Origin of the sequence: Flavobacterium frigoris PS1, assembly GCF_000252125.1 — a bacterium.
Taxonomy (GTDB): domain Bacteria; phylum Bacteroidota; class Bacteroidia; order Flavobacteriales; family Flavobacteriaceae; genus Flavobacterium; species Flavobacterium frigoris_A.
Window position 1 is genome coordinate 57672 of record NZ_AHKF01000010.1, and the last position, 57671, is coordinate 115342.

The 57671-nt window shown below is 35.2% G+C and carries 50 protein-coding genes and 1 pseudogene (2 of these 51 cut by a window edge); 28 read left to right on the forward strand and 23 right to left on the reverse strand.

All coding sequences use genetic code 11. The features are described from left to right. The 3 genes from HJ01_RS02635 to HJ01_RS02645 all read left to right on the forward strand — a co-directional run. Positions 1-1673 carry the 3' portion of a M28 family peptidase gene (locus HJ01_RS02635; RefSeq protein WP_007136728.1) on the forward strand. It extends 640 nt beyond the left edge of the window, so the window shows 1673 of its 2313 coding nt (coding positions 641-2313); the start codon falls outside the window, past its left edge; the stop codon is at positions 1671-1673. A gap of 227 nt (positions 1674-1900) precedes the next feature. Continuing rightward, positions 1901-2725, forward strand: a complete 825-nt coding sequence (locus tag HJ01_RS02640; protein ID WP_007136730.1) for an SDR family oxidoreductase — start codon at positions 1901-1903, stop codon at positions 2723-2725. Next, entirely contained in the window at positions 2726-3670 is a 945-nt protein-coding gene (locus HJ01_RS02645; protein ID WP_040473630.1) for a DMT family transporter, read from the forward strand. A 77-nt stretch (positions 3671-3747) separates the two neighbouring features. Here the strand turns inward: HJ01_RS02645 and HJ01_RS02650 are convergent, their stop codons facing one another. Then, positions 3748-5811 carry a M13 family metallopeptidase gene (locus tag HJ01_RS02650; protein WP_007136732.1) on the reverse strand — a complete coding sequence of 688 codons (2064 nt, stop codon included), beginning with the start codon at positions 5809-5811 and terminating at the stop codon, positions 3748-3750. Positions 5812-5980: 169 nt separating this feature from the next. Beyond that, entirely contained in the window at positions 5981-8044 is a 2064-nt protein-coding gene (locus HJ01_RS02655; protein ID WP_007136733.1) for a M13 family metallopeptidase, read from the reverse strand. 137 nt (positions 8045-8181) lie between these two features. Here HJ01_RS02655 and HJ01_RS02660 point away from each other — a divergent pair, with 137 nt between their 5' ends. From HJ01_RS02660 to HJ01_RS02685, 6 genes are all read left to right on the forward strand, one after another. Continuing rightward, entirely contained in the window at positions 8182-8847 is a 666-nt protein-coding gene (locus tag HJ01_RS02660; protein ID WP_007136734.1) for an SCO family protein, read from the forward strand. A gap of 160 nt (positions 8848-9007) precedes the next feature. Next, complete coding sequence (locus HJ01_RS02665) at positions 9008-9247, forward strand: ferrous iron transport protein A (RefSeq protein ID WP_007136735.1); 240 nt, start codon at positions 9008-9010, stop codon at positions 9245-9247. Beyond that, positions 9247-11346, forward strand: a complete 2100-nt coding sequence (gene feoB / locus HJ01_RS02670; RefSeq protein ID WP_007136736.1) for a ferrous iron transport protein B — start codon at positions 9247-9249, stop codon at positions 11344-11346. Before HJ01_RS02665 ends, feoB begins: the two co-directional genes overlap by 1 nt. Positions 11347-12087: 741 nt before the next feature. Next, positions 12088-14949: a TonB-dependent receptor domain-containing protein gene (locus tag HJ01_RS02675; RefSeq protein ID WP_007136738.1), complete on the forward strand. Its 2862-nt coding sequence runs from the start codon at positions 12088-12090 to the stop codon at positions 14947-14949. Between the two features lie 54 nt (positions 14950-15003). Further along, complete coding sequence (locus HJ01_RS02680; protein WP_007136739.1) at positions 15004-15525, forward strand: YfiR family protein; 522 nt, start codon at positions 15004-15006, stop codon at positions 15523-15525. Between the two features lie 124 nt (positions 15526-15649). Continuing rightward, positions 15650-18109 (forward strand): PAS domain S-box protein, encoded by a 2460-nt coding sequence (locus tag HJ01_RS02685; protein WP_040473632.1) that lies wholly within the window; start codon positions 15650-15652, stop codon positions 18107-18109. 17 nt (positions 18110-18126) lie between these two features. Here the strand turns inward: HJ01_RS02685 and HJ01_RS02690 are convergent, their stop codons facing one another. From HJ01_RS02690 to HJ01_RS02700, 3 genes are all read right to left on the reverse strand, one after another. After that, positions 18127-18537, reverse strand: a complete 411-nt coding sequence (locus HJ01_RS02690) for a hypothetical protein (protein ID WP_007136741.1) — start codon at positions 18535-18537, stop codon at positions 18127-18129. A 47-nt stretch (positions 18538-18584) separates the two neighbouring features. Further along, positions 18585-19238, reverse strand: a complete 654-nt coding sequence (locus tag HJ01_RS02695) for a metal-dependent transcriptional regulator (protein ID WP_007136742.1) — start codon at positions 19236-19238, stop codon at positions 18585-18587. Between the two features lie 93 nt (positions 19239-19331). Next, entirely contained in the window at positions 19332-21203 is a 1872-nt protein-coding gene (locus tag HJ01_RS02700; RefSeq protein WP_007136743.1) for an Nramp family divalent metal transporter, read from the reverse strand. 153 nt (positions 21204-21356) lie between these two features. Between HJ01_RS02700 and HJ01_RS02705 the strand changes: the two genes are divergently transcribed. The 12 genes from HJ01_RS02705 to HJ01_RS02760 all read left to right on the forward strand — a co-directional run bounded on the left by HJ01_RS02705 (position 21357) and on the right by HJ01_RS02760 (position 36913). Then, the gene (locus tag HJ01_RS02705; RefSeq protein ID WP_007136744.1) at positions 21357-22502 is read left to right on the forward strand and encodes a lycopene cyclase family protein; all 1146 of its coding nucleotides are present in this window, start codon (positions 21357-21359) and stop codon (positions 22500-22502) included. A gap of 125 nt (positions 22503-22627) precedes the next feature. Then, entirely contained in the window at positions 22628-23038 is a 411-nt protein-coding gene (locus tag HJ01_RS02710) for a BrxA/BrxB family bacilliredoxin (RefSeq protein WP_007136745.1), read from the forward strand. 246 nt (positions 23039-23284) lie between these two features. Then, positions 23285-23707, forward strand: a complete 423-nt coding sequence (locus tag HJ01_RS02715) for a hypothetical protein (RefSeq protein WP_007136746.1) — start codon at positions 23285-23287, stop codon at positions 23705-23707. 191 nt (positions 23708-23898) lie between these two features. Next, positions 23899-24690 (forward strand): DUF6503 family protein, encoded by a 792-nt coding sequence (locus tag HJ01_RS02720; RefSeq protein ID WP_007136747.1) that lies wholly within the window; start codon positions 23899-23901, stop codon positions 24688-24690. 264 nt (positions 24691-24954) lie between these two features. Continuing rightward, positions 24955-26331, forward strand: a complete 1377-nt coding sequence (locus HJ01_RS02725; RefSeq protein WP_007136748.1) for a rhodanese-related sulfurtransferase — start codon at positions 24955-24957, stop codon at positions 26329-26331. A gap of 224 nt (positions 26332-26555) precedes the next feature. Beyond that, on the forward strand, positions 26556-29654 hold the full coding sequence (locus HJ01_RS02730) for a SusC/RagA family TonB-linked outer membrane protein (RefSeq protein WP_007136749.1): 3099 nt from the start codon (positions 26556-26558) through the stop codon (positions 29652-29654). A 20-nt stretch (positions 29655-29674) separates the two neighbouring features. Further along, entirely contained in the window at positions 29675-31195 is a 1521-nt protein-coding gene (locus HJ01_RS02735; protein WP_007136750.1) for a SusD/RagB family nutrient-binding outer membrane lipoprotein, read from the forward strand. A 199-nt stretch (positions 31196-31394) separates the two neighbouring features. Continuing rightward, a complete protein-coding gene (locus HJ01_RS02740; RefSeq protein WP_007136751.1) occupies positions 31395-32651 on the forward strand; it encodes a stage 0 sporulation family protein in 1257 nt (418 codons plus the stop codon). Further along, positions 32635-33114 carry a gliding motility lipoprotein GldH gene (locus tag HJ01_RS02745; protein ID WP_007136752.1) on the forward strand — a complete coding sequence of 160 codons (480 nt, stop codon included), beginning with the start codon at positions 32635-32637 and terminating at the stop codon, positions 33112-33114. The genes HJ01_RS02740 and HJ01_RS02745 overlap by 17 nt, the downstream gene beginning before the upstream one ends. Positions 33115-33122: 8 nt before the next feature. Continuing rightward, on the forward strand, positions 33123-35429 hold the full coding sequence (locus tag HJ01_RS02750; RefSeq protein WP_007136753.1) for a penicillin-binding protein 1A: 2307 nt from the start codon (positions 33123-33125) through the stop codon (positions 35427-35429). Positions 35430-35552: 123 nt separating this feature from the next. Continuing rightward, on the forward strand, positions 35553-36254 hold the full coding sequence (locus HJ01_RS02755; protein ID WP_007136754.1) for a CoA transferase subunit A: 702 nt from the start codon (positions 35553-35555) through the stop codon (positions 36252-36254). 2 nt (positions 36255-36256) lie between these two features. Beyond that, a complete protein-coding gene (locus tag HJ01_RS02760; RefSeq protein ID WP_007136755.1) occupies positions 36257-36913 on the forward strand; it encodes a 3-oxoacid CoA-transferase subunit B in 657 nt (218 codons plus the stop codon). A gap of 126 nt (positions 36914-37039) precedes the next feature. Here the strand turns inward: HJ01_RS02760 and HJ01_RS17115 are convergent, their stop codons facing one another. From HJ01_RS17115 to hemA, 16 genes and pseudogenes are all read right to left on the reverse strand, one after another. Next, complete coding sequence (locus HJ01_RS17115; RefSeq protein ID WP_007136756.1) at positions 37040-37519, reverse strand: hypothetical protein; 480 nt, start codon at positions 37517-37519, stop codon at positions 37040-37042. Between the two features lie 92 nt (positions 37520-37611). Further along, positions 37612-37905, reverse strand: coding sequence for a hypothetical protein (locus HJ01_RS02770; RefSeq protein ID WP_007136757.1), 294 nt, complete (start codon positions 37903-37905; stop codon positions 37612-37614). A gap of 229 nt (positions 37906-38134) precedes the next feature. Next, positions 38135-38335, reverse strand: a pseudogene (locus HJ01_RS17540) (fumarate hydratase C-terminal domain-containing protein); the annotation flags it as partial. A 79-nt stretch (positions 38336-38414) separates the two neighbouring features. Next, complete coding sequence (locus HJ01_RS02775) at positions 38415-38804, reverse strand: response regulator (protein WP_040473633.1); 390 nt, start codon at positions 38802-38804, stop codon at positions 38415-38417. A gap of 5 nt (positions 38805-38809) precedes the next feature. Next, positions 38810-39841: a PAS domain S-box protein gene (locus HJ01_RS02780; RefSeq protein WP_007136760.1), complete on the reverse strand. Its 1032-nt coding sequence runs from the start codon at positions 39839-39841 to the stop codon at positions 38810-38812. 41 nt (positions 39842-39882) lie between these two features. Continuing rightward, positions 39883-41568 carry an ABC transporter ATP-binding protein gene (locus HJ01_RS02785; protein ID WP_007136761.1) on the reverse strand — a complete coding sequence of 562 codons (1686 nt, stop codon included), beginning with the start codon at positions 41566-41568 and terminating at the stop codon, positions 39883-39885. A gap of 68 nt (positions 41569-41636) precedes the next feature. Further along, positions 41637-42350 carry a 3'-5' exonuclease gene (locus HJ01_RS02790; protein ID WP_007136762.1) on the reverse strand — a complete coding sequence of 238 codons (714 nt, stop codon included), beginning with the start codon at positions 42348-42350 and terminating at the stop codon, positions 41637-41639. An 11-nt stretch (positions 42351-42361) separates the two neighbouring features. Then, entirely contained in the window at positions 42362-42832 is a 471-nt protein-coding gene (locus HJ01_RS02795; protein ID WP_007136763.1) for a methylated-DNA--[protein]-cysteine S-methyltransferase, read from the reverse strand. Positions 42833-43063: 231 nt separating this feature from the next. Then, positions 43064-43480 carry a c-type cytochrome gene (locus HJ01_RS02800; protein WP_007136764.1) on the reverse strand — a complete coding sequence of 139 codons (417 nt, stop codon included), beginning with the start codon at positions 43478-43480 and terminating at the stop codon, positions 43064-43066. Positions 43481-43567: 87 nt separating this feature from the next. Next, positions 43568-44563 (reverse strand): porphobilinogen synthase, encoded by a 996-nt coding sequence (gene hemB, locus HJ01_RS02805; protein ID WP_007136765.1) that lies wholly within the window; start codon positions 44561-44563, stop codon positions 43568-43570. Between the two features lie 82 nt (positions 44564-44645). Then, positions 44646-45548, reverse strand: coding sequence for an oxygen-dependent coproporphyrinogen oxidase (gene hemF / locus HJ01_RS02810; protein WP_007136766.1), 903 nt, complete (start codon positions 45546-45548; stop codon positions 44646-44648). 6 nt (positions 45549-45554) lie between these two features. Continuing rightward, positions 45555-45929 carry a hypothetical protein gene (locus HJ01_RS02815; RefSeq protein ID WP_007136767.1) on the reverse strand — a complete coding sequence of 125 codons (375 nt, stop codon included), beginning with the start codon at positions 45927-45929 and terminating at the stop codon, positions 45555-45557. A gap of 6 nt (positions 45930-45935) precedes the next feature. After that, positions 45936-46961: a uroporphyrinogen decarboxylase gene (gene hemE, locus HJ01_RS02820; RefSeq protein ID WP_007136768.1), complete on the reverse strand. Its 1026-nt coding sequence runs from the start codon at positions 46959-46961 to the stop codon at positions 45936-45938. A gap of 3 nt (positions 46962-46964) precedes the next feature. Continuing rightward, the gene (locus tag HJ01_RS02825; protein ID WP_007136769.1) at positions 46965-47669 is read right to left on the reverse strand and encodes a uroporphyrinogen-III synthase; all 705 of its coding nucleotides are present in this window, start codon (positions 47667-47669) and stop codon (positions 46965-46967) included. Continuing rightward, positions 47669-48595 carry a hydroxymethylbilane synthase gene (hemC, locus tag HJ01_RS02830; protein WP_007136770.1) on the reverse strand — a complete coding sequence of 309 codons (927 nt, stop codon included), beginning with the start codon at positions 48593-48595 and terminating at the stop codon, positions 47669-47671. Before hemC ends, HJ01_RS02825 begins: the two co-directional genes overlap by 1 nt. After that, positions 48595-49851: a glutamyl-tRNA reductase gene (gene hemA, locus HJ01_RS02835; protein WP_007136771.1), complete on the reverse strand. Its 1257-nt coding sequence runs from the start codon at positions 49849-49851 to the stop codon at positions 48595-48597. Before hemA ends, hemC begins: the two co-directional genes overlap by 1 nt. Before the next feature lie 228 nt (positions 49852-50079). Between hemA and HJ01_RS02840 the strand changes: the two genes are divergently transcribed. From HJ01_RS02840 to HJ01_RS02870, 7 genes are all read left to right on the forward strand, one after another. Then, the gene (locus HJ01_RS02840; RefSeq protein ID WP_007136772.1) at positions 50080-50952 is read left to right on the forward strand and encodes an AraC family transcriptional regulator; all 873 of its coding nucleotides are present in this window, start codon (positions 50080-50082) and stop codon (positions 50950-50952) included. Between the two features lie 99 nt (positions 50953-51051). Beyond that, positions 51052-52083 (forward strand): ferrochelatase, encoded by a 1032-nt coding sequence (hemH, locus tag HJ01_RS02845; protein WP_007136773.1) that lies wholly within the window; start codon positions 51052-51054, stop codon positions 52081-52083. After that, positions 52084-53439, forward strand: coding sequence for an MATE family efflux transporter (locus tag HJ01_RS02850; protein WP_007136774.1), 1356 nt, complete (start codon positions 52084-52086; stop codon positions 53437-53439). Continuing rightward, positions 53426-53980, forward strand: a complete 555-nt coding sequence (locus HJ01_RS02855) for a CopD family protein (RefSeq protein WP_007136775.1) — start codon at positions 53426-53428, stop codon at positions 53978-53980. Before HJ01_RS02850 ends, HJ01_RS02855 begins: the two co-directional genes overlap by 14 nt. Positions 53981-54039: 59 nt before the next feature. Further along, on the forward strand, positions 54040-55455 hold the full coding sequence (locus HJ01_RS02860) for a sensor histidine kinase (RefSeq protein WP_081478697.1): 1416 nt from the start codon (positions 54040-54042) through the stop codon (positions 55453-55455). Positions 55456-55464: 9 nt separating this feature from the next. Further along, positions 55465-56247 carry an enoyl-CoA hydratase/isomerase family protein gene (locus HJ01_RS02865; protein WP_007136777.1) on the forward strand — a complete coding sequence of 261 codons (783 nt, stop codon included), beginning with the start codon at positions 55465-55467 and terminating at the stop codon, positions 56245-56247. 202 nt (positions 56248-56449) lie between these two features. Further along, on the forward strand, positions 56450-56851 hold the full coding sequence (locus HJ01_RS02870) for a hypothetical protein (protein WP_007136778.1): 402 nt from the start codon (positions 56450-56452) through the stop codon (positions 56849-56851). A 37-nt stretch (positions 56852-56888) separates the two neighbouring features. On the opposite strand, the gene HJ01_RS02875 is transcribed toward HJ01_RS02870, so the two are convergent. Both HJ01_RS02875 and HJ01_RS02880 read right to left on the reverse strand, forming a co-directional pair. Continuing rightward, positions 56889-57542: an HD domain-containing protein gene (locus tag HJ01_RS02875; RefSeq protein WP_007136779.1), complete on the reverse strand. Its 654-nt coding sequence runs from the start codon at positions 57540-57542 to the stop codon at positions 56889-56891. Positions 57543-57635: 93 nt separating this feature from the next. After that, on the reverse strand, positions 57636-57671 hold the 3' portion of the coding sequence (locus tag HJ01_RS02880; protein ID WP_007136780.1) for an acyl-ACP desaturase. 951 nt of this gene lie beyond the right edge of the window; the window shows 36 of its 987 coding nt (coding positions 952-987); the start codon falls outside the window, past its right edge; it ends in the stop codon at positions 57636-57638.

A 57671-nucleotide genomic window follows, 5' to 3' on the forward strand; every position in this document is an offset into this window, starting at 1 on the left:
AAATGCTCCCTAACGACACCGATTTGACTGTTTTTAGAGAAAAAGGGAATATTCAAGGGTATAACTTTGCCTTTATAGACGATCACTATAACTACCATACTGCCCAGGACGACAGCAACCACTTAAACAAAAACACATTAGCACATCAAGGAACCTACTTAATGCCACTTTTAAGTTATTTTTCGAATGCTAATTTAAACAGCAACCAAATTACAAATGACGAGGTCTACTTTACAATTCCTTACACCTTTATTCATTATCCTTTTAGTTGGGTTTTCCCAATGCTGCTAATTGCATCACTCTTATTCGTATTTTTAATATTTATAGGTATTGGTAAAAAAATTCTATCTTTTCCTGAAATCATAAAAGGATTTGTTCCTCTTTTGGGATCCATAATTACAGCTGGCGTAGTGACTTATTTTGGCTGGAAAGGACTTTTGTTCGCCTACCCTCAATATAATGATTTACTTAATGGATTTACCTATAATGGACATGCATATATCGCTGCATTTGTCTTATTAAGTCTGGCAATATGTTTGGCGTTTTATCAGAAATTATCAGTTAAGAAACGTACAATGAACTATTATGTGGCTCCTTTATTTCTGTGGCTTATCATTAATGGGTTTATTACTTTCTATTTAAAAGGCGCTGGTTTTTTAATAATCCCCGTTTATTTTGGAATTTTTGCTTTTGGAATTTTTATAGTTACACAAAAATCAAGTGTGCTTTTAAACCTTATTTTAGGTATTCCTGCTTTATTGCTAATCGCTCCATTTATCCAAATGTTCCCGATAGGTTTGGGCCTAAAAGTACTTTTTGGAAGTGCCATTCTCACAGTATTAACTTTTGTACTGCTACTGCCCGTTTTTGATACTTTTATCAAAAAAGGAAGGTGGGCATTTGTATTTCTATTGATTTCCATTGGATTTTTTACAAAAGCGCATTACGAATCCGGTTACGAAAAGGGCAAAGCCAAATCAAACAGTTTAGTTTATATTTATGATGCCGATAAGAATAAAGCCCATTGGGTTACATATGATAAAAACCTGGATGACTGGACAAAATCCTATTTAGGTGAAAACCCCAAAGAAGGAGTTTCTTATAATGAAACGCCATTGTTTAGTAAATACGCTTCTAAATTTACCTTTGCTACAGAAACGACCGTGAAAGATTTGGCAAAACCTACAATTGAATTTCTAAAAGACAGTTTGAGTGGCAATCAACGTTATCTTAAAATTAAAATTAGTCCTAATAGAAGGGTTAATCGCTATGATATTTTTGCTAGTGAAAAAATAGTGTTCCATAATTTCAAAGCTAACGGAGCAACACAACTAGAACAAAAAGAATCTAAAATGAATCGCAAAGGAAAGAAAATCTTAAGCTATTATGTTGTTAATAATGAACCGTTAGAAATGCAATTTAATATAAACAAATCGGCACTTTTTGATATGCAACTTCTAGAAAGTTCATTTGATTTACTGTCGAACCCATTATTTAACATGAAGCCTAGAGCTTCGTGGATGATGCCAACTCCTTTTGTTTTGAATGATGCTGTGGTTATCAAAAAAAGAATCAAACCCACCCCAAAAGTGATTGAAGTTCCTGTCTTTGTCCAGAATACTAAAATAATCAGGAAAAAAGTTATGTCTCCCTCAGTAAAGGATAGTTTGTAAAGAAGCTGCTCTACTCTGGAATACGAAAGGATTCGTCAGCTTCGTTTTGTAAATGCTTTACGAGTTTATCTAAAATGTAAAGTTTAAGATTAACCGCAAATTCGCAAATTAAACTTTGTGAATTTGCGGTTTTCCGTTTTTAAAATGAAGTCAAAAAACTGCATCAAAAAATTTAACCAAAACCCTCCCGTTTTATACTATTTTTGTAATCTCTATTTAAGTTTACAATGAAACAAATTAGCATTTTAGGTTGTGGTTGGATGGGATTGCCTTTGGCGAAAGCCCTAATCGAAAAAAACACCAGAGTAAAAGGATCTACGACTTCAGTAGATAAACTTTCTGTTTTAGAAAAAACAGGAATCCAAGCTTTCTTGTTAGAATTAGATAGCAAGAGTGTTCCTGATGCTCTTCCTGCTTTTTTTGAAGGAAGCGAAACGCTAATCATTGCGATTCCGCCCAAATTAAGAGGGAAAAACAAAGATTATTCAGATGCCAATAGCAATTCGTTTGTAAAAAAAATAGCAAACCTTTTACCATTACTCGAGCGATCTTCTATTCAAAATCTACTGTTCATCAGTTCGACTGCCGTATACGGTGACGCCAATGCTATTGTGGATGAACATACAAAACCGATTCCTGTTACCGAAAGTGGTAAACAATTATTAGCCATAGAAAAACTATTGCTCGAGAACATCCGTTTTAAAACTACCATATTGCGTTTTGGAGGCTTAATAGGCAAAGATCGTCATCCCGCAAGATTCTTGGCTGGAAAAGAAAATGCAGATAATCCTGAGGCTCCTATCAACCTTATTCACCAAGACGACTGTATCGAAATTATCATGAAAATTTTGGAGACGAACACCTGGGGAGAAATTCTTAACGCAGTTACACCATATCATCCCTCAAGAGAACAGTATTATACCCAAAAAGCTGTTGAATTAAATTTAGTTCCTCCAACATTTAATCATAGCCATCTATCCACAGGGAAAACTATTTTGAGTGATAAATTAAAAAAGGTTCTGGATTATACGTTCATAAAAACACATTTGTAAGTGAAAACTAAAATAACGAATACATTTTCGACCAAAATAAACGCTGTCGGATTGCCCATATTGGCCTTGTCATTTGTGTGCTTTTTTTGGGGAACAACTTGGATAGCCTCAAAGGAAGGAGTTAGACATATGCCTGCCCTTCAACTTGCAGCAATTAGACAATTTATTGGAGGAATTCTTTACGTTTGCTTTTTCCTGTATAAAAAAGCGCCCTGGCCAAAAGGAAAGCAATGGAAAACAATAATTATCCTTAGCATTCTTAATTTTGCTTTAAGCAATGGATTAAGTACTTGGGGAGTAAAATACATCAGTAGCGGATTAGGTGCTATCTTAAATGCAGTTTTCCCATTGTGGATTGTTATTATCACCTTTTTTAGAGGTGAAAAACTAGCGAAATTAGCTATTATGGGACTGATAATAAGTTTCAGCGGAGTTTGTGTTATATTCTATGATCACCTCAGTGACTTCTTAGACCCCGACTTTAGATTTGGTATTATATTATCCTTGATTGCGACGATAAGTTGGGCTTTCGGTAGTTTGTATACCAAGAAAAAAGCAGCCACCTTCAATCCCTATTTCAGTCTGGGATTACAAATGGTAATTTCAAGCACCTTCCTTTTCGCTATTACAGGAGCGACGGGCACTTCTGTAAACATAACTTCAATACCGGCAATTTCCTGGTGGGCAATTGCTTATCTTGTCATCATTGGGTCGGTTTTATCATTTATTGCCTATATCTATATGCTACAAAAACTTCCTCCAGAAATCAACAGTATTTATGCCTATGTAAACCCGATAATAGCTGTACTACTTGGAGCAATTATTTTTGGAGAATCCCTAACGGCGACTATTGGAATAGGAGGTGCAGTAACCTTATTTGGATTATATATGGTCAATCATTCTATTAGAAGGACCCGAAAAATGGCCCTGAAAGATAAATTATAAAGTGAAAACAAGATGTTTTTAGACAAAAAAATCCCAAGCTTACACTTGGGATTTTTCTTTATATCAAAACTTTTATCTTACCAAATCTTAACTCTTTTTCCTGGCTCGATATACATTCCGTCACCTTTTTGTATTCCGAATGCATCATAAAAAGCATCTATATTTTGCATAGGTACATATGAACGGTACATCCCTGGAGAATGCGGATCAGTTTTCACTTGGTTCTTTATCGCTTCATCACGTGATTTTGTGCGCCACACGGTTGCCCAAGAAATAAAGAAACGTTGCTCTGGAGTTAAACCGTCAATTAGTCCTGGATTTTTATTTTCCTTTAAGTACAATTGCAATCCATCATAAGCTGCATTAACACCTCCCAAATCACCAATATTTTCCCCCAAAGTAAACTTACCGTCTACGAATGTTCCTGGAAGAGGCTGCAATGCACTATATTGATCAGCTAATGCACCTGTTAAAGCTGAAAATTGTTTTAAATCATCTGCAGTCCACCAGTCCACTAAATTCCCATCAGCGTTATATCGAGATCCAGAGTCGTCAAATCCATGAGAAATTTCATGTCCAATTACCCCACCAATACCTCCATAATTAACCGCTTCATCCGCCTGATAATTGTAAAATGGCGGTTGTAATATTGCTGCTGGAAACACAATTTCGTTATAAGATGGATTGTAATAGGCATTCACCGTTTGTGGTGACATGTTCCATTTTGTTTTGTCTACTGGCTTATTCAAATCTGCTAAATCTTGCTCAAATCGCCACTTAGCCATGTTTTTTGTATTATCAAAATAAGTACCACCTTCTTCTGGACTTTTAATAACTAATGCAGAATAGTCTTTCCATTTGTCAGGATATCCAATTTTGATTTTTGACTTGTGCAACTTTTCAACAGCACTCACTTTAGTCTCTGGCGACATCCATGATAAATTATTGATTCTGTTTTCAAAAGCGACAAAGATATTTTTTATCATAATCTCCGCTTTTGCTTTGGCTTCAGCCGGAAATTTTTTCTCCACATATAATTTTCCTAATGCCTCACCTATTCTACCATTAATTACCTGCAACGCTCTCTCATCACTTGGCCTCTGCTTCACGGCACCAGTTAAGGTTTTACCATAAAAATCAAAGTTTGCATCTTCAATAGTTGTTGACAACTGGCTTGAAGCTCTATTTAATAATGACCAACGCATGTATGCTTTCCAGTCATCCACTTTGTTCTCTTTTAATACTGACTCTAAGGCCGCCATGTATTTAGGTTGCGAAACGATTAATGAATCCACGTTTTTCAATCCTATTTTTGTAAAGTAGTTGTCCCAATTTATAGATGGAGTCAATTTCTGCAAATCAGAAACCGTCATTGGGTTGTAAGACTTTCTTCTATCCCTTCTTTCAACACGGTCAAATCTTGGTTTTGACATTTCGATCTCCAATGCCAAAATTTGTTCTGCATGTGTTTTTGCTTCTACTGGTTTTTCACCTAGAAACCCTAACATCTTTGCAACGTGAAGAACGTACTTCTCTCTTTTTTCTTTAGAATCTTTATCTTCTGAAACATAATAATCCCTATCCGGAAGACCAACTCCTCCGGGTCCTACACTAATTACATTACGATTACTGTTCTTAGCATCAGCTCCTACATTAGCACCAAAAAAGCCAATTCCTCCTAAAGGCTCCATTTCAATCATTAAAGCTTCTAAGTCTTTACTGTTTTTAACAGCATCAATCTTTTTTAAATAAGGCTTTAAAGGTGCTATGCCTAATTTATTTCGACCAACGGTATCCAAAATAGACTTATACAAATTGATAGCCTTTCCTTGATCCGTACTTGATTTATATTTAGGGTTGTTTACGGATTCTTTTAGAATTGCCAACGCATCTGCATCTGTGCTTTGTCTTAGTTCGTCAAAGCTCCCCCAACGGGTTCTGTCGCTTGGAATTTCCGTATTGTCTAACCAGGTTCCATTCACATATCGAAAGAAATCATTACTTGGCTTTACATTCTTATCCATGTAATTAATGTTAATTCCAGGTTGCACGGGTACCGAAACATTTTGTGCTTGAGTAGCTGCAAGTCCCATAATTGCTGGTATTGCAAAAAGAATTTTTTTGTTTATTTTGTTCCTCATTTTTATTCTTGCTAAATTATTTAGACAAATATAATTAATAAACAGTAATCAATTATATAAATTATTCCAGCATAAAAAAAGAAATCAATCAGCTATTAACATAAAAACATCTATAAACGCACAAAACCCGAATTTTATTCGGATTTTGTGCGTTTATAGATGAATCAAATTACCAGATTTTTACTCTTTTTTCTGGCTCGATATACATACCGTCTCCTTTTTTAATTTCAAATGCTTTATAAAAAGCATCAACATTTTGTACCGGAACATAAGCTCTATACATTCCCGGAGAATGTGGATCTGTTTTTACTTGGTTTTTTATCGCTTCATCACGCGATTTCGTTCTCCAAACTGTAGTCCAAGCAATGAAAAATCGTTGTTCAGGTGTGAATCCATCAATAAGTCCCGGATTCTTATTTTCTTTGAGATACAATTGCAAACCATCATAAGCAGCGTTAACACCGCCTAAATCGCCTATGTTTTCTCCAAGAGTAAACTTACCATCAACATGAACGCCTGGCAATGGTTCCAAAGCACTGTATTGATCTGCAAGAGCAGTTCCTAAGGTTGTGAATTGTTCTAAATCTCCGCTAGTCCACCAGTCCACCAAGTTCCCATCGGCGTTATAACGTGCTCCTGAATCATCAAAACCATGAGAAATTTCATGACCAATAACTGCCCCGATTCCCCCATAATTTACTGCTTCATCAGCTTGGTAGTTATAAAAAGGTGGTTGTAAAATAGCTGCCGGAAAAACAATCTCATTATAAGAAGGATTGTAATAAGCGTTTACCGTTTGCGGAGACATATACCATTCAGTCTTATCCACTGGCTTATTCAGCTTGTCGATATCCTTTTGAAATCCCCATCTTGCTATACTTTTCACATTTTCAAAATAACTTCCACCTTCAGCTATTCCTTTAATTTCTAATTTTGAATAATCTTTCCATTTATCTGGATATCCTATTTTAATGGTAATTTTATTTAGCTTTTCGATGGCCTTAACTTTAGTCTCTGCCGACATCCAAGTTAAATTATTGATTCGGTTTTGATAAGCAAGAATAATATTCTTAATCATCTTCTCCGCTTTTACTTTTGCTTCAGCAGGAAATTTAGCCTCTACATATAACTTACCTAATGCTTCCCCTACAGTACCATTGACCGTTTGCAATGCTTTTTCTTCACGTGGTCTTTGCTTGATTGCTCCGGTCAGTGTTTTTCCGTAAAAATCAAAGTTCGCCTCTTCTATTTTTGTAGATAATAAAGGAGTAGAACCGTTGATTAAATTCCATTTCATGTATTCTTTCCAGGCCGAAACATTATTTTCAGAAAGAATAGTTTGCAATGCTTTCATGTATTTCGGTTGGCTAACGATAACGGTGTCTAGCTTTGTAAAACCAATTTCTGTAAAATAGTTGTTCCAATTAATTGCTGGAGTCATTTTCTGTAATTCGGCTACAGTCATCGGATTGTACTGTAATCTTCCGTCTCTACGTTCTACTCTATCTAAACGTGGTTTAGACATTTCAATCTCTAAAGCTAAAATTTTACTTGCATTCTCTTTAGATTCCTCCGGAGATTCTCCAATAAACTGCAACATTCTTGCGATATGCAACTCATATTTCTGACGTTTCTCTTTAGTATCTTTTTCTTCTGATGTGTAATAATCCTTGTCAGGTAATCCTAATCTTCCAACACCAATACTAAGTGAGTTTTTAGCACTGTTTTTATCATCAGCTCCAACTCCAACCCCAAAAAAACCAATTCCACCAGTAGGTTCCATTTCAACTAATAGCTGTTGCAAATCAGCAGTATTTTCTACTTTGTCAATTTTAGCCAAATAGGGTAACAAAGGGCTTATGTCTTGTTTATCTCTGGCAACAGTATCTAGAATAGTATTAAAAAGATTGATTGCTTTTCCCTGATCAGTATTCGATTTGTATTTTGGATTCTTAGAAGCTTCTTTTAAAATTGTCAAAGCATCTTTATCTGTTTTTTTAAGCAATTCATTAAAACTCCCCCAAGAAGTTCTGTCACTGGGAATTTCAGTTTTGTCAAGCCAAGCACCATTTACAAATCTAAAGAAATCATCAGCAGGTTTCACTTTATTATCAAAGTATGAAACATTAATTCCAGGTTCTTTAACGGTGGTCTTCTTCTGAGCTTGAGCTTCTGTAAATCCAATTATTGCAGGAATCACAAAAAGCAATTGCTTATTCAACTTTATTTTCATATTTTTTTATTGTTTAGTTAGTATCACAAAGCTATTGATAAAAGTTTTAATAATTGTTGATTTTTGATTGAATTAACAGTTGTTAAAGTCGCTTTAAAACAGCCTTCTTTTTTGTATTTTTGCGTAAATTATTTTCTATGAAATCTATTTTAATTAAATACCGAATATTTTTCGGTGTTTTTTTCACACTATCAGCTATTATTCTATACTTATTTTACACAGCTCTAAAACCAGTTAAAACGCTTCCTATATACAATCCGGCAGACGTAAATCCCGAGCTGGTTGACAGTACCGTTCAGTATATCAGCAAATACCATACTATAGCTGATTTTTCTTTTGTGAACCAAAACGGAAAAACAATAACCCAAAAGGATTATGAAGGCAAGATATATGTTGCCGACTTTTTCTTCACCACCTGTCCTTCCATTTGTCCAAAAATGACAGCCAATTTATTTGATGTTCAAAAAGCCATTATCAATAACCCAAAAGTAATGTTACTTTCTCATACTGTCTTTCCTGAAAACGATAATGTTGCAGTTTTAAAAGCCTACGCAATTAAAAACGGAGTTGATGACAGCAAGTGGAACTTAGTAACTGGGGACAAAAAAGAAATTTACACTATGGCCAGAAAATCCTATCTAGCCGTTAAAATGGGAAAACCAAACGAGCTATATGATATGGTTCATACTGAAAATTTTGTGTTAGTAGATGCTAAAAGGAGAGTTCGTGGTTTTTATGACGGAACTAAAAAAGAAGACATTCAAAAACTAATAGAAGATATTAATTTTTTAAGCAACGAATAGCCTCGCTTATTAGGAATTTTCATCGCTTCCAAACCCTAGTCAAAAGACTTCTTTTTTTACACCCTTGAAATAGTTTAAATAAGTTATAAAAGTGATAATTATCATTTGATTTAGTATTATAATATGTACTTTTGCAATATTAATTCAATCTAAATAAGACTTGCGAACAACGATAAATTCACTTAAAAAAGGCGAGAAAGCCATTATCAAAGATTTTGATATTGACATTATTCCATTAAAACTTCTTGAAATGGGTTGCTTACCCGGAAATACGGTCGAATTGTTGCAAATCGCACCTTTTGGTGACCCTTTATATTTAGATATCAACGGCTCCCATTTAGCCATTCGCATTGAGACAGCTAAAGAGATTGAAGTTGAACTAATAAAAATTACGCTTTAATGATCAACACTAATATCAATGTCGCCTTAATAGGTAATCCAAATACGGGTAAAACTTCTGTTTTTAACCAATTGACTGGACTGAACCAACAAGTAGGGAATTATCCTGGAATCACCGTTGAAAAGAAGATAGGTTTTTGCAAATTACCATATAATATAAAGGCAAACATTTTAGACTTACCAGGTACCTATAGCCTGAATGCTAGTTCGATTGACGAGAATGTCGTAATTGAATTGATGCTTAACAAAAATGATAAATTATATCCAGACGTAGCCCTAGTAGTTACAGATGTAGAAAATCTAAAGAGAAATTTACTTCTTTTCACCCAAATAAAAGACTTGGAAATCCCTACCATTCTAGTTATCAATATGGCAGACCGAATGGAACACAAGGGGATCACTCTAAACATACCCTATCTTGAGGAACATTTAAAGACAAAAATTGCCCTTATCAGTTCCCGAAAAGGTTTTGGAATCACTGAGCTAAAAGAATTGATAGTCACCTATAAATCTATTTCAAGCGAACCTTGTTTGAATGCTTCAGTTATTGATACAGAATATTTCAACAGTCTGCGTAAAGCATTTCCAAACCAGTTGTTATACAAACTGTGGTTAGTGATTACTCAAGATGTAAATTTCTTGAATTTAGAGCGTAAAGAGATTCAGGGTTCTTTTACTAAATCACATTCCGATTTAAAGCGTTTACAACAAAAAGAAACGATCAAGCGATATCAGTTCATCAATGATGTACTGAAAGAGGGACTCAAAGTAGATGCGACATTAGCAAAAGATTTCAGAAGCAAACTGGATCGTGTTTTAACCCATAAAATATGGGGCTACGTAATTTTCTTTGCTATACTATTCGTTATTTTTCAATCCATTTTCGACTGGTCAAAAATTCCGATGGATTTCATTGACAGCACCTTTGCCTCATTAGGTACGTTAGCAAACGATTCACTGCCGTCTGGTGTTTTAACGAATTTGATTTCGCAGGGAATCATCCCCGGAATCGGTGGAATACTAATTTTTATACCGCAAATCGCGTTCTTATTTTTATTCATTTCCATATTAGAAGAAAGTGGCTATATGAGTAGAGTTGTTTTCTTGATGGATAAAATAATGCGTAAATTTGGTTTATCTGGAAAAAGTGTTGTTCCCTTAATTTCAGGGACTGCTTGCGCTATACCGGCTATTATGGCAACGCGAAATATTGAAAATTGGAAAGAACGCTTAATTACCATTCTGGTAACACCATTTACAACTTGCTCCGCACGACTACCTGTTTACGCAATTATAATAGCATTGGTAATTCCAGATACTCGTGTATTTGGTATCTTTAATCTTCAAGGATTGACGTTAATGCTATTGTATCTTTTGGGTTTTGGTATGGCTATATTTTCAGCTCATATTTTAAATAAAATTTTAAAAATAAAAGGGAAGACGTTTTTTGTGGTTGAAATGCCAAACTACAAATTGCCAATGTTCAAAAACGTAGCAATCAACGTCATTGAAAAAACCAAAGCTTTCGTTTTTGGAGCGGGGAAAATAATTTTAGCTATATCAATAGTTCTATGGTTTATGGCATCTTATGGTCCAGGTGAAGAATTTAATAACGCTGATGAAATAATACGCACTACGACTGACAATACTACTCTGACGCAACAACAGCTACAAAACAAAGTGGCCTCATATAAACTTGAGAATTCTTATATTGGAATTATGGGAAAAACGATTGAACCCGCAATCTCGCCTTTAGGATATGATTGGAAGATTGGGATTGCAGTTTTAACTTCCTTTGCGGCTAGAGAGGTCTTTGTAGGTACCTTAGCCACCATATATAGTGTAGGCGACAGTGACAATGAAGACACGATAAAAAATAAAATGGCTGCTGAAATCAACCCCGTAACAGGAAAGAAAATATTCAACTTTGCCTCAGGAATCTCATTGTTGTTATTTTATGCTTTTGCTTTACAATGTGCCAGCACTTTAGCTATTACCCGAAAAGAAACCAATTCCTGGAAATGGCCTCTGGGACAACTTATTTTCATGAGTGGATTTGCTTATGTTTTGGCATTGATTGCCTATCAAATTTTAAAATAAATAGTTATGCTTCAAGAAATTATAGCTTTTACGGCACTCGGAATTGCGCTTGCATTTCTGATAAAAAAATTCTTTTTCAAAAAGAAAAAATCCGACAAAAATTGTGGAGACGACGACTGTGGTTGTCACTAAGAAATAAATAGTTACAGTACGCCTTAAGCAAAAAGAGAGAAACAATACGGTATTTTACCTTCAAAAACCTGGTCACTCTAAAAGCGCAAACCAGCTAAATCCTCATTAAAAAAAATCCCCTTAATTTAAGTTAATTAATTTATATTAACTAAATTTACATAGCGCTTATCCGTAGTTAAAGCCTTAAGGTCAGTTATTTACAGCACCTACTCTGTTAATACATTGGATTTGAATATAATTTCAAGCCTATCAGCTCTACTCCTACAAAAGCTAATGAAATTGCGTAGCAAGTATAAAAAGGCAATAAAAACACCCCAACACAAATTAATTTTACTGGAAAAAACTACTATATCACAAGTAGAACTTTACATCCAAATAAAAAATTATAGTTCTCACGGTTGCTATAACAATTGTGTCTGAACTACTCAATTAAACCTAAATAGATACAGCTAGCTATTATGAAAATAAAAAGAGACTCCTTTTGATTTCCTGACGAAATCTATAATACGCTGCTTATAAAAAATGCTTAGTCAAGTCGCCAAATGAGAATTTCATACAATTATTATGTTGCAATTGATTTTAAATCAAAAGGACCAATAACAACTAATTATGAAAAAATTTGTCTTACTATTATTAATACTAAACATGAGCTCGCTTTATTCACAAAAAGCGATCTCCGGCTATGTATTAAACAATGCCGGCTATGGTCTGTCAGGCGCTAACATAACCGAAAAAGGCACAACTAACAGTGTCTCGACCGATATCAATGGAGCGTACAGAATTCTTGTTAGAGAGCAAGCTACTTTAGTCTTTAGTTATTATAGTTTCCCTAAACAAGAATACGGCGCTACAGAATCAATTTTAAACGTCATTTTATCTGAAGAAGGAGGACAAAATCCTAATGAAATTGTAGTTACAGGAACAAGAGCGGCACCAAGAAGCAATACTACAACCGCGCTCCACATAGATGTGTTGTCATTTGAAGATCTCAGTTCGACTGGACAAATAACTTTCGATAAAGCATTGCAGCACCTCATACCTTCTTTTAACACGGTTCAAACACCCGTAAATGACGCCACCTCCTTACTTGACCCCTATGAAATTAGGAATATGGGACCTAGCAGGACATTAATTCTTATCAACGGAAAACGAAAAAACTTAAGCTCTCTACTCTATGTTCAAACATCTCCTGGTCAGGGAGAAACTGCTACTGATCTTTCTGCAATTCCAATTGACGCCATTGAAAGTGTGGAGATTCTGAGAGATGGTGCATCAGCACAATACGGTTCTGATGCTATAGCTGGGGTTATAAATATTATTTTAAAAAAGAGAACGGGTAATGGTACAGCAACGCTAAAAACTGGCATTACAGCCAAAGGAGATGGTGAAATGATGGGGGTTATTTTAAATAATGGATCTACAGTTGGCGATAGAGGATTTGTCAATTACACCCTCGATTTCTCAAAAGTAAATATGACAAACCGAGCTGGAAAAGTAGATGCACAAGGAGATTTTAATGATCTTATCGCCATATCACCTAACAACCCGGCTAGTTATGTGAATAATGACAATACACTTAATGGCACCAACATTACCGGATTGAATGAAAATCAAATCACGGCTCTATTCGAAGACTACAAAGGTTCTCCTGATTACAATGCAAAATTGGCTACTATAAACCAAGGAAACAGCATAGGAAGAAATACTGTTGATTCATTTTTACAGGAAAATCCAGACGGCGGAAATATCAATGGATCTCCAGAAACAGCATCTGCAAAATTCTTGGTAAACGGTGGATTAACCCTATCCAATCAAACACAATTATATTACAATGCCGCTTACAGCTATAAAAAGGTAAACTCATTTGCGAATTACAGAACCCCATATTGGAGATCGATCAAGAACCCCTTTGAAAACCCCAATATTCCAAACTGGAGTACGGCAGCAGTGTATCCAACCTATTTGAAGGATTTCTTTGGTGATGGTACAGCGGCTTCCTATAAGGGTTACCATCCCACATTTACAGGCGACTTAAACGATTACAACGCCACCTTGGGCTATGCAACTATAAAGAATGGCTGGAATACCGATGCTAGCATAACCATCGGTGGGAATACCCAAACTTATACTGTAGAAAACTCGCAAAACAGCTCGAATATAAAAAACAGTAACGAACTCAATATCTACCAAGAAAATAGTCCTATCTATTTTAAACCAGGTGCTGCTTCGTTTAATCATATTGTAGGTAACTTGGATATGTCTAAGGTACTTTCGGATAAAATGAGCATTGGATTTGGTTCAGAGTTTAGATCCGAAACCTTTAAAATTGTCGAGGGAGACAAAGCTTCTTGGGATGGAGCGGGTGCCGATTCTTTTTCTGGTAATAGACCCGAGGACTCTGGAAAATGGAACCGCTACAATTTAGGCGGATATATTGATCTTGCTTATGATTTTAATAATGACTTTCTAGTAAACGGCACAGTACGCTACGAAAATTACAGCGATTTCGGTGGAGCCACAGTTTGGAAGCTGAGCTCCCGTTATAAATTTGCTAATGATAAAGTCACATTAAGAGGATCTGTTTCTACAGGATTTAGAGCACCAACCTTACATCAAATTTTTTCTCAAAAATCACAGTATGCTTTCATGCCAGGCAAAGGTATACAAATCAGCGGCTTAATAAACAACATTTCAGTGCAAGCACGAGCTCTAGGGATTCCCAAATTAGACGCTGAAAAATCAACAAATATAACCATAGGAATTGGAGCTAAACCATTAAAGGAATTTAACCTCACCTTAGATTACTATAATATTAAGTTGGAAGACAGAATTATCCTGGGAGACAACGTTCAGACACAATTTGGAACTGTCACTTGGTTTGAAAATTCATTTGACACTAGAACTTCGGGTTTAGACTTAGTCTTGAATTACGGCAATTTAGAAATAGGATTTGGTGAATTAGGGTTTGACTTATCCGGAAACATAACTTTCGAAAACAAGAGAATTTCGCCTGTAGCAAGCGGTAATTTTGGACCTACACTTGATGCTTTAATGTTTACATCAAGACCCAAAACAAAATGGGTTTTAGGAACAACTTATAAAATTAGAAATATCGAACTGTTCCTTAACAATACGTATTTTGGAAAAACAACATTCAAACAAGATGGTTTGGATCCTAATTTAAAGACCGAGTTTACACCAAAAGTTGTCACTGATCTAGGAATACATTATGCTGCAACAGATAAATTTACAGTAGCATTAAATGTGAACAATTTGCTGAATGTAATGCCTGAATGGAAATTTAAGGCTGAAAACGCGACTGGAAGTGCAATTTTAAATGACCTAAATCAAATAAAATCGCAATTCAACCTAATTACATTCAATGGCCGATATTCCCAAATGACCTATGAAGGCTATCACTTTAGCCAGCTAGGTACCCTATTAAGTTTAACATTAATCTATAAATTTTAATTTATTTAAAAAAACAATTAAAGAGACCGTAAAACATAATTAAAACTAAAAGATATGATACTTAAACAATACCTGTTTTATTTGATTCTACTTGTCATGTTGATGGAAGGGAATCAAATATCAGCCCAAGAGCAAGCTGGCGGGAAGGATTACGCTTTAAAAGCTGATTTTCTGTATCGTTTTGTTGATTATGTGTATTGGGAAAATTATTCCAAGGAACAAACATTTAAGATTGCAGTATTAGAAAATAGTCCTATTACTTCTTCATTGTTAAAAGCAACTAAAAACAAAAAAATTGACATTAAGCAATATAAAAACATGAGGGAGATCCCTACTTGCCACATTCTATTTATTCCTTACAACTGTAGTATTCCAATCGAAACCATACTTTCCAATTTCTCTGGTAGGCCAATATTAATAGTCACTGAACAAAATGGCGACGGAAAAAAAGGAGCACATATGAATTTTGTTATGATGGACAATAAATTAAAATTTGAGGTAAACTTAAAAGCAATAAACAAGACCGGAATAGGAATTAGCTCCTTCTTGTTACAACATGCCATTATTGTGCAGTAATTCATTAAATTTACATTGTTTGAGGAATGCGATTTTGATTAACAACGCTAATGAATACAACTTAAAACTGCTATAACGTCTTAAGACTATGGTTAGTTTTAGAGTTGAAAAAAAAACAAAATAAATGATAAATCTACGCAACATTTCTATTAAAAATAAACTGGTTCTGATGCAGGTTTTTACCTCTGCATTTGTATTAGGAATCTGCATTGCAGCATTTGTAATAATCAATATTAAAGGATTTAAAGACCGAAAAGTGGTTAGTTCAACAGCGATCGCTCAAGTAATCGGCTTTAATAGTGCTTCTGCCATCGATTTTTTAGACAATGCAGCCGCCGAAAAAATCCTATCGGAACTAAAAGTACAAAATGACATCTTGAATGCAGTTATACTTGATAAAAACGGAAAGGCTTTTGCTTCTTATACCAAGCCAGGATCTGATCCTACTTATAAATTCTCTGTTCCAGAAATGAATCAAAATAAGTCCCTGTTTACTAGTCAACACCTTTTTGTTTATAGCGAAATAAAGAAAGACAATGAGACAATAGGATATGTTTGCATCCGCTTTGAACTAACTGAATTAAGTAGAATAAAAATGGATGTGCTAAGCCTAGGCGTTATTTTGCTACTATTGGGAATCGGGCTTGCTTTTTTAATTGCCATGATAATTAAAAAATACATTTCAAAACCCATCTTAAACCTTATAGACATCACTCAAAAAATAAAAGAAACTGCTGATTATAAAATCAGAATGACTGTTGAAGGAAAAGATGAAATTAGCGTTCTTGCCTCTGGCTTTAATGACATGTTAGAAAACATTGAAAAAAGGGACAATGAAGTCGCCAAATCTAAAGGGCAATTAGATGAGCAAAACACCCTTTTACAATCCGTTATACAAAATATGGGAGATGGGTTAGTAGTTTCTGATGAGAACGGAAAATTCATCATTTGGAACCCCGCCTCCGAAAAAATAATAGGAATTGGACTTTTAGATATTCCTGAAGAGAAATGGGCTGACACTTATGGCGTCTATTGGCCCGACACCAAAATTAGGATGAATACAAATGACCTTCCTTTGGTCAAAGCCATACATGGCGAAGACGTTGATGATATGGAACTGTTTATTCAAAACTACAGAAAAACCGAAGGTAATTTCGTTATAATGTCGGCCAGACCACTAAAAGACTCAACAGGTAAAATCACAGGGGCCGTCGCTGTTTTTCACGACATCACTGAAAGAAAAAACTCAGAAAATCTTATAAAAAAACTAAATGAAGAGCTAGAAAAAAAGGTAACCGAACGTACCGCTCAATTAGCAGAAGCCATAGAAACGCTGCAAACAAGCGAAGAAAAATACCGTGAAATAGTCGAAAACACAAGTGATGTAGTTCATACCACTGATTATAAAGGAAACGTAACTTATATCAATCCCGCTTGTGAAAAACTAACTGGTTATACCCAAAAAGAATTGACAGGCACCAATATTTCTGACCTTGTTGCTCCGGAATGGAGAGAGCGTGTAAACGAATTTTACCTAAATCAATTCAAACATAAGATCGACGAGACCTTATTTGCATTTCCAATAATCACTAAATCTAGAACACAAAAATGGGTGGAGCAAACCGTAAAACAGTTGAGGGAAGGCAATAGGATCACTGGTCATAAATCGATTATGCGAGACATTACGGACCGAAAAACCGCAGAACAAAAATTAAAAGAAAGCGAAGGTCAGTTGCAAACCATATTTAACGAGGCACCAGATGCCTTAATTGTAATAAATGAAGAGGGAAATATTATTAGATGGAATCCAAAAGCTGAAAAAATATTCGGATGGTCGTTAGCCGAGGTTTTAGGTAAACCTATGACCGATTTAATTATTCCAGAACAGCATAGAGAAAGTCTTGCCAAAGAGTTTAAAACTTTTGTTTTAACCGGAAAAAGTCCCATAATAAACAAAACAATACAAATCACCGGCCTTAATAAAAACGGCTTAGAGTTTGACATTGAGTTTACGGCCTCCCCTGCCAGAATATTGGGTAGCTACATCTTTATCGCCTTTATCAAAGACATTTCTGAAAGCAAAAAAATGGAAAATCAGAAAATTGAGGCCGATAGATTGGTACGTCAAAACGAACTAAAATTAAAATTGATTTTAGAAAACATTGGTGAGGGAATTATTGTTACCGATACACAAAAAAGAATTGTTCTTTCCAATCATATGGCGGAAGAAATTATAGGAATAAAACAAGATTCAGAAATACCTACCACCCTCGATTGGTCTGCGGAATATGAACTATATTATCCTGATGAAAAAACCATTTTCCCTGCACAAAATCTTCCTTTAGACAAAGCATTACGGGGCGAATCAACCGATGATGTTGAAATAATAATTGCGAATCCCGAAACAAATACTAAAAAACGAGTTTTAATAAGCGGAAGGCCTATCGTTGATGAAAACAACTACGTAATTGCTGCCGTTGCAAATATAAAAGACATCACTTCTTACAAGCAGCTTGAGGTAGCATTGGAGGAAAGTGAAAAGAAATACCGGAAATTAATAGGCTTCAAAAGCGATGAAAAATAACTGAGATTATTATATACCTACTTGACATAAGCTATACGTATGTAGTAATTTTTAGATTTGATTTTAACTCCCTCTTTTGGATATGGAAAGACTTCTATGTTTTGTATGTTTCTATTATCAGCTCGCAAATATTGCGAAAACCACGCTATGTTTTTCTGGCTGTCAGTCTCTGAAATGGTCAAAGTCTCTTCCTTTATGATTTTTTTATCCAGATATACAGTTATCACAACTTTTATCTCACCAGCCCAAACACAGTTTACACCAACCGGACAGCGCGAATCTGACAGAACTTCTTTAAATGTTAAAAAATCCCCTTTTTTCTTTATACAGCTATTTTGCTTGATTTTTAGATAACTGACATCCTTATTATTCTGGCCAAATAAAGAAAAGCTAAAAACTAGTATACCGGCAAAAAGAATATTCTTCATTTAAATTTAATTATCATTTAATTATATCAAATATAACTTGATTCAATCTAGGTCGTTTCTACGAAAAGATTGCTGGCAATTTTATTCGAAATCGTCAAAACGGCACCATCGACATTGATTTTGAATGATAGATCAAAAGTTTCTTTACTTAGAATTTCTATTTTGGATCCCAAAGCAATTTTTTGCTTGTCCAAGTATTTCAAAAATTCAGATGAAGTATCCTTCACTCCCACACAAATCCCTTTTTGCTTAGCGGAAAGCTCGGAAAGCAATTGCTTTTCAATTTTGAGTATCTGTCCTTCCGCATTTGGGATTGGGTCACCGTGTGGATCTGTGGTTGGGTTACCCAGAAAATCATCCAATTTATTAATCAGCTTTTCTGACTTTATATGTTCTAATTGCTCGGCAATATCGTGTACCTCATCCCAAGAAAAATCTAACTTTTCTACTAAGAAAACTTCCCAAAGACGGTGTTTTCTAACTATCATTTTTGCAGCTAGTTTTCCTTTTTCCGTTAAGGAAACCCCTTGGTATTTTTTATAGTTCACCAAGTCTTTTTCGGCCAGTTTTTTAATCATATCTGTTACCGAGGAAGCTTTAGTTTCCATCATTTCAGCAATGGCGTTTGTGCTCACCGCAGAATTTGAAACGACTGTGATATGGTAAATGGTTTTAAGATAGTTTTCTTCTGAAAATGTCATTTTTTTATTTTTTTAGCCCCGATAGCACCTTTATCTTTTTTCCTTTAAAAAGATAAAGATATAGCGCATAGCGAGAAAAAGCTTCTAATAATTTTAATTTTTAACTATAAATAGTGGGATCGAAATCTTGTGACGCAGCTTATCTACTGTAGTACCAAAAATCAAATCCTTGAAACCAGTATGGCCATGTGTTCCCATAACTAAAATGTCGAAATTACCTTTATTAATAATCTCTGGAATGACTTTATTTGGTTTTCCAAAACCTAGCTGGATTTCTACAATAAATCCTTTTTCTGAAAGCATATCTTTGTATTCCTTTAGTAATTTTTCGTCAATTGAGGTTTCATGATCGTCTACATGTTCCCCAAAAATCATTGCTCCTACGGTTTCTACGACATGTATCAAAGTATATTTTGCACCTAAGCCTCCCAATTCAAAAGCACTATTCAGAGCCACTTCATCAGCATCAGAAAAATCTACAGTCACAGCAACATTCTTTTTGGCACTACTCCCAGACTCCGAAAATTTAAGTTTTAAATTATGTGGCGAATGATTTTGAATATTGATTTTAGATTTTGAAACAAATGGTTTAAAAACAATATACAGCAGTAGAATCAAGAAACTAAAAGCTAGTGGAACCACTGTCAGCCAAAGTATAATAGGATTTTCAGAAGCTTCGAGCCATCCGTTGATCTCATCATAAACTAACTTTCCATTTAAAATAACAATTATTGTTGCCACAGTCCAAGAGGCGACTTGTGTTAGCTTACTAATATGAAATCCATACATTTTTGATTTATCACTTACAAAATGAATTAATGGAATGATGGCAAAACCCAATTGCAAACTCAAAACTACCTGACTCAAAATTAGTAATTTTCCGGTTACGCCTTCTCCAAAAATGCTAATCACAATAACTGCCGGTACAATAGCGATCAATCGTGTTATAATTCTACGTACCCAAGGCTGGATTCTTAAATTTAAGTAACCCTCCATAATAATTTGTCCTGCCAAAGTTCCCGTTATTGTTGAACTTTGCCCTGCAGCAATCAAGGCTACAGCAAATAAAATAGGCGCCCACTTAGTTCCCAAAAGCGGAGCTAAGAACTTATGTGCATCTTGAATTTCAGCCACATGATACATCCCGACTTTATAAAAAGTGGCTGCCGCCAAAATTAAAATCGCTGCATTCACTAAAAAGGCCAAATTAAGGGCAATGGTAGAATCTATGAAGTTGTATTTTAAGGCCTGCTTGATTCCTTCTTTTGTTCTGTCGAACTTTCTGGTTTGCACCAATGAAGAGTGCAAGTACAAATTGTGAGGCATAACCGTAGCCCCGATGATTCCAATGGCGATATACAATGCAGTTTCATTTGGCATTGAAGGAATTAAACCCAAAAGCACTTTGTCCATTTCTGGTTGCGCAAAAATCATCTCAAAAATAAAAGAAGCCCCAATCACCATCACCAATGTAATAATAAAAGCCTCCATTTTACGTATCCCCTTATTAATCAAAAACAACAATAAAAAAGTATCTAATACCGTAATCATCACCCCTTCGATAAGTGGAATATCAAAAAGTAAATTAATCCCAATCGCCATTCCTAAAACCTCAGCCAAGTCACATGCTGCAATGGCAATCTCGGCCAAAAAGTAAAGAATGTAATTGATAAATGGCGAATAGGTTTCACGAGAGGCTTGTGCCAAATCCCGTTGAGTCACGATTCCCAGTCGAGCACTCAAACTTTGCAAAAGCAAAGCCATAATATTACTCATCAATAAAACCCAAAGCAAAGAATAGCCAAATTGACTACCTCCAGCGATGTCTGTAGCCCAGTTTCCCGGGTCCATGTATCCAACGCTGATAAGGTAAGCAGGGCCAAAAAAGGCTAATATTTTTCGGAATACTGATTTCTTATTTAGTGTAGAAACCGACTCGTTTACCTCTTCTAATGATTTTCCCATTTATAAATATTTTATTTCCAAATATATAAACATTTTTTGGCAAAGTAATCTTTTTTTTAGATAAGTCTAAATTTAATTTATTTACATAGTTTCAGCTCCCATCCAACGTCTAATTTTAATTCCTTATTTTTGAAAAGAATTTCTTGACTCAATATGAAACATTACAATTACATTTTCGCTGGTGCAGGTTTGTCTGCTTTGATGACGGTCTATAAAATGGCGTTATCTGGTAAATTTAAGGACAAAACGATTCTGCTTATTGACGAGGATGTAAAAAAAACAAATGACAGGACTTGGTGTTTCTGGCTAAAAAACGACTCCGTTTGGGAAAAATCAATCTCCAAAAAATGGAATTCGGCCCTGTTTGCCAATGCTGATTTTCGTCGCGACTTAGATTTATTGCCATATCAGTACAATATGGTTCAGGGATTGGATTTTTACAATCAAGTGTTTGAAGGTATTCTGAATGAAACTAACATACATTTCATTAATCAAAAAGTGATCGATATCAACGAAATCCCAAATCATGTCTATGTAGCAACCGAAACAGATAGTTATACCTGCGACACCCTTTTTAACTCCATTTACAGAAAACAAGAAGTAGAAAACCAAACCAAATATCCTGTTTTGCAACAGCATTTTATAGGTTGGTTTATAAAAAGTAAAGAAGCTGTCTTTAATCCAGAGCAAGCCACTTTCATGGATTTTTCGATAGAACAAAAAGGCAACACTCGCTTTATGTATGTTTTGCCCACTTCAAAAACCGAAGCATTACTAGAATATACGCTGTTCTCGCACCAACTTTTAGAGCGAAGCGAATACGAAGAGGAGATTCAGAAATATATTCAGAAACTCGGTATCAACAACTACGACATCATCGAAAAAGAAAGAGGAAGCATCCCGATGAGCTGTTATCCTTTTTGGAAAAAAAACACCAAACGCGTTCTCAACATAGGAACTGCCGGTGGCTGGACTAAGGCCAGTACTGGTTACACTTTTAAAAACTCCGACAAGAAGTCGACCGAACTAATTGAATTCATTCAAAAGGAAAGCGACCTCAGAAAGTTCCATAAAAAGACGAAATTCTGGATTTATGACTTGCTTTTGCTAGACATATTAGATCGTCATAACGAAATGGGAGCTCATCTCTTTTCGTCGATGTTTAAAAAAGGAGACTCCAAATTGATCTTTAAGTTCTTGGACGAAGAAACTTCGTTTCTCGAAGACATTCAGGTGATTTTAAAATGTCCAAAAACACCCTTCCTCAGTGCTTTAGTAAGGTCAATGCGGCATTTATGATGGTGAATTGCGTCCACAAACACCGTCTATTAAACAATAACAAAACTTTATAATGCATCTAATGGAGTTCTTTTTAAACTTCGTAACTTTGCCTATTCAAAAATTAATATTTAAAATATAAAGATATGTATCCAGAAGAAATGGTAAAACCAATGCAAGCTGAATTAACAGTAGCAGGTTTTCAAGATTTACATAGTGCAGAAGCGGTTGATAACGCAATAAAAGCAGAAGGAACTACACTAGTAGTTGTGAATTCAGTTTGTGGTTGTGCTGCTAGAAATGCGCGCCCAGGAGCAAAAATGAGCTTAGATGGTGCAAAAAAACCAGACCATTTAATCACGGTTTTTGCTGGAGTTGACAAAGAAGCAGTTGATGCTGCAAGACAACACATGTTCCCTTTCCCTCCATCATCACCATGTATGGCTTTGTTCAAAAACGGAGAATTGGTACATATGTTAGAGCGTCACCACATTGAAGGTCGCCCAGCTGAAATGATTGCTGAGAACTTACAAGATGCTTTTAACGAGCACTGTTAAGACTACTATTTAGTCAAAACATATTGCGCTAATAACGCAAAAACTTTAACCGCAGATTCGCAGATTTTTAAATTTGTGAAACTGCGGTTTTTTTATTTGTAGCTATTTCCAGCTGTCCATTATATCTTTTCCTGGCTAAAGAAGCCAGTAAAAGAATGCCGTTCCCATCTGTGCTAAAAGATATTTTGCACGAAATAGAGAAAAGTTGTATATATTGGAGTAAAACAACTAATAGTTAAAGCTAATATGAAAAAAATTCTATTCATCATCTTATTAGTGAGTTTAAAAGTCAATTCCCAACAACTAGTCGGGAACTGGAAAGTCGTCTGCTATGAGGATGAAATTTGCTATTTCAACAAAACAACCGATTCAATTTTGTACAAAGATACTACCCGAAAAGAAGAAGCTGAAAATTTTCGTAAAATGTCAGATTTAATCATATTCCCTATTACTTATAATTTTGATAGTAATGGAAATTACACGATGACAAACCCTATGATCGGTAAAACTCATGGTAAATTTAAAATTGACAAAGTCACTAAAAAAATCGCCTTTATTGATGATGAAAATAAAAAATTTGAAATACCCTTCGAGTACAAAGATGAAATCCTCTTTCTTCAAATGAAAATGGAAAATGCCTATATGAAAATTGGCTTAAAAAAGAACTGAGTTTTTTTGTCATCATACCAGGTTCAAAAAAATTACAGCTAGCTCGAGCGTTACGCTCGCAAGCATAAAGTTGATACTAACGCACCGCAGAAGCAAAAAAGTTAGTTTTTAGAAATCCTACTCAACGTTAAAATTTTTATAAATACTCATATCCATTCTTCATTCCTTACAAAATCTAATATTTTTATCAAATGAAAAAATCGATACTGACACTTTGTGTCTTGGCAGCTGTTGCATTTTCTTGTAATAAGAAAAAAGACAGTCAGGATGAATCTAATAAAAATGATACCATTGCAGTCGTAAAGCGATTATCAAAAGCAGATTCTATTGTCAATCTAGCCATTGAAGCACACGGTGGTGATTTATACAAGAAGGCAGATTATTCATTTACTTTCAGAGATAAGAAATACCACTTTAAAAACGACGGAAACAATTACGAATACATATTAGATTTTAAAAAAGGTGATTCTGTTTTTAAAGATGTCATTACTAACAGTAACTTTAACAGATATATCAATACAAAACAGCAAACTTTGACTAAAGAAGATGCCGATAAATACGGAGAGTCGTTGAATTCAGTTATTTATTTTGCTACACTTCCTTACAAATTGCAAGATGCTTCTGTAAACAAAAAATTCATCGAGGAAACAATTATCAAGGAAAGAAGCTACGATGTTATAGAAGTTACTTTTGGACAAGAAGGTGGTGGCAAAGATTTTGATGATGAATTTCACTACTGGATAAACAAGCTAACCCACAAGATCGATTATTTAGCATACAACTACCGAACAAATGATGGCGGAGTTCGCTTTAGAGCTGCATTCAATACTAGAGAAATTGACGGAATAACTTTTCAGGACTACATCAATTACGAAGCGCCCGTAAAAACACCGCTGAAAGATTTACCTAAATTATACGAACAAGGAAAGTTAAAAGAGGCTTCTCGAATCTTAACAGAAAACCTGATAAGCAATCAAGATTAAATAATACTACAAATCGTTATCGCTAAACTTATTCCCTAGCCCAGATTGCAGCGACATCCTCTTGTGGTAGCGATAGTTAACACAAGAGATATAGCGGAAAGCTAGATAAAGCTCCTACACTTTGAAAATTAAAACCATTAAACAATTAAGTTAAATTAAGTTTCAGTGGGAATTGCTAAACTTTGAAGCCTAGAGACTTTTGCCGCTCAAAAACTTTTCCCTACTTTTGCACAAATAATTTTTCACACTTAAACCGTTTATAGCATGCAACTGTATAACACTTTAAGCGCAGAAGAAAGAGCCATCATGATTGATGATGCCGGAAAACAAAGACTTACTTTGTCTTTCTATGCTTATGCGCAAATTCAAGATCCAACACAATTTCGTAACGATTTATTCCGCGCTTGGGATCCGCTAGTGGTTCTTGGTCGTATTTATGTGGCCAAAGAAGGAATAAATGCTCAGTTATCGCTTCCTGCTGATAATTTCTATGCCTTTAAAGACACCATCGAAGCTTATGATTTCATGAAGGGAATGCGCCTGAACATCGCCGTAGAACAAGACGATCACTCTTTCTTGAAACTGACCGTAAAAGTGCGTGACAAGATTGTTGCTGACGGATTAAATGACGAGACTTTTGATGTAACCAACATTGGAATTCACTTAAAAGCAAAAGAATTTAACGAAATTTTAGAAAATCCAAATACCATAGTAGTTGATTTTAGAAATCATTACGAAAGTGAGATTGGATATTTTAAAGGTGCCATTACACCTGATGTTGATACTTTTAGAGAATCACTACCTATTATCAACGAACAATTACAAGATTTCAAAGAAGATAAAAACTTGGTGATGTATTGCACCGGAGGAATCCGTTGTGAAAAAGCATCTGCCTATTTTAAACACCAAGGGTTTAAAAATGTATATCAGCTAGAAGGTGGTATCATTAATTATGCAAAGCAAATCAAGGAAGAAAACCTAGAGAGCAAATTTATAGGTAAGAACTTTGTTTTTGATCACCGCTTAGGCGAAAGAATCACTGACGATATCGTTTCGCAATGCCATCAATGTGGAAAACCATGTGACGTACATACAAATTGTATTAATGAAGGTTGCCATTTATTGTTTATCCAATGTGAAGAATGTGCAAAAGCCATGGAAGGTTGTTGTTCGCAGGATTGTATTGATGTGATTCATTTACCAGAAGACGAACAAAAAGCCATTAGACGAGGAATAAAAAACGGCAATATGATTTTCAAAAAAGGAAAATCAGATGTATTGACATTTAAAAATAGAGAAGCAAATCTTGATCCTTTGGCCGCAGTTCCTAATCTTGTGGATTTAACCAAATCGAAAGTATTGGCTAAAAAAGCACCAAAAATCAAAAAACAATACATTGGCAGAGGAACCCACTTTTTTCCAAAACCAAGTGTTGGCCAATTTACAATTGAAGAAAATGAAATCAAGATTGGGGATACCATCTTGATTAAAGGTATGACTACTGGAGAACAAAAATTAGTGCTTTCTGAAATGCTAGTTAATGATAAAGCTGCTGATAAAGCCGTTGCAAATGATGTTTGTACTTTCAAATTACCTTTTAGAATTCGATTGTCAGATAAATTATACAAAGTTTTAGACTAAAAATCTATAATAGAATATTTACAAAAAGCCTATTTCATTCATTTGAAATAGGCTTTTATTTTACATTTAAATACCTAAACCACAAGGTCTTTAAAAAATGAAATAAACAACAAAAACGGGTTTTAATAATAATATTTACACGAATCAAACGAAATGTACAATATATACTGTTAATAATTGTTAAATTATGTTAGTTTTACATAAACTAACACAATCAAATAACAATGAAAAAAACGTATTTAATTCTATTACTGCTCTTTTTTGGAATCACTACCAATTATTCCCAAAATATTACTGTAAAAGGTAAAGTTTCGGACGCCAAATCTTTACCATTACCAGGCGCAAATGTGTCTCTCAAAGGATCCAAATCTACCGTTGCTACAGATATGGATGGGAATTATCAAATCGAAGCTTCAAAAGGAGCTACTTTGATTTTTTCTTACATTGGGTTTATAAGCCAAGAGCTTAAAGTTTCGGGTAGCACTCTAAGTGTTTTTTTAAAAGAAGACGGCGAAAACAAACTAGACGAAGTAGTGGTAACCGCGATGGGTATCAGCAGCAAGTCGAAGTCTTTAGGTTATGCCAACCAAACAATTAAAGCTGCAGACATTGAACGTCCTGGACAGCTAAACGCCTTACAAGCACTGCAAGGCAGCATTTCCGGAGTAACTATTAGTAAGACTTCAGGAGAAGCAGGAGGAGGAGTTGACATCTTAATCAGGGGAGTTTCCTCTTTGAGTACAGGTAGCAACAACCAACCTTTGATTGTTATTGATGGTAACCCTGTTAACAATAGCACGATATCTGGAAATGTTTTATCAAGTGCAAATACTTCTTCTCCGGGAAGCAACGAGCAATTTGGTTTTTCAAACCGCTCCATTGACATTAACCCTAATGATATTGAAACTTATACGGTATTAAAAGGAGCTGGAGCTACAGCCCTATATGGCATTTTAGCCGGTAATGGAGTTATTATTATCACCACTAAAAAAGGAAAAGAAGGAAAAACTAAAGTAAACTTCTCCTCTAGTGTAACCATGAGTGAGGTTAACAAATATCCAGAATTACAATCAACTTGGAGAGAAGGATCTGGCTTATCTCCTAGAGTTTTAAGCATGAATGCAGATACTCCCTCTGGCGTTTCTTACTATCCTGGATTTACTTCTGGATTTCAAACTAACGGTCCTGCTTATTCAAGTAGTGATGACGCGAGTATCAAATTTAGAGATTTTTACAAAGATTTTTTTAAAACAGGTATTAACACAACTAACAATGTTAGTTTGAGCGGTGGATCTGAAAAAATGAATTATTTTGTTTCTGCCTCTTCAAGTAAAGATGAAGGAATTGTGCCAAATACAGAATACGCTAGAAAAACGTTGAAATTTAATGGAGGCTATAAACTTTCAGAAAATTTAAAAATGGGAACATCTGTTTCGTATGCAAATTCCGGAGGGACTCGCGCAAATACTGGAGATAAATCGATAATGAGTTCACTATCATATTGGTCTCCATCTATAGATATTAAAGATTATTTGACTGCATCTGGAGGCGAGAAAGATTGGACTGTCGGAACTATTGACCAGCCCATCTATTTTGCTACGACAAGTAATCTGCATGACAAAGTTGATCGCTGGATTGCATCTGCTAATTTGAATTGGCAAGCAAAACCTTGGTTAAACATAGTTTATAGAGGAAGTGTAGACAACTATTCTGAAACAAGAAATAGATATGCAGGTGCGGACTTAGATCCTGGATCTCCTGTAAATGGTTTTGTAGTAAACGAAAAAATTAATTTTAGAGGCTTGAACTCTGACATATTAGTAACTGCCGCTAAAAATTTCGGAGATTTTAACACGTCTGCAATGATTGGTAATCAAATTTTTGAGACCAACTCTGATTATGGTTTTGTGAGAGGAGAAGGATTGTTGTTGCCTAAATTTAATAATATTGCGAATACGATCAATAAATATGCTGCACAAACTACAGAAATAGTTAGAACAGTTGGTTATTTTACTGAGTTGAAAGCAGACTATAAAGAAAGAGTATTTCTAGCCGCTACGGGAAGAAGAGATTATGCCTCTACTCTGCCTACTGCAAATCGAGCATTCAATTATTTTTCTTCTAATCTTGCTTTTGTATTTCATGATCTTATGGACAAGGAAGGAAGTTTACTTTCTTTTGGAAAACTGCGTGGATCATGGGCTCAGGTTGGGAAAATTCCTCCATTTGGAATTGGAAGATACAGTTACCCTGACACTCCCTTTAATGGTGTAGGTGGCGTTAGCCTTGGTACTATTGATGCAGATCCAAATATTAAAGCTGAGATTGTTACCACAACAGAAGCAGGTATTGATTTACGTTTCTTTCAAAATCGCCTTCGTCTAGAATATACTTATTTTGATAGAAAAAGTGACGGACAAATTTTAAAAGTAACGTTACCACAAAGTACTGGTTTAACAGGAACTTGGACTAATTCTGGTTCGTTGAAAACTACTGGACATGAATTAACATTAGCAGCTGATATCGTTAAAAGCGCAGATTTCAAATGGACTGCTATAGCCAACTTTACTGCTTATGAAACGGAGGTTTTATCAATCCCTTTTGATAATATTGATTTTGCTTACAATGGTGGTGCCGATATCTATTCTCGAATCAAAGTGGGTGATGCTGCAGGTTCTTTATACGGTAGAACTTGGACTTATATAGATGGTCAAAGATTAATTGGTTCAAATGGATTACCTGTAATAGCAAAAGATGTTAATGGAGCGGTACTTTATTCTAAAGTTGGAAATGCTTTCCCTGATTATGTACTTACGCTAAACAACACTTTCAAATACAAAAACTGGGATTTAGGGTTCATGTTTGAGTATAAAAAAGGCGGTGAAGGATTTGATCCAGCGGAAAGAAATGGTATTAGAAATGGTATTTTAAAAATGACTGAAGATAGAAATCATACTGCGGTTTTAGAAGGTGTAAAAGCGGATGGTTCACAAAATGACATTCCTGTAACAATTGACGGTAATAGCTATTATAGAAGTACAATTATCAACCAAGCATCTGAAATATTAATTCAAGATACTTCTTGGTTGAAGCTTAGAAACGTGTCTTTAACCTATAATTTATCATCTAATTTAGTGTCTAAATTGAAATTATCAAGTGCTTCCTTCTCAGCAAGCGGTAATAACTTTTTGTTATGGACACCTTTCAGAGGATTTGATCCAGAAGGACAACAATTTGGTTCAGGAAGTAATGTTTATGGTTTCTCTGGTTTAAATATTCCTTTAACACAATCGTACACATTGGGCTTAAACATTGGATTTTAATTTATTAAACGAAACAAATTATGAAAAAAATATTTAAAATTGCTACTGTACTTACTTTAGCAATCTCCGTTTATAGTTGCAGTGACAACTATTATGACACAAACACACCCAGTAATGCTGTTTCATCTGAATCGGTTGGTATCAACAATATTTTGTCTTCTTCTATTCAATACACAATGACTGCTCAATATAGCGCAGCAACTAGTTTGGCTCAAGTAGATCAACATATCGCATCAGCTTTTAACGATCAGAATATTGACAAGCACTATCAATCCTCGTTAGATGAATACTGGAGACTTGTTTATTCGAAAGCACTTCCAAATATTAAAGTTTTAGAAGAAAAAGCAACTGCGACCAATTCAAGTCACTATCTCGCTATTGCAAAAGTGTTAAGAGCAGTAAACATTGGCTTAACTACTGATCTACATGGAGACGTTCCTTATTCAGAAGCTACCCTTGCAGCAACAAATTTTTATCCAAAATACGATGCGCAACAAGTTATCTATACTGATGTTATAAAGTTGTTAGATGAGGCAATAGTATTGTTTTCATCTCCAAACACTTCTACATTCAACCCTGGAGCGGATGATTTAATCTACGGTGGAAAAGCAGCAAACTGGACAAAAGCGGCATACACTTTCAAGGCTAGATTTCAACTACACTTAATGAAAGTAAACGGAGCAAATGCAACAGCTACTGCTGTTTTAGCAAGTTTATCAAAAGGCTTCACAGCTAATAGTGATGATTTCCAATTAAAATACAATAGCGTAAATACAAATCCTTGGTACCAATCTCAACTGGGACTGTCTACTGGAAACCTTACCTTTTATATTTCAAATCATTTCATCAGTTATATGAACGGAGGAACCATTTTTCCTTTTGCCTCTCCTTTGTTAACAATGGATCCTAGAATGCCTTTATTAGTTGACCTAAGTACATACTCAAGTGCTGGCATTTCCGCAGGTCCAGATCCAACCGTAGTTGTAAACTATGTAGGATCAACAAATGGAACTGGTACTAGCTCTAAAACTAAAATTGGAACTCAGTTTTTTTACTCAAAAATCGATTCTCCATTAGTTTATCTGACTTATGCAGAAGCTAAATTTATGGAAGCAGAAGCCCAATTTCTTCTTTCGGGAGGCACTTCAACAAGTGTGGGTACAAATGCAGCCGCAAACGCAGCTTACCTTGCTGGAATTTCAGCTAATATGGACAAACTTGGCGTTGTTGTTGCTAATAAAAACACATATCTAGCTGATGCATCAATTGCTAAAGGAGTTGCAGCATTAGAACTAAAAGATATCATGAGACAAAAATTTATTGCCTTATTCTTAAATCCAGAAGTATTCACTGATTATAGAAGATATAATTTTTCAACAGATGCCTTCAAAAATTTAACTAAACCAGCAAATACTGATCCTTTAAATGAAGGAAAATGGATTAGACGATTTGTTTATTCAAGCAATGAAAGAGGAGCAAACACTGCAAATTACAACTTAAATTTCAAACCTATGATTAGCCCAATTTGGTGGGATAAATAATATTTAAACTAAAATTTAGTTTTTTAAACTATTCATAAAAGCCTATTTCATTCATTTGAAATAGGCTTTTATTTTAGTAAATATTTATGAATTATTGCGGTTTTCAATGGTTGCGACATAAACTTAAAAAATGCTATCTTTACCAATTAATCGTTTTAAGAACATAAGTTGTGTTTATCACAACACTATATATAAAATTATGGCATGTACAAGTTGTTCAACTTCTGATGGTGGCTCACCAAAGGGTTGTAAAAATAATGGGACTTGCGGCACCGATAGCTGCAACAAATTAACTGTTTTCGATTGGCTTTCTAACATGAGTTTACCCACTGGTCAGGCTCCTTTTGACTGTGTAGAGGTTCGCTTTAAAAACGGTAGAAAAGAATTTTACCGCAATACTGAAAAATTGACTTTAAGCATGGGAGACATTGTGGCTACTGTTGCATCTCCTGGTCACGACATCGGAATTGTTACTTTAACAGGAGAATTGGTTAAAATCCAAATGAAGAAAAAAGGCGTTAGTCCTGATAGTAATGAAGTTCCAAAAATCTATAGAAAAGCATCTCAAAAAGACATTGACATTTGGTCTGCTGCACGAGAAAAAGAAGAACCAATGAAAGTTCGCGCTCGTGAACTTGCGATTGCCCAAAAATTAGAAATGAAAATTTCGGATATCGAATTTCAAGGTGATGGATCAAAAGCTACTTTTTATTATACCGCTAATGATAGAGTTGACTTTAGACTTTTAATTAAAGATTTCGCCAAAGAATTCAGCACTAGAGTTGAGATGAAACAAGTTGGTTTCCGTCAAGAAGCAGCTCGTTTAGGAGGGATTGGATCTTGCGGACGAGAACTATGTTGCTCTACTTGGTTGACTGATTTCAGAAGTGTGAATACTTCAGCTGCACGTTACCAACAACTGTCTTTAAACCCTCAAAAGCTAGCAGGACAATGCGGGAAATTAAAGTGCTGTTTGAACTATGAGCTAGACACTTATATGGATGCGTTGAAAGGTTTTCCTGATTTTGAAACTAAATTAGTTACTGAAAAAGGAGACGCAATTTGTCAAAAACAAGATATTTTTAAAGGCCTAATGTGGTTTGCTTACACTAATAATTTTGCAAATTGGCATGTATTAAAAATTGAAAAAGTAAAAGAAATCATTGCTGAAAACAAACTAAAAAATAAAGTTTCATCATTGGAAGATTTTGCAATTGAAATCATTCAAGAAACAGAGAAAGATTTTAATAATGCTATGGGGCAGGAAAGTTTAACTCGTTTTGACCAACCTAAAAAAAGAAAAAAACCAAACAAAAAGCCAAAACCAGCAGGGGAAAATGTCATTGTTGCCAATAACAAAAAACTAGCAAATAATAACTCTTCTGCCGCTAATGAAAAAAAACCAGCAGCACCAAGAAAACCTATAATTATTAAAAAAAATGAGACTAAAAAATAGCTTTTTTATTCTTCTAACGGTGTTTATCATTTATTCATGCGATAAAAAAAGGGTATTTGATGAATATAAAACGGTAGGAAGTAGCTGGCACAAGGACAGTATCATCACTTTCGATCTGCCCGTTTTAGATTCCACAAAACGCTATAATGTATTCATAAATTTAAGAGACAATAACAATTACCAATACAACAATCTTTTTTTGATTGTTTCCATGGAAAAACCAAATGGATATACAAAAGTGGACACGTTGGAATACCAAATGGCCAGTCCAGACGGAACACTCCTTGGAGATGGATTTACTGACATTAAGGAAAGCAAATTGTTTTACAAAGAAAATGTGAAGTTCAAAGGCAAGTACAAAGTACAAATCAAACAAGTTGTCAGAGAAAAAGGTAAAGTACCAGGAGTCAAACATTTAGAAGGTATCACTGATGTAGGTTTAAGAATAGAAAAAATAGAATAGTACAATTTATGGCTACGAAACAAAACAACAATAAGGTTAATACGGTCGATAAAGATTTTAAATATTACACTAAAACATTTTGGAAAATATTCTTCTCTGGAATGGGCGCAGTCGTGCTTTTTTTCTTGTTTGCCTCTTGGGGAATTTTGGGATCCATGCCCTCATTTGAAGATTTGGAAAACCCTGACTCAAATTTAGCCACGGAAGTAATATCCTCTGACGGAGTAGTTATAGGTAAGTATTTCCAAAAAAACAGATCTCAATTAAAATATTCAGATTTGCCAAAAAACCTAGTAGATGCTCTGGTAGCTACTGAGGACGAAAGATTTTACGAACATTCTGGTATTGACGGAAGAGGTACATTAAGAGCTATTGCAAGCCTAGGAAGCAGTGGGGGAGCAAGTACCTTGACGCAACAATTAGCCAAGCAGTTATTTCACGGTGAAGGATCAAAATTCTTGCCTTTTAGAATTATACAAAAAGCAAAAGAATGGATTATTGCCATTCGATTAGAAAGACAATACACAAAAAATGAAATATTGGCCATGTATTGCAACATCTATGATTTTGGGAATTTTTCTGTTGGTGTCAGCTCAGCTGCGCAAACTTATTTCTCAAAAGAACCAAAAAATCTTACGATAGATGAGTCGGCTATATTAGTTGGAATGTTCAAAAACTCGACCTTATACAATCCAGTAAGAAACCCACAAGGAGTAAAAAACCGCAGAAACGTTGTGCTGGCTCAAATGGAGAAAAGTAAAATGATTTCTGAAGCACAAAAATTAAAACTTCAAAGCCTGCCTATCACATTACATTTCAAACTAGAAAGTCACCGCGAAGGAACAGCCACTTATTTTAGAGAGTATCTTAGGGACTACATGAAAAAATGGGTTGATGAGAACAAAAAACCAGACGGATCAGATTACGATATCTACAAAGATGGATTGAAGATCTATACTACTATCGACTCCAGAATGCAATTGCATGCTGAAGAGGCAGTTTCGGCACATATGGCAAACCTTCAAGAAGAGTTTTTCATACAGGCAAAAAAGAATAAAAACGCCCCTTTTGTTAACATTTCTAGTGCCGAAACGCAACGTATTTTAACACAAGCGATGAAGTCATCAAACAGATGGAGTGTTTTAAAATCTCTTGACAAAACTGATGAAGAAATCATAAAATCATTCAGTGTAAAAGCAAAAATGACAGTCTTTACCTGGAAAGGTGAAAAAGATACGATTATGACCCCTATTGATTCCATCCGCTATTACAAACATTTCCTGCAATCAGGTTTGATGGCTATGGAACCCCAAACAGGAAACATAAAAGCCTGGGTAGGTGGAATTAACTACAAATACTTTCAATACGATCACGTAGGACAAGGTGCGAGACAAGTTGGATCTACATTCAAGCCTTTTGTTTACGCAACCGCGATCGAACAATTGAACATGTCTCCGTGCGATTCAATCATAGATGCTCCTTTTACCATGCCGGCAGGACGTCACCATGCAACAGAAGCTTGGTCACCTAGAAACTCGGACAACAAATACAGAGGAATGGTTACGTTGAAGAAAGCATTGGCGAACTCCATAAACACAATATCTGCCAAATTAATGGATAAAGTAGGTCCTGAAGCGGTAGTTAAATTAACGCATAAATTAGGGGTGAAATCCGAAATTCCAATACAAGCATCCATAGCATTAGGAGCGGTAGATATCACCGTTGAAGACATGGTAGCAGCATACGGAACATTTGCAAATCAAGGTGTGTATATCAAACCGCAGTTCTTGACAAGAATCGAAGACAAAAGCGGCGTTATTATCTACGAACCCATTCCTGAATCACATGATGTTTTAAATAAAGACATCGCATTTGCGATTATTAAACTATTAGAAGGAGTTACCGAAGGTGGCTCTGGAAACCGTTTAAGAACTGAAGGCGGTGGTTATGGATATAATAGAATAACTGGATACCCTTATAAATTTACAAATCCAATCGCAGGTAAAACAGGAACAACTCAAAACCAATCTGATGGCTGGTTCATGGGAATGGTTCCAAACCTTGTGACGGGTGTTTGGGTAGGTTGTGAAGATCGTTCAGCTAGATTCAAGAGCATTACTTATGGTCAGGGAGCAACTGCAGCATTACCGGTTTGGGCTTACTTCATGAAACTTTGTTATGCTGATCCAGAACTTAAAGTGTCTAAGGAAGAATTCGACAGACCTGCAAATCTTTCCATAAAAGTAGATTGTTATTCGGCTCCAAAAGCAAAAGACACTACTGCCGTTCAAAATACAGATGAATTCGAGTTTTAAAAAGGCTTAGGAGCTATTTCCAGCTATACGCTATATCTTTATGGTTGAAACCCAACCATAAAGGATAACGCTACTATCTGGGCTAGATCAATACTATTAATTAGATCATTAGAACCAAATTATATGATTAATAAAAAAGTAAATTCCGTTCAAGAAGCACTTCAAGGTGTAGAAAACGGCATGACCATAATGTTAGGTGGTTTCGGACTATGCGGTATTCCAGAAAATTCTATCGCAGAACTAGTAAAAAAAGAAACAAATAACCTGACTTGCATTTCAAACAATGCTGGTGTTGATGATTTTGGTCTTGGCTTGCTATTGCAAAAAAGACAAATTAAAAAAATGATTTCTTCCTATGTAGGGGAAAATGCCGAATTTGAACGCCAAATGCTGTCTGGTGAATTGGATGTGGAGTTGATTCCACAAGGAACATTGGCTGAGCGCTGCCGATCTGCACAAGCCGGAATTCCAGCTTTCTATACTCCTGCAGGATACGGAACAGAAGTCGCAGAAGGCAAAGAAGCACGTGAATTCAATGGAAAAATGCACGTTATGGAGCATGCTTTCAATGCTGATTTTGCCATTGTAAAAGCCTGGAAAGGAGACACTGCTGGAAATTTAATATTTAAAGGAACCGCTAGAAATTTCAACCCTTGTATGGCTGGTGCTGCAAAAATTACCGTTGCCGAGGTAGAGGAATTAGTAGAAGCCGGATCACTTGATCCCAATCAAATTCATATTCCTGGAATATTCGTACAACGAATCTTTCAAGGAGAATTATATGAGAAAAGAATCGAACAACGTACAACCAGAAAAAGAGACTAATCATGGCACTTGATAAAATTGGAATAGCGAAGCGAATCGCACAAGAATTAAAAGACCGTTATTTTGTTAATTTAGGGATTGGAATACCTACGTTGGTAGCCAACTATATCCCTCAGGGAATTGACGTTGAATTTCAAAGCGAAAATGGAGTTCTAGGAATGGGATCATTCCCTTTTGAAGGAGAAGAAGACGCCGATATTATTAACGCCGGAAAACAAACAATAACAACTTTAGCAGGAGCTTCATTCTTTGATTCCGCTTTGAGTTTTGGAATGATTCGCGGACAACATGTAGACTTGACCATTCTGGGAGCTATGGAAGTGGCCGAAAACGGGGACATCGCCAACTGGAAAATACCAGGCAAAATGGTGAAAGGAATGGGAGGCGCAATGGATTTAGTTGCTTCTGCCGAAAACATCATCGTGGCCATGATGCATGTAAATAAAGCGGGGGACTCAAAAATATTAAAACAATGTACTTTGCCTTTAACCGGAGTAGGTTGTGTCAAAAAAGTGGTTACCGAATTGGCAGTTTTAGAGGTAACTCCAAAAGGATTTAAATTACTAGAACGCGCACCAGGTGTAACTGTAGAACACATAATCGCTTCAACTGAAGCAGAATTAATTATTGAAGGTGAAATTCCTGAGATGCAAATTTAAATCTCTAATAAAAAAAAATGCAACTTAAGGGCTTTCCTTATATCTCTGAGTAGATTTGCAGTTCATATCTAAAAAGAAGGCCACCCTTTATGTGGATGGCCTTATAAAAAAACTTTAAGTTTAAACTTAATAAGTATAAGCAATAGCCTTAAGGTTATCTTTTTTATTAGAGGTTATAACAATAAATTGACACCCTTTTTTGGCAGCATTTTGTTTTAATTGTTTTTCACCTATTTGGGCTAAGGACCACCTTGTTTCACCTTTAGCAATTGAATGATATCCTTTCAGATTTTCAGATTTTGTTAAACCAATTGTCTCTGATTCTTTTAATACAATCACTTTTTTGTAATCAAGATTATCCGCAAAGATTATCCTTTCAGAAACAATTTTAGAATTATTTTGGGCTTTTTCATTTAATTGCGCTATTGCATAACGGCTTATTTTGTGTTCCTCCATACTATTTGGGAGTGCATAATAAACGATGTTGTTATCCGTTTTTATATAGTTTACTTCTAATTTTCCGCCATTGTGTTTAATGATTTCGTGTGTTTGCGCAAAAAGTGGCGCCGTAAATAATACGGCTATTACAGCTAATATAATTTTCATTTGTATTTAAATTTTTGACCACAGTAAAAATTGCGGCTGATTTTATAATTAATTCAATATTGCTTTCATAACAAAGCAAAAGTGTAAAGTAATTATACTAGCTCTGGAGGTGGCGTAAAATTTTTAAAACTAAATTCCTTAACATTAAAGGAATAAAACGAATTGATTTTTTGTGAATCAAATAATGAAAAAGAGTCCAAATCAAAAACTTCGATTTGGTTGATGAATAGCGTTTTTAACTGACCTTCAACTTCGGTTTTTTCACTAGCTTCAAAATAACTGTATTTTTCATTTTGAAGGAAAATAGTTGACTTGTCATTTATCCAAAATAATGAAAAAGTGGCTATCAAGAACAGGAAGATTAGTTTAATTGCGTTATTTTTCATAAAATCAAATTTAATTATAAAGCCTTGTTTTTACAAGGATTATAAGAAAATATTAAGATTTATTACAATTTGTATTTACTTTTTGCAAACAGATTTTTTTTAATAGGATGTCTATAGATTATTTATCTGTTTTTGAATGACCCCCTCATATTTTAAGTGATAAAAATTTCAATTTTTAGCAAAAAAAAAGCTGTCCGTTTTGAACAGTCAATTTCTATACTTTTTGTTTCTACAAATTTTCAAAGAAATCGTTCCCTTTATCATCTGTAATATTCAAAACAAGGAAATCTTTGATCGTGATTTTACATAGGGCTTCCCTGCCTATTCCAGGAAAATCGAATACCTAAACAGATCAAATATTGTTTTTGGTTAATATGGCAGCTGAACACCCTATTGACCCAACATAGCACCCAACATAGGTTTTACAAGCACCATTAGTCGTGATGCTTTTTTATGAGACTATCTATTCTATTAAAAAAGCAAAACTCCTAGAAATAGCCACACCCGTTTTACAACTTATATAGTAATGGTTTTAGTGCTAGTAGATTCGCTTTACTAAATGGTTTTTCGACAAAATCAATTATTTTAGAATACGATTTAGCCTTATCTTTATCTGCTTGATCTACCGAAGAAGTGACCATGATTACCTTAATTATTTTACTAAAACTTTCCTGATGAATAATATCTAACAATCCCCATCCATCCATTATGGGCATATTAATGTCCAAAAACAACAATATGGGCGCAGCGTCGTCTGCAATGCTCTCAAAAAAAATTAAAGCCTTGATTGCAGAACTGAAAGTTTTTGGCTCTTTACAAAGTCCAACAGCCTGAATTATTTTACTATGCAAAAACAAGATTATCTCATCATCATCAACAACAACTATATTATAACTCACTTGACTTATATTTTATTAATAGTTTCCGTTTTCTTCACAATATCTCTTATAATGGTATCAAGCTCAGTCCCAGAATCAAAAAAGTGACTCCATAAATCTTGATATTCAGCGGGAATTTCGTCTGACTCTTTCATAAAATCAACGATTGACATCATTTTTGCTAAAGGCGCCCTAACAACATGCGAATGTGTCCACGCAATTTCTTTCAGACTTTTATTTTGGTCCTCTATAGTAGTAATGTACTGCATCTGCTTCGTTATATCATTTGCCATAACCAATTTAGCTTTTTGGTCATTAAAAAAAATGATATTACTTTGGATCTCCACATTAATTATTTTCCCGTCTTTTTTCTTATGTCTCAAATATTTCTTTTTGAGATTTTCTTTATATTGGCTGAAGGAATTAACCCCTTCATCAAAAATTGAATAGTCCTCTACTGGCCAGATTTCCTTAATCGTCATTTTAAGAAATTCCTCCTTTGTATAACCATAGTTATTTACAGCAGCATCATTTACATCCAGAAACTGAAAAGTCCCTAAATCATAAACCCACATAGGTAAGGGACTTAAATGAAAAAGATCACTATATCGTGTTTTTGCCATCTCATATGAAAAGAAAATCTTTTTTCGTTCTATGGCACAAACTATACTCTTATACAGCATCGCTGTTGTTAAGTCCTCCTTAATTACGTAATCTGAAATACCTTGAGAAATTGATTTAAGAGACATCTCTTCATCAGCAATTGTGGCCAAAACTACTATTGGGCTAAAGAATACTAAATCTAACATTTTAGTAACTACTTCCTTCTTATCGATATCAGGTAGTGTAAGATCCAATAATACCGCGTCAAAAAATTTATCTTCGGAAGCCAAGATGAACGAGGCTTCCTCAAAGTCCTTCGCATGTTTGACTTCTGACTTAAAATCGAATGCTGCTATTAATCGTTTTATTGTCTCATAATCGCTGAAATTATCTTCAACAATTAGAATAGAATACATTTTTGGCTTTTCAGTCATTTCCCTATTATTCACTTTCATAATCCAACATTGTAACTCCCTTCAAAACACACTCACTAATCTTAACCTTTAGGAATGGCTTCTATAAGCTTCTTTGTATATTCCTTTTGAGGGTTAGCATACAATGCATCAGCATCAGCAATTTCCTCAATTTTCCCTTTGTTCATTACTAAAACCTGGTCACTCATGTATTTTACCACCGCTAAATCATGTGAAATGAAGATGTAGGTAAAACCAAAATTCTCTTTTAGCTCGTTTAACAGGTTTAAAACCTGCGCCTGCACCGATATGTCCAAAGCCGAAACTGATTCGTCACAAACAATCAATTTGGGCTGTAGCGCAATAGTTCGAGCTATTCCTATTCTTTGTCTTTGTCCGCCAGAAAATTCATGCGGATAACGGTTAAAAAACTCGCCTCCGAGTCCTACTCTTTCAAGGATTTCAATAGTCTTGGCTTTTCTTTCTTTATCATTTTTATATAAACCATGAACTTGCATTGGCTCCATAATGGCTTTTCCAACTGGTATTCTAGGATTCAACGAAGAATACGGATCTTGAAAAATAATCTGTATTTCTTTTCTGAGTTTTTTGACTTCAGCGTTCCCTAATTTAGTAATGTCTTGCCCACGATATAAAATCTGCCCAGATGTAGCTTTGTCTAATTGCAATATAGCATTTCCTAATGTCGACTTACCGCAACCACTTTCCCCTACCAATCCTAAAGTTTCGCCTTCATACAACTTGAAGCTGACGTCATTTACTGCTTTAAAACCTGACTTTTTTCCAAAGAAACCAGCTGTAGAAAAATACTCTTTTTCTACATTAATAACTTCTAAAATGGGTTGCTGACTGTATAGTTGATCATGGAATTGAGCTCTATCCACCGGAGTCACAATTTCTGAATTTATGTTGTCACTTAAAAAATCCTGAATGGTGGGCAATCGTTTCAAACGAACGTCTAACGATGGTCTTGAAGCGATTAAAGCTTTAGTATAATTGTGTTCCGGATTTTTAAAAATTTGTTTTACTTCACCCTGTTCTACAATCTCACCTTTATACATCACTAAAACACGGTGTGCAATCTCAGAAACCAGAGACAAATCATGGGATATAAAAATGATACTCATTCCTGTTTCCTGTTGAATGTCTTTCAACAATTGAATAATTTCTTTTTGAACCGTAACATCAAGCGCGGTTGTAGGCTCGTCAGCTATCAATAACTGTGGTTTACAAGCAATAGCCATGGCAATCATGACACGCTGTTTTTGTCCACCAGAAATTTCATGGGGATATTTGCCGAATAATATTTCAGGCTCTGGCAGTTTTACCTTTTCAAATAGTGAAAGTGTTTCTGCCTTAGATTCTGATTTAGATAATTTTGTGTGTTGCAATAGAATTTCCTGAACTTGAAAACCACATTTCAATGATGGATTAAGTGAACTCATCGGTTCTTGAAAAATCATGGCGATCTCATTCCCACGAAGGTTCTGTAGTTCTCTTTCGCTCAAATGCGCTACATTTTTCCCATCAAAAACGATTGTACCTTCAGAAATCTTAGAAATATGCGCCGGTAACAATCCCATAATAGCTAAAGAAGAAACAGACTTTCCTGAACCTGATTCACCTACGATTCCCAGAATTTCATTTTCATGCAAGTCATAACTGATGTTTTTTATAACAGCGTTATAACCCCCTTCCTTTTTGAAAGAAATTTCCAGATTATTTATCGAAAGTAAAGGTTTGTTCATGACGACAAAAGTAACAATTTAACCGTAATATTGATCTAAATGTTGAAAACTGGCAGCGGAAATCTCATTTAAACATGAATAATCTCATCATCTATCAACAAATCTTCTCTTCTCAGTCTTAGAAAAATTTGGGCAACGGCAATAGTGTCTTTTTCACAGTAAGTTACGATGCGGTCGATATCTTTATCCACATAAAAAACATGCCCTACCTGACTGCCGTCAATATCCCCTTTTGGCGAAGGAATCCCTAGTACTTTACACAGTAGTTTTAAAGAGGTAAAATGTTTGTAATCTCCGAATTTCCATAACTCCAAGGTATCCAAATGCGGAATTTCCCATGGTTTTTTTCCAAATAAATTCAGTTTATTAGGAATAGGAATTTGGTTTATGATCATTCTTCTGGCTATAAATGGAATATCAAACTCCTTCGCGTTATGTCCGCACAAAATATGTTGCGGCTGATTGAAATGTGTATTTAGCAGATTATTGAAATCTTTTAGAATCTTAGTTTCTTCACCAAAAAAAGAGGTCACCCGAAAATTTCGGATATCGCCTTTGGTGACAAAAAACCCGACAGAAATGCATACGACTTTCCCGAATTCGGCCCAAATTCCAGCTCGATCATAGAAACCCTCTGGAGTATGCTCCTCTTTTCGTTGGTATTGGGTTTTTTGTTCCCACAATTCTTTCATCTCTGAATCTAATTCGCTGAAATCAGCGGTTTCAGGCACTGTTTCAATGTCTAAGAACAGTATGTTGTCAAGACGGATTTTTTCAATCATAGCTCAGTATATTAAAATAAACTTTGTTGCGTTGTTGGGTTCTCGTGTTCCAGTAGCCATTTTTTGCGCCATAAACCTCCTGCATAACCAGTCAGCGAACCATTAGTACCAATGACTCTATGACAGGGAACAACAATCCACAATGGATTTTTCCCATTAGCGGAAGCCACAGCACGAATGGCCTTGACATCACCTAAAATTTTGGACTGTTCCATATATGTTCTGGTTTCTCCGTAGGGAATTTCTAACAATGATTTCCACACTTTTTGCTGAAACTCAGTTCCCTTTGGGTTCACCTTAAAAGTGAAATTGTTTCTTTTCCCTTCGAAATATTCATTAAGCTGAACTACAGCATTTACCAAAATTGCTGGAACTATTTCCGAAGCTTCTCCCTCGTCAGAAACTGAAATTACTGAAACGCCATTTTTGTCCCCTATAATTGTAGCGATCCCTAAAGTCGTTTTGATGTAAGCTGTTTCCATTGAATAAAAATAATAAATTAAAGCATTTAATACACATAGAAAGCTTAAAGTTCGCAAAGCGGTTATTTTGAAAGTATTGAAAACAGAAAAACCACTCGCTTTCGCAAATGGTTTTGTTTTTTAGCCCTGATGGCAGTGGCATCCTTTTTTTGCCTTCTTTAGGCAAGGAAAGATATAACGAACAGCAGGAATTAGCTCCTAATTGTACTGAACCAAGCCCAGCGGAATCTCTTATTGTAAATTACTATAAATATACGCTTCTAAGCCTTTTAGCTCTTCATCAGACATTGCTTTTGTAATAACGAAATTAGCTTTCATAATTTCATATTGCGCAGGATCGACAATAGGCTCTCCCTCTCCTTTCAAAAACGTAACTATATCTGCGTTTTTATCTTTATAAATTTTCGCAATATCCTGAACGCTAGGTCCTATTAATTTTTTATCAACTTGATGGCACGACACACAGTTTCCTTTTCCTTGGAAGATAGTTTCCCCCAGTTTTTCTGGTGTCTGCACTTCAGCTTGCATTCCTTCTGATGCTGCCGCTTCATTGGCAACTGCTTCCTCTTGTTTTCCAAAAGATTCCTCTTCCTTATTTTTACAAGATAAGGCTAAGAAAACCATTGCTAATACTATTATTTTTTTCATGATATAAGTGTTTATTTTCTCAAAGTTAGACTAATAATACTTCCTAAATGGTACGAATTATCATCTAATTTAAAATCTATGACTTCATTACTTACTTAAAAGTATCGCAGCTTCCTTTGCAAAATAGGTTGAGATCAGACTTGCTCCAGCGCGCTTGATACACATCAATTGCTCCATCATGATTTTATCATGATCTAACCAACCCCTTTCGGCAGCGGCCTTGATCATCGCATACTCACCAGAAACATGGTAAACCGTTACGGGAACATTTACCGCATTTTTTACTTCCCGAACGATGTCTAAATAAGCAATTCCGGGTTTCACCATTACCATATCAGCACCTTCTTCGACATCCCAAAGAGCTTCTTTAATAGCTTCTATGCGATTTGCATAGTCCATTTGGTATGTTTTTTTATCCATGGGAATTACTACATCTGATTCTCTTGGCGCGCTGTCTAAAGCATCACGAAAAGGTCCGTAAAATGCAGAAGCATATTTAGCTGAATAACTCATGATTCCCACATTAGGATAACCAGCAGCATCCAAGCCTTCACGCAAACGCAGTACACGTCCATCCATCATGTCAGATGGTGCTACGAAATCGGCGCCAGCCTCTGCATGAGAAACTGCCATTTTTACCAAAGCTGTATTTGTTGAATCATTTTCTACATCGCCATTTGCTATGATTCCGTCATGACCATAAATTGAATATGGATCCAAAGCTACATCCGGCATAACAATCATTTCTGGACATGCCGTTTTGATGGCGCGAATTGCATTTTGCATCAATCCGTCTTTATTCCAAGCTTCTTTTCCTGTATTGTCTTTTAAGTTTTCGCTTACCTTAACGTATATGTTAATCGCACGAATCCCTAAAGCATATATTTCTTGCACTTCTTTTACCGTTAAATCAATCGAACGACGAAAGATTCCTGGCATAGAACCAATTTCTACTTCTACGTTTTCACCTTCAGCAATAAACATGGGAAACATAAAATCGGATGGACTTAAACTAGTTTCACGAACTAGACTTCTGATGGATTCATTGGTTCTTAATCTTCGACCTCTTTGTAATGGGAACATAATATTTTTAGTTTAAAGTTTCAGGTTTAAAATGTTTATTGTTAAACCCATTTAAAATTTAAAATTCAGCAGTCAAAATAAACTATACCCAATCTCTCAAGTTTTCTAATACGCTTACTAATTTCTCTTCTTCGCTTCCAGCTTCTGCATGATGATCATACACCCATTGTACATTTGGTGGTAAACTCATCAGGATACTCTCAATTCTTCCGTTGGTTTTTAAGCCAAATAAAGTGCCTTTATCATGAACCAAATTAAACTCAACGTAACGGCCACGACGGATTTCCTGCCATGTTCGTTGTTCATCTGTGTATGGTAAATTTTTTCTTTTCTCTACAATTGGAACATAAGCCTGAAGGAAACTGTTTCCCACTTCAGATACAAAATGGAACCAATCTTGCATTTTAATTCCCTCTGTCTCTTTGCAATAATCGAAAAACAACCCTCCTATTCCACGTGCTTCGTTGCGATGTGCATTCCAGAAATAGGCATCGCATTGTTTTTTATATTTTGGATAAAAGTCCAAATTGTGTTTATCACAGGCCGTTTTACAGGTTTGATGAAAATGGATTGCATCTTCTTCAAACAAATAATAAGGCGTTAAATCTTGTCCACCGCCAAACCATTGCTGAATAACATTCCCGTTATCATCGTACATTTCAAAATAACGCCAGTTGGCATGAACCGTAGGCACCATTGGATTCTTTGGATGTAAAACTAAACTTAGTCCACAGGCAAAAAAATCAGCTTCGCCTACATTAAACATCTTTTGCATGGCTTCTGGCAACTTTCCGTGAACGGCTGAGATATTCACTCCGCCTTTTTCAAAAACTTTACCGTTTTCAATCACACGAGTTCTTCCTCCGCCACCTTCCAGACGTTCCCAAAGGTCTTCACGGAATTTAGCTTGACCATCAACCGCTTCTAAACCAGCGACAATAGTGTCTTGAAGATTTTGTATGTATGTAAAAAATTGTTCTTTCATTGTAATTTATAATTTGACAGCAGCAATTTTACTAATTATTTCAAATGAAAACGTCTTACTATCTATTTGAATATGATTATAAATAGCAATTGCTTTTACCGAAAAATCATATTGATTACTTTTAGAATAGGCGATTAAAAAGTCGGCGAATTGTTCTTTTTGAGCCCAATCCATTTCGTATTTATCTAACAATTGAATCAAATTTTTTTCTTCAATTTGATCCAAAATCACAGTTGTTAGATCGAAATCAGTCAGTTGACTGTCAATTAAACTGGTATCTTCAATATTCCAAAATTTAGGCACAAAAACCAAAGAAAGTAAAGTGCTCAACATATTGTCGATCTTTACTTTCTTCTCGTCTCTTAATCCTTTATTTAGCATCTGCTACTATTGGTTGTATTCTTTCACAGCATCGATAAATGCTTTAGCGTGATCAACAGGAATATTTGGTAAAATACCGTGACCTAAATTCACGATGTATTTGTCTTTTCCGAATTCGTCAATCATTTCATGCACCATTTTCTTGATAACAGGAATTGGAGACAATAGTCTTGACGGATCAAAATTTCCTTGCAATGTGATGTTTCCACCAGATAAATATCTTGCGTTTCTTGGAGAACAAGTCCAGTCAACTCCTAATGCAGAAGCGCGACTTTTTCCCATTTCACCAAGAGCGAACCAACATCCTTTTCCGAAAACAATAACCGGAGCATCATCAGCTAATGCTTCAACGATTTGGTTAATGTATTTCCAAGAGAATTCTTGATAATCTACTGGAGATAACATTCCGCCCCAAGAGTCAAAAATTTGAACGGCATCTACTCCTGATTTTACTTTTTCTTTTAGGTATAAAATAGTGGTATCCGTAATTTTTTGCAATAAAACATGCGCTGCTTCTGGGTGCGAAAAACAAAATCCTTTAGCTTTATCAAAGCTTTTAGATCCTTGTCCTTCTACTGCGTAACACATGATTGTCCACGGTGAACCTGCGAAACCAATTAATGGTACCTCATCATTCAACATTTCTTTAGTCAATTTAATGGCCTCAAAAACGTACCCTAAAGTTTCGTGAACATCAGGAACGATTACTTTCTCGACATCTTGAATCGTACGAATAGGATGTGGCAAATACGGACCAAAATTAGGTTTCATTTCTACTTCAATCCCCATTGCTTGAGGAATTACCAAGATATCCGAGAATAAAATAGCCGCATCCGGAGCAATTCTACGAATAGGCTGAACCGTGATTTCGGCAGCTAATTCTGGAGTTTGACAACGAGTAAAAAAATCATATTTATCACGCAATGCAATAAATTCAGGCAAATATCTACCCGCTTGACGCATCATCCAAACTGGCGGACGCTGTACTGTTTCTCCTTTTAATGCTCTTAAAAATAAGTCGTTCTTGATCATGTTTTATATTTTATCTAATGGCTCAGTGCTTTCTTCTGTATTATAATATGCTATAACTTCAACAATTACATCTTCAATTGTTGGTATTTCGGCAATTACAATATTTTTAACTTTATTTAATTCTAATGATTTTGCGGTAGTATTTCCTACGCAAAAACAAACTTCGTTCTTGATTTTATTATTTGTCAAATAACTTTCAACGGCAGATGGACTAAAAAATAGAATTCCATCAAAATTTTCCTGCTCTGATATTTTGAAAGGCGCTAACTTGGTTTCGTAGACCTCTATTTCATTAAAAGTTATTCCTGCATTTTTTAATGCTTCTGGCAAAGTCTCTTTGCGCAAATTTCCGCTTAAAAAAGTATAGCTTTCTTTGTTGTAAATTAAAGTGATTATTTCAGCTAATTCAGATGCGTAGTCTAAATAGACATCCACAGTGAAACCATTTGCTTCTAGTAATTCTTTAGTTTTAATCCCCACACAAAATACAGGTTTCGCCTTTAGAACTTCCCAACCGCTTTGTTCGATCAAACTTAAAACAGCATTTTGGCTACTAAAAATCAAGTTGTTATTGATTGAATTCAGTTCAAAAAGGTTATTTTTAATTTCGATGAAGTCTTGCTCTAAAAGATCAAAATTAGCATCAAGAAATACTTGTCTTTGTTCTTCCGACAATGTTTTGGTGGATAAAATGCTCGTTTGACTCATTATTTCTTTAAATTATTTTTAATTTCTGTCATCAATTTTGCTCCACCATTATTCAAGACTTCCTGAGCCGAATAAAATCCTAGCTTCTTCCACTCTTCGATGGGAACAATTTTGTCGATTTCAATCTTTTCTTTTCCGTCAAGCGAAAATAAAACTCCTTGAAAATGAATGGTATCTTCATCATCATTATAAATTGCTAAAGCTCCGATTGGCGCTGTACAGCCTCCTTCAAGAGTTTTAAGAAACTGACGTTCTATATAGGTTACAATTTCAGTCTCAATATCATTTAACTGTGATAAAGCATCTCGTGTAAAAGCATCGTTTTGCATGGCAACTACCACCATTGCTCCTTGAGCGGGAGCCGGAATCATCCAATCTAAATTGATGAAATTCTCTGGTTTCAAATTAATACGCTCTAATCCTGCGGCTGCAAATACAGCCCCATTCCAATCGCCTTCATTGAGTTTTTTCATGCGTAAATTTACATTTCCACGCAAATCAACTACTTTATGTGAAGGATATTTATTAAGCCATTGTGCCTGACGGCGCAAACTACCTGAAGCAATAGTTCCTGATTCATTCAGAAAATCAAGATTGCCTTTGTGAACTAAAATATCTAATGTACTGGCTCTTTCCAAAACAGCGGCTTGTACAATCCCTATGGGTAATACCGTAGGAACGTCTTTCATGGAATGCACCGCAATATCAACATCGCCATTAATCATAGCAACATCGAGTGTTTTAGTAAAAATCCCTGTGATTCCGAGCTCGTAAAGAGGCTTATCGAGAATAATATCTCCTGTTGACTTTACGGCTATGATTTCTGTTTTGTATCCTAAATCATTTAGCTTTTTTTCTACTGTATGGGCTTGCCAAAGTGCTAGTTCGCTATCGCGCGTCCCTATTTTTATTGTTTTTTCTGCCATTATTTTGCTATAGCGCCAATTTTGAATACTTTTTCGATCCACTCAATGCTTTCGTCCACCATGGTGTTGTCATCTTTTAAGTGATTGGCAAAGTGTGTTGTTATTTTTTGAATGATTCTACTGCTAATAATTTCTGCTTGTTCTTCATTGAAATCGACAATTTTTTTACTTTGAAAATTCAATTCCGATGTTTTGATGGCGTTCAGTTTTTCTTTTAAAGCATGAATAGTAGGAGCAAATTTCCGACCTTTAGTCCAAACATTAAACTCTTCCTTTATTTCTTCGATAATAGCTTCCGCCGCTGGAATATGATTTTTTCTATTTTCCAAAGTTTCATCCGTAAGTTGCGACAGATAATCCATGTGAATTAAAGTAACCCCGTCTAATGCTTCAACATCTTCATTCACATTTTTAGGAATAGACAAGTCCAAAATTAATAATGGTTTTTTAAGATTTAATATGGCTTTGTCAACTGTTGGGTTTTGAGCACCGGTAGCCACCACCACCACATCTGCTTTTTGAAGTTCCAGATGCAATTCTGAATAATCTTTTACAATTAAATTTAACTTACCTGCTAATCTCTCGGCCTTATCTTTGGTTCTATTGATTAAGGTGATGTGTTCGTTTTTAGTATGTTTAACCAAATTCTCACAAGTATTCCTCCCTATTTTACCAGTTCCAAACAACAAAATATTCTTATTTCCTATATCTTCAACATTCTTGATAATATATTGCACCGCTGCAAATGAAACAGAAGTAGCTCCAGAACTAATCTCCGTATCGTTTTTTATCTTTTTACTAGCTTGGATCACTGCGTTAACCAATCGTTCCATGAAATTGTTAGCCAATCCCATCGCTTTTGATTGTGTAAAGCTGGATCTAATTTGAGATATAATTTCAAAATCGCCCAGGATCTGACTATCTAAACCAGTTCCTACACGGAACATATGACTAATAGCTTCTTGGTTTTTATAGACAAAGCCTACTTTTTGAAATTCTTCAACACTCCCCTTACTGTTTTCACAAATCAACTTTATCAATTGAAAAGGGTGTTCGGCAAATCCGTAAATCTCTGTTCTGTTACAAGTAGAGGTAACAATTAAACTCTCGATTCCTTCGGTTTTTGCTTGCTCCAGCAAACGGGTTTTTGCTAAAACATCCAAGCTAAATTTACCTCTCATTACGGCATCCGCTTTTTTATAGCTTAGTCCAACAGAATAAAAATAGTAATGTTTTAAAAGGTTATTATTTTCCATATAAATACTTTTCCAGAAAGTCGAACAAAATTATCACTATAGTCTTTATAAAAGTAACGCTGTAAGTACTATTTGTGTCGCTGAATGATTTTTTATTTCTAAAGTTCTCTTTATTGGCAAAAAACGTTATTTTTGCACTGAAATCAGGTAATCTTAGGTTGTTAGTTTAGAGTCGTTCTAAATAAACAGCACTTATAACTATCATGTTATTACAAAAAAAATATCGCTATGGGTTCACAAGAAATTATAAAAATAGAAGATGATTTTACATTGATTCGCTTTCAAAATGACGGCACTGAATCATTTAATGCACAACGTGAAGTCAGCAGTGGATTGATTCAATTTCACTTTGGTCTAAAAGGAAGCGCAAAATTCATCTTCAATCAAGGGAATTATGCCTTGGAATTAAAAGAAGAAAAATCCTTGCTTTTATATAATCCCCAAAAAGAGTTGCCTCTAAATTTAGAGTTGGCTCCTAATTCTTGGGTAATATCAGTAATTATTTCCATCAAAAAATTTCATGCGTTGTTTTCTTCAGAAGCGGACTACATCACTTTTTTAAGCGGAGACAATAAAGACAAGAAATACTACAATGAAGGAAAGATTAGCCCATCTATGGCAATTGTTCTTAGTCAGTTGTTTCACTACAGCTTGCACCCTTCAATAAAAAACCTATATTACAAAGGAAAAGGCTACGAGCTATTAAGTTTGTATTTTAACAGAACAGAAGACCCAAATGCGGAACAATGTCCGTTTTTGATTGATGAGGATAATGTTTTAAAAATTAGAAAAGCCAAAGAAATCATTATTGCTAATATGTCCGAACCTCCAGGTTTACAAGAATTAGCTGATGAAATAGGTTTGAATCTGAAGAAACTAAAAATGGGTTTCAAACAAATTTACGGTGATACTGTTTATGGTTTTTTATTTGATTATAAGATGGATTATGCACGAAAGCTGCTCGATAGCGGATCTTATAATGTAAACGAGGTAGGTTTAAAAATTGGCTACAGCACTGGGAGTCATTTTATAGCCGCTTTTAAAAAGAAATTCGCAACAACTCCAAAAAAATATTTGATGTCCATCAATCCAAACACTTAGTTAAGATTGATTTTATATATTAAACAATAAATAAAAAATAGTTAATCCCAATTTATAAAAAGTAACTTTAATTACTTTTACGAAACAAAAAAAGATAAAATGAAAGGTGTATTATTAGTAAATTTAGGTTCTCCTGAAAGTCCAACTCCCAAAGACGTAAAACCGTATTTAGATGAATTTTTAATGGACAAATATGTAATTGACGTTCCATTTTTATTGAGAGCATTACTTGTTCGTGGAATTATTTTGCAAACAAGACCAAAAAAGTCAGCTGCAGCTTACGCAAAAATTTGGTGGGACGAAGGTTCTCCATTAGTGGTGATTTCCAAAAGGATGTTTGCCAAAGTAAAACAGCAAGTGGAAATACCCGTTGCTTTAGCGATGCGTTACGGAAACCCTTCAATATTATCTGGATTACAAGAACTTCGTGATAAAGGAGTTACTGAAGTGCTGCTTTTCCCATTGTACCCTCAACATGCGATGGCTAGTACCACTACCATCTTAGTACTTGCTGAGGAATTACGTAAGAAACATTTTCCTGAAATGAAATTTACATCTGTCCCTGCATTTTATAACAAACCCGATTACTTGCAAAATCTGGCCGATTCAATTAAAGGACATTTACAAGGTTACGATTATGACCATTTGCTATTCTCGTATCACGGGATTCCAGAGCGTCACATTCGTAAGACAGACATAACCAAATCACATTGCAAAATAGATGGTTCTTGTTGCAACACGCCTTCGCCAGCGCACGAATTTTGTTACCGTCATCAATGTTATGAAACTACAAAACAAGTCGTAAAATTACTTGGAATTCCAGAAGGAAAATACAGTCAAACATTTCAATCACGATTAGCAGGAGATAAATGGTTGACTCCCTATACTGACGTTGAAGTAAATAAAATGCCTGAAAAAGGAATAAAAAAACTAGCCGTTGTAACCCCTGCTTTTGTATCTGATTGCTTAGAAACACTAGAAGAAATTGCAATGGAAGCCAACCATGAATTTAAAGTACATGGTGGAGAAGAATTCTTAGCAATTCCTTGTTTAAATGATGGAGATGACTGGTGTAAAACCGTTAGTAAATGGATCAATAATTGGGCAATGTCTAAAAATTTAAACTATTAAATGGCTGTAAGCGCCGAAGAATTAGGAACTCAGGACATCAAGAAACTTTTGCTCAAGCAGGCGGTACCCGCATCTGTAGGGATTTTATTTATGTCTGTCAATATATTAATTGACACCATATTTGTTGGGCAATGGATTGGATCGCTAGCGATTGCTGCGGTGACTGTTGTTTTACCCATCACTTTCTTTATTTCCTCTTTAGGAATGGCAATTGGGGTAGGTGGTGGATCAGTTCTTTCCAGAGCATTAGGCGCTAATAACAAAGAAAAAGCTTTGTTGACTTTTGCCAATCAAATTATGATGACCTTTCTTATGGCATCTGTATTTGTGCTTCTTGGTATGTTTTTTAGTGCTGACATGTTGTTGCTTTTTGGCGCCAAAGGAGCAATTGTAAAACCCGCAACGGAATTCTTTTTCCCCATACTCTTATCCGTTCCTTTCTTAGCGCTTTGCATGATGGGAAATAACATTATACGGGCTGAAGGAAAAGCTAAATTTGCGATGTTTGCAATGATTATTCCCGCTTTTGTCAACATCATACTCGATATCGTTTTTATAAAATTAATGAACTTAGGAATGTTTGGAGCAGCTTTAGCTACTTCTATTTCCTATTTTATGTGCTTTCTTTTCGTCTTATGGTTCTTCATGTATAAAAGTGAACTTAAGTTAAAAACAAGCCATTTTAAATTTAACTTTCCAATTATAAAAGAGATTACAAACCTGAGTTTTGTTACCTTTTCAAGACAAGGTGTTGTGAGTATTCTAGCCATTATCCTTAATCATACTTTATATACGTATGGAGGTGAACATTCGATAGCGGTATATGGAATTATAAGCCGAATGTTAATGTTTGCTTTGTTTCCTGTACTTGGAATTACCCAAGGTTTTATTCCAATTGCTGGTTACAATTATGGCGCTGGAAATTATGAAAGAGTAAAAGAAACCGTAGAAGTATCCATTAAATATGCAGCGCTTTTGGCAGCTATAATATTTGTATTTATACTCGCTTTTGCACAACCAATCGTGGCTGTTTTCACCACAGACTCAAAAGTAATTGCCGAAACTCCAAATGCCCTTAGATGGGTTTTTGCTGCTTCTCCCATAATCGCAATCCAACTAATTGGCGCAGCCTATTTTCAGGCAGCGGGAAAAGCTAAAAAAGCATTATTTCTTACCCTGAGTAAACAAGGATTCTTCTTAATTCCCTTAGTACTTATTCTCCCGAATTTTTTCGGTATTTTTGGAGTATGGGTTTCTTTTCCAATAGCCGATATTTTATCAACAATAATTACTGGGTATTTTCTAAAAAAAGAAATGAACATAAAATTGACAAAACATAACGATGGAATACTATAACTACCTCAAATCATTACACCTCATCTTTGTTATCACTTGGTTTGCAGGTTTATTTTACATTGTACGATTATTTGTTTATCAAATTGAAGCGGCACAAAAGTCCTCGCCAGAAAAAGAAATTTTACAAAAACAATATAAAATAATGACGTACCGCTTGTGGTATATTATCACATGGCCTTCTGCTGTTTTAGCGAGTATATTTGCCTTTTGGATGCTGTTTTTTACGGATCTGGGAGCAGCCTGGTTAAAAATGCCTTGGATGCATGTAAAACTTGGCTTTGTATTTGTGTTGTATTTGTATCATGGCAAATGCCATCAAATATTCAAACAATTGCAAAACAACGAAATAAAACATACGACCAACTTTATGCGCCTTTGGAATGAAGGAGCTACCATAATCCTTTTCTCCGTAGTTTTTTTAGTAGTACTGAAAAATGCATTTAATTGGATTTATGGTGTTGTCGGAATTATTAGTTTTTCCGTTTTGATTATGCTTGGATTTAAATTTTACAAAAAAATTCGAGAAAAAAATCAATCCTAATTATGCTAAAAGGCTTTAAAATATCGATGTTATCATTACGAATTCGGATTTTCCTTTCGATGATCGTCTTGATCATTGTAGCCTCTGTCCTACTCGCTTCCATTTCTATTATTCAATTTAAAAATGAAGCCAAAGAGTACCATCAAGAACGACTAGAACGCAAGGAAAATGCGGTACGGGAACATATTAATTACGTGCTTTCAACAACAACATATCCGCTGACAACTGAAAATCTAGATTTGATTTTCAAGGATAAAATTCATGAACTGGCACACATTCACAACATTGAAATTAACATTTACGGATTGGACGGGAAATTATTAAAGTCTTCCAAAGAATCATTTTCTGTTGATAAAGTTTCACCTCCCATTCCAAAATATATTTTAAAACTCGTTCGTTCCTCAATCGAAAAACGATATGTAGATATCAAAACCGTAAATGGGGTAAAAAACCGATCCTCCTTTACCCAAATTAAAGACGACAAATTCAAACCTTTGGGTGTTTTGAACCTGCCATACTTGGAAGATGACGGTTTCTACGACAAAGAACTAAACAGTTTCTTAATTCGTTTAGGACAGGTTTATTCCTTTATGCTAATTGTGGCTTTTGCATTAGCTTATTTCCTTGCCACTTATATCACGAAGTCATTGAAGACGATTTCTGATCGCTTAAACGAAACTAGTTTGAAGCAAAAAAACAAAAAGATTGTTTTAGAGGCTAGCAGTAAGGAAATAAACTTATTGATCAGCGCCTATAACCGAATGGTGGATGAGCTTGAAATCAGTGCCGTAAAACTAGCACAAAGCGAAAGAGAAGAGGCTTGGCGCGAAATGGCAAAGCAAGTGGCCCATGAAATTAAAAATCCATTAACTCCAATGCGCCTCACTGTGCAGAGTTTTCAAAGAAAATTTGATCCAAATGATCCGGAAATAAAGCAAAAAATGAACGATTATTCGGAAACATTGATTCAACAAATAGACACTATGAATTCTGTTGCATCTGCATTTTCAAATTTTGCCTCTATGCCTGCACAACAAAATGAAACCCTAAACGTCGTGGAGGTAGTTGAATTAGCTTTGGACATTTTCAACGAGGAGTTTATTACCTTTGAAAGTGACGCTACAGAAATTATATCGAAAATAGACCGAACACAACTGATTCGAATCATTACCAATTTAGTCAAAAATGCCATTCAATCCATCCCGGAACAGCAAGTTGACAAAAATGTTTTCGTAAACGTAAAAAAAGAATTAAATAATGTGTTAATTAGCGTTGCCGACAATGGAACGGGAATCAAGCCCGAAGATATAAATCGTATATTCGAATTTAAATTTACCACCAAAAACAGCGGAATGGGTCTGGGTTTGGGTATTATTAAAAACATCATCGAAAATTATAAAGGAACAATTACCTTTGAAACAGAATATGGAAAGGGAACTCAATTTACAGTTTCACTTCCTATAATTAACTCCTAAATCATCACTATGAGCTACAAAAACATCTTAATCACAAAAGAAAACAGTATTGCAACCATAACTATAAACCGCCCTACGAAACTTAACGCATTAAATAAAGAGACTATCGAAGAATTGCATAAAGCTTTTCAGGAATTAGAAAAAAATTATGAAACTCGCGTGGTTATTTTAACCGGTAGTGGCGAAAAAGCATTTGTGGCTGGAGCAGATATTGCTGAATTTTCTGAATTTTCAGTTGAAGAAGGCGTACAATTAGCCGCACAAGGACAAGACATCTTGTTTAATTTTGTCGAAAATCTAAAAATACCAGTAATTGCAGCCGTTAATGGTTTTGCACTTGGTGGCGGACTAGAATTAGCAATGGCTTGTCATTTCAGAATCGCCTCTGACAATGCCAAAATGGGCTTACCAGAAGTGTCTTTAGGCGTTATTCCAGGTTATGGTGGAACACAACGTTTGCCGCAACTAATTGGTAAAGGCCGCGCTATGGAAATGATATTGACAGCCGGAATGGTAACAGCCGAGGATGCGTATAGAATGGGATTAGTGAACAATGTTATTCCACAAGCGGAACTGTTAGATTACTGCAACGGAATTGCCCAAAAAATCATGAGAAACTCCCCTTTGGCTATAAGCAGCGCTATAAAATCGATTAATGCTAATTATAAAGATGGCGAAAACGGTTTTGAGACTGAAATAAAATCCTTTGGAAAATGCTTCGGTACAGAAGATTTTAAAGAAGGAACAACAGCTTTTCTAGAAAAAAGGAAAGCCGTTTTTACTGGCGAATAAACATTTTAATTTTCCTTAAAAATACTTTTAACTGCCTATTTTATGATTATAAAATCCTAGAATAGGCAGTTATTTTTTTTTAAACAAACCTACTTGCCTATCCATTCAGCAAATTTTTTCCTTATTAAGCCGCTATTTTGACTTACAAAAGCTAATTTTGCAAACCATATCCGGAAATATTCAACTAATAAAAATTATGATTATGTCTTTTCAACCTGTATTCGTTCAATTTTGGGAAAAAGTAAAAGAAAGTATCGCAAATGGTACTTATGCTAAATTGACTTTGGCCAAAACAATTGGTGATACTGAATTGAAAAACATCTATGTACGTCCTGTATTATTGGCGAACGATGTTTTCAGCCTTTCCCTTAGTGCTAAGTATAAGACAGAGGAAATTGAGAGTTTCCATACGATTGATGAAGCTTTTTTAGTTTTGACACCGTATTTGAATAATCCATTTTTGACAGCCTTATTGTTTACAACAGAAAATGACATCACTTTTAAACTGAATAAAAAAAGGGTAGCAAGCATTATAGAGCAAGCTCCCACTTTTAAACATGCCTCAGATGTTATAATTGAAATGAAGGCAAAAGGTATTATTTAGCTCCTATTGACAATGGATTTCGAAAGAAACACACCTATTACTTCTCTCCTTCCCATTCCGCATAAAACTGAGATAAAAAACCTTCCATATAGTGGTGTCTTTCCTTTGCAATTTGTTTTCCTGATTCGGTATTCATTTTATCTTTTAGCAGCAGTAACTTTTCATAAAAATGATTCAGCGTGGGCGCCTCATTATTTTTATATTCTTCCTTAGTCATATTAGTGTTCGGGGCGATTTTAGGATCGTAGAGCGCTCTATTCTTAAATCCGCCATAGTTGAATGTTCTTGCGATTCCTATTGCTCCTATCGCGTCTAAACGATCCGCATCTTGCACTATATCCAACTCTATTGAAGTAAATGTTTTTTCGAAATTACCTCCCTTATAGGAAATGTTTTGAATAATTTTTACTACATGGTTGATTATTTCTTGATCTACACTTTCTGATTCCAAAAAAATTCTGGCAGTTTTTGGTCCGATAGCCTCGTCACCATCATGAAATTTACTGTCGGCTATATCATGAAGTAAAGCTCCTAATTTTACAACCGTTACATCACAAACTTCATTTTGTGCTATCAGCATCGCATTTTTATAGACTCTTTCGATATGAAACCAGTCATGCCCGCCTTCTGCATTCTCTAATGTCTCCTTAACGAAAGTGATTGTTTTACTAATTATGTCTGCGTTGTTCATCTTTTTATATTTAAAAAAAAGTTGGTCTTCGAAGTTTTTAAACTTCAAAAACCAACTTTTGTTATTGTTTACTATTTATATAGTCCTTTTTAACTACATTCTAGCTGGTTCTACCCATTTGAAAATATG

Excerpts from the sequence above, each read along its gene's own strand:
- HJ01_RS02700 (WP_007136743.1), bottom strand. The coding sequence starts at position 21,203 with ATGGGAAAATCATTAGAAGAGGTAAACGAGTCGGTTTCTACACTAAAT.
- hemB (WP_007136765.1), bottom strand. The coding sequence starts at position 44,563 with ATGTTCCCATTACAAAGAGGTCGAAGATTAAGAACCAATGAATCCATC.
- HJ01_RS02770 (WP_007136757.1), bottom strand. The coding sequence starts at position 37,905 with ATGAAAAATAACGCAATTAAACTAATCTTCCTGTTCTTGATAGCCACT.
- HJ01_RS02745 (WP_007136752.1), top strand. The coding sequence starts at position 32,635 with ATGAGACTAAAAAATAGCTTTTTTATTCTTCTAACGGTGTTTATCATT.
- HJ01_RS02815 (WP_007136767.1), bottom strand. The coding sequence starts at position 45,929 with ATGCTAAATAAAGGATTAAGAGACGAGAAGAAAGTAAAGATCGACAAT.
- HJ01_RS02705 (WP_007136744.1), top strand. The coding sequence starts at position 21,357 with ATGAAACATTACAATTACATTTTCGCTGGTGCAGGTTTGTCTGCTTTG.
- HJ01_RS02760 (WP_007136755.1), top strand. The coding sequence starts at position 36,257 with ATGGCACTTGATAAAATTGGAATAGCGAAGCGAATCGCACAAGAATTA.
- HJ01_RS02800 (WP_007136764.1), bottom strand. The coding sequence starts at position 43,480 with ATGAAAAAAATAATAGTATTAGCAATGGTTTTCTTAGCCTTATCTTGT.
- HJ01_RS02685 (WP_040473632.1), top strand. The coding sequence starts at position 15,650 with ATGATAAATCTACGCAACATTTCTATTAAAAATAAACTGGTTCTGATG.
- HJ01_RS02640 (WP_007136730.1), top strand. The coding sequence starts at position 1,901 with ATGAAACAAATTAGCATTTTAGGTTGTGGTTGGATGGGATTGCCTTTG.
- HJ01_RS02750 (WP_007136753.1), top strand. The coding sequence starts at position 33,123 with ATGGCTACGAAACAAAACAACAATAAGGTTAATACGGTCGATAAAGAT.
- HJ01_RS02655 (WP_007136733.1), bottom strand. The coding sequence starts at position 8,044 with ATGAAAATAAAGTTGAATAAGCAATTGCTTTTTGTGATTCCTGCAATA.
- HJ01_RS02790 (WP_007136762.1), bottom strand. The coding sequence starts at position 42,350 with ATGATTGAAAAAATCCGTCTTGACAACATACTGTTCTTAGACATTGAA.
- HJ01_RS02695 (WP_007136742.1), bottom strand. The coding sequence starts at position 19,238 with ATGACATTTTCAGAAGAAAACTATCTTAAAACCATTTACCATATCACA.
- HJ01_RS02840 (WP_007136772.1), top strand. The coding sequence starts at position 50,080 with ATGGGTTCACAAGAAATTATAAAAATAGAAGATGATTTTACATTGATT.
- HJ01_RS02675 (WP_007136738.1), top strand. The coding sequence starts at position 12,088 with ATGAAAAAATTTGTCTTACTATTATTAATACTAAACATGAGCTCGCTT.
- HJ01_RS17115 (WP_007136756.1), bottom strand. The coding sequence starts at position 37,519 with ATGAAAATTATATTAGCTGTAATAGCCGTATTATTTACGGCGCCACTT.
- HJ01_RS02785 (WP_007136761.1), bottom strand. The coding sequence starts at position 41,568 with ATGAACAAACCTTTACTTTCGATAAATAATCTGGAAATTTCTTTCAAA.
- HJ01_RS02860 (WP_081478697.1), top strand. The coding sequence starts at position 54,040 with ATGATCGTCTTGATCATTGTAGCCTCTGTCCTACTCGCTTCCATTTCT.
- HJ01_RS02690 (WP_007136741.1), bottom strand. The coding sequence starts at position 18,537 with ATGAAGAATATTCTTTTTGCCGGTATACTAGTTTTTAGCTTTTCTTTA.
- hemC (WP_007136770.1), bottom strand. The coding sequence starts at position 48,595 with ATGGCAGAAAAAACAATAAAAATAGGGACGCGCGATAGCGAACTAGCA.
- HJ01_RS02660 (WP_007136734.1), top strand. The coding sequence starts at position 8,182 with ATGAAATCTATTTTAATTAAATACCGAATATTTTTCGGTGTTTTTTTC.
- HJ01_RS02875 (WP_007136779.1), bottom strand. The coding sequence starts at position 57,542 with ATGAACAACGCAGACATAATTAGTAAAACAATCACTTTCGTTAAGGAG.
- HJ01_RS02740 (WP_007136751.1), top strand. The coding sequence starts at position 31,395 with ATGGCATGTACAAGTTGTTCAACTTCTGATGGTGGCTCACCAAAGGGT.
- HJ01_RS02680 (WP_007136739.1), top strand. The coding sequence starts at position 15,004 with ATGATACTTAAACAATACCTGTTTTATTTGATTCTACTTGTCATGTTG.
- HJ01_RS02780 (WP_007136760.1), bottom strand. The coding sequence starts at position 39,841 with ATGAAAGTGAATAATAGGGAAATGACTGAAAAGCCAAAAATGTATTCT.
- HJ01_RS02715 (WP_007136746.1), top strand. The coding sequence starts at position 23,285 with ATGAAAAAAATTCTATTCATCATCTTATTAGTGAGTTTAAAAGTCAAT.
- feoB (WP_007136736.1), top strand. The coding sequence starts at position 9,247 with ATGATCAACACTAATATCAATGTCGCCTTAATAGGTAATCCAAATACG.
- HJ01_RS02725 (WP_007136748.1), top strand. The coding sequence starts at position 24,955 with ATGCAACTGTATAACACTTTAAGCGCAGAAGAAAGAGCCATCATGATT.
- HJ01_RS02730 (WP_007136749.1), top strand. The coding sequence starts at position 26,556 with ATGAAAAAAACGTATTTAATTCTATTACTGCTCTTTTTTGGAATCACT.
- HJ01_RS02720 (WP_007136747.1), top strand. The coding sequence starts at position 23,899 with ATGAAAAAATCGATACTGACACTTTGTGTCTTGGCAGCTGTTGCATTT.
- HJ01_RS02825 (WP_007136769.1), bottom strand. The coding sequence starts at position 47,669 with ATGAGTCAAACGAGCATTTTATCCACCAAAACATTGTCGGAAGAACAA.
- HJ01_RS02755 (WP_007136754.1), top strand. The coding sequence starts at position 35,553 with ATGATTAATAAAAAAGTAAATTCCGTTCAAGAAGCACTTCAAGGTGTA.
- hemF (WP_007136766.1), bottom strand. The coding sequence starts at position 45,548 with ATGAAAGAACAATTTTTTACATACATACAAAATCTTCAAGACACTATT.
- hemH (WP_007136773.1), top strand. The coding sequence starts at position 51,052 with ATGAAAGGTGTATTATTAGTAAATTTAGGTTCTCCTGAAAGTCCAACT.
- HJ01_RS02735 (WP_007136750.1), top strand. The coding sequence starts at position 29,675 with ATGAAAAAAATATTTAAAATTGCTACTGTACTTACTTTAGCAATCTCC.
- HJ01_RS02795 (WP_007136763.1), bottom strand. The coding sequence starts at position 42,832 with ATGGAAACAGCTTACATCAAAACGACTTTAGGGATCGCTACAATTATA.
- HJ01_RS02710 (WP_007136745.1), top strand. The coding sequence starts at position 22,628 with ATGTATCCAGAAGAAATGGTAAAACCAATGCAAGCTGAATTAACAGTA.
- HJ01_RS02865 (WP_007136777.1), top strand. The coding sequence starts at position 55,465 with ATGAGCTACAAAAACATCTTAATCACAAAAGAAAACAGTATTGCAACC.
- hemE (WP_007136768.1), bottom strand. The coding sequence starts at position 46,961 with ATGATCAAGAACGACTTATTTTTAAGAGCATTAAAAGGAGAAACAGTA.
- hemA (WP_007136771.1), bottom strand. The coding sequence starts at position 49,851 with ATGGAAAATAATAACCTTTTAAAACATTACTATTTTTATTCTGTTGGA.
- HJ01_RS02850 (WP_007136774.1), top strand. The coding sequence starts at position 52,084 with ATGGCTGTAAGCGCCGAAGAATTAGGAACTCAGGACATCAAGAAACTT.
- HJ01_RS02650 (WP_007136732.1), bottom strand. The coding sequence starts at position 5,811 with ATGAGGAACAAAATAAACAAAAAAATTCTTTTTGCAATACCAGCAATT.
- HJ01_RS02870 (WP_007136778.1), top strand. The coding sequence starts at position 56,450 with ATGTCTTTTCAACCTGTATTCGTTCAATTTTGGGAAAAAGTAAAAGAA.
- HJ01_RS02855 (WP_007136775.1), top strand. The coding sequence starts at position 53,426 with ATGGAATACTATAACTACCTCAAATCATTACACCTCATCTTTGTTATC.